Genomic DNA, 57,156 nt, shown 5'->3' with positions numbered 1-57,156 from the left:
CTAAGAGTCGGTGGATCGTCTTTGGTCGTGGACATGCTCGCTCCTTGAATAGGCCGGAATCCTTTCCCTATGGGTTTTCCGGACAATCACTCTACTTTCACAGATGAAAATAGAGCCCGAGAGCGAACGATTAAAGGTGATGAATGGGGGAAGAAACGGGGAGTCGGTGCGGACCGACTCCCCGAGGGATGGAGTGCTTAAAGGGATTTCAGCGATTTGAGGTGCATTTGCAGCGAGGTCTTCTTGCCGACGAGCCCCAGCTTCTTGCGCAGGTTCTTGCGGTGGGTCTGCACGGTCTCAAGAGCGGAGTGCATCATGTCCGCAATTTCGGTCGTGCTGCGGCCGGCCTTGATGTAGCGAGCAACTTCCAGTTCCGTCGGAGTCAGCTGCATGAGTTCCTGATCGAATTCCTCGCTCTGGCCGCCGACTGCCGCATTGAGCTGGCTGACCACCACCTTGGCGTAGGCCTCGCGGCTTTCGACGGATTCCGCATGAACCATCTTGTCGAGCGTGGGTTCTATGGAGTCGCGGATGATGGCCGAGATCTCCCGACGCAGGGCATCGGTTTCATCGTCCATGGCACGAATGACGGTCTTGAGGGTAACGGCCATCTCGCCGGACTGTTCCTGCTCCTGCTCCAGTTCCTGTTCAAGCTCGCGCCGACGCTGCCGCTCTTCGCTGAGTTGAAGATGGTATTCCCCGAGGCTTTCCCGAATGGCGCGCAGCTCGTGTTCCAAAACGGTTTGCCGTTCTTCCTTGCTGGATATCTCCCGCATTTGGCCCAGCGCCATGGAGAGCACCTGTTCGATGATCTCGATGGAGTAGTCACTTTTGGGCAGAAGGCTCCAGACGCCTTCGGAGAAGGTTTTCAGCGTTTCCGAAATGTTGTCTTCGTCAGCCACGAGCACGAGAGGAACGCAGGCGTCCCTTTCGGAAATACGGCCGAGCAGTGTTTCGCATCCATCAAGCTCGGGGCCCGCTTCAAGCAGGACGGCATCGGGCGACTGAGTGAGATACATTTCCCACCCTTTCTCAACGTCGTTGGAGGCATATGTGGTATAGCCGCGGGCAGAAAGGTGCCTCTCCGCTTCGGACTGGAATTCCCGGTCGGAACCGAAAAGAATTACGCTGGGATTGTCATTCATTATATACTTGCTCTTCGTGCGTTGTTGAAGCGGGGTACTCAAAATGGGCTACCCCGTACAGGTTGCTTTAGCAACGTACACGAAAAAAATAACGGTGTGGAGAGGGGGAGAGGAAAAAGTTCTTGAATGGGCGGAGCGTTGCGGCAACGCTCCGCCCGTATGGCGTTTATTTGATCGGGCAGCCGCGCATCCGGCAGGCGGCCATGGAACCGAGGCTGTTGCCCACATCGCCGAAACCGCGTCCCTTGAGCAGCGAAGCGGCGATGATGGCGCGCATCCCGGATCCGCAGAAGGCAACGAGCAGTTCGTTCTTAGGCAGTTCGTCCATTCTGTCCATCAGCTCGGCAAGCGGGATGTGAATGGCCCCGGGCAGCATTCCCCCCTCCACTTCACCCGGCTTGCGCACGTCGAGCACCCTAAGGGAGTCGTTCTGAACGCCGTCCACCAACGAGTCCACGTGCACGGCCGGAATGGTGTCGTACGGCAGTCCTGCCACTTCCCATGAGGTCAGGCCGCCGCGAAGGTGTCCGGTTACCCTGTCGTAGCCGATGCGGCGAAGGGTGGTCAGTGCTTCGGAAACCTGCTCCACGTTTTCGGCCACAAGAATGATGTCCGCATCGTAGGAAAGGAAGAAGCCGGCGTAGGGGGCGAGCATGTTCAACGGAATGGCTGTACTGCCGGGGATGAAGGCACCCGCAAACGCTTCGGGACTGCGGATGTCCACGACCTGTGTTCCTTTTTCCAGCGCTTCGGAAACCTCTCCGGGCGCCATTGGGGTCGGAAAGGCGAGGTCGTCCAGCGGACGCGGATTGCCCTGCTGGTTGTGTTCTTCCATTTTGAGGAAATAGGGCGGACGATCATGGCTTTCCTCGCGTTTGGCGCGGATGAACGCGTCGCGGTCGAACTGCAGCATGCGGTTGTGCCTGCGCTCATAGCCGATGGTGGAGAACTCACGCTGTGCCATGTGAGCGCCGCAGACGGATCCGGCACCGTGCGCGGGATAAAGAATGGTCTGGTCCCCCAATGGCAGAAGCTTTTCGTGGATGCTGTCGTAAAGCGCTTCGGCCCAGCGGTCCACCGGCTCATAGAAGTCGGTCCGGCCCACGTCGCCGATGAACAGGGCGTCGCCGGTGAACACCCCCAGCGGCTCTGGAGCAGTTGAGGTATCGGCCATGACCAGTGATATGGACTCGGGCGTGTGTCCCGGCGTTTCGAGTACCCGCAATTCCAGATCGCCCACCTTGAAGGTGTCGCCTTCGGAGACGGCATTGCCGTATGCGAAGTCCATGGCGGCCCCGTGATGGATCGTGGCACCGGTCTTGCGCGCCAGCTCCACAGAGCCGATCACGTAGTCCTCGTTGCGGTGGGTTTCAAAGATGTGCGTGATGCGCAGGCCGTTTTGCCGCGCGAGGTCGAGGTACGCTTCAATGTCCCTGCGCGGGTCGATGACGGCGGCTTCGCCCTGATGCCCGAGCATGTACGAGATATGTGCAAGTCCTTCCGATTTGAAGGCTTCGAGAAGCATGGTCATGAAAGGCCTCCTTGTGTGGTTTCCTGGTTGTTGCCGGGGAGCGAGCTTACGTCGAGCTCCGCCACCAGCGGCAGATGATCGGATGCCGTGCGTGCCGGCGGGCGGCGGTCCGCCGTGAGCGAGAGCATTCGCCCGCCGGGACGTATGTAGATGCGGTCCAGCGCGAAGACGGGCACTCTGGCCGGAAAGGTCCGGGGCGTCTTCGTGGGACCGAAAAGGTCGGAGAGACGGCGTGGCAGGTGGCCCCACGGCAGCCATTCATTCAGGTCCCCCATGAGGATGGTCGCGTCGGCGCGGGTGTTTGCCACCAGCTCGTGGATGGCGTCCATCTGGCAGCGGCGTTCCTTTCTCTTGAGACCGAGGTGGGTGGCCACCACGCAAAGGTGCAGGCCGTGGTAGTCGTAATGGGCCTCGATGGCTCCGCGCGGTTCGCGTCCGAAGCACTCCAGCGGATGCCGGATCACTTGGCGGGGGGATATCCGGCTGAGAAGGGCATTCCCGTATCGCGAGTCCGAGCGGAACATGGTGGGGCCGAACTGGATGTCCATGCCGATTCCCGCAGCGAGTTCACCGAGAGAACAGGGGGTTCCGGTCCGGCTCATGGACACCACTTCCTGCAAGGCCACGAAGTCGGCGTTCAGGTTCTTGATGACCGTCATGATCCTTTCGGGTTCGCTTCGTCCATCCGAGCCGCGCCAACTGTGCACGTTATAGCTTGCAGCGCGCAGGATGCCGTTCTCGCCAGTGAGCGTCACGCCTGTTCGCCGTCCCTGTTGATGGATTCTTCCTGCGGATCCTGAATGCTCCTGAGTCGCCGCTTCATGACGAAGCCGAGGCCCATGATGAGCGCCACGATCAGCACGAGAACGCTGATGGTCACCGGGCCGGGGTCTCGCAGGGCGTTCATGAGCTGTCCGCCGAAGAGCGTCATGCCCAGAATGCCCGGAGCCATGCCGATGACCGTTCCCATCAGGAAGTTTCTCAGGCTGATGTGGGAGGCTCCCGCCACGAGGTTGATGATGGTGAACGGTGCCACCGGCAGGATGCGGACCACGATGATCGAGGTAACCCCGAAGCGTCCGAGCTGCTTGCTGATGGCATTGATGCGCGACCCCGTGACGTGCTTGACCGCGTCATGTCCGAGCAGGCTGCCCACGAGGTAGATGAGACTCGATGAGAGGAGGCTGCCCGCCAGTGAGGTGGCCACTGCCGTTGCGGGGCCGAATATCCCGGCGGTCAGGATGATCAGTATGGTGACCGGGAACATCACGAAGCCGCCGATGATGAAGCCGAGTACGCCGAACAGTGGTGCCATGGGTAGCTCGCGGACGCGGTTGGTCCATTCGAGCAGCAGGGCCGTGTCCGCGTACTCCGAAAGCGGGGTATACCGCCAGGCCAGCGCCATGGCGATGAATGCCGCCAATACTATGCCGAGATTGATGAAGCCGGAGTATCCCCTTCGAGAGTTGTCCGGTCCCGTGTAGTCGTCCATTATTGCGTCGAATGTTCCGGGCTGTGCCGGATCGAGTGGTCTGGCGAACTCCGGGTCCACCGGTACCGGGGGACCGTTTCGCGTTTCCAGTTCGGGGCGGAGCCTTTTGGTCTCGTTGCGAAGTTTCTCAATGCATTCGCACATGGTGCAGCCCGAGCGCTCCTCTTCTTCGAGGCGCTCGGGGGAGATGCCGAGGTGATGGGCCAGCAGCCTTCGCCTGAAGTTCGTCAATGCACCCTTGGAACGTACCGGGCGAAAGTCAAGATTGCACTCGGTGTCCAGCCCCATGGAGCGGTTGTTGAGGTTGGCCGATCCCACCGTTGCGAATTCATCGTCAATGATCATGACTTTGGCATGCACCTTGACCGGTGAATTGCCATCCTCGTCGGAGAATGGGCAGTACACTTCAAGCCTGTCATATTCGTCGGACTCGTGCAGGCTGTCCAGCACCTCTGATTGAAGCGGTTCCATCACCAGCCGTTCCACAAGGCCGGTCGGCGTGTGCGGCAGGATGATGACCACCTCGGGACCATCAGGCTCCCTGAGGCGCGAAGCAAGGGCCTCCTTGATTGGCTTGGAGGTGAAATACTGGTTTTCCATGTAAATGCGCGAATCCGCCTTGCCGATCTCCCTGAGATACATGCGTTCGATCTCGCGAACTTCCGCACGCTTCTTGTACTTGGGTATGGTCAGGGAGACGGTTATCTCTTCGTCGTGCATGTCGGGCGTTACAGAGTCCGGCCACGGGTCGCCTTCGGTCTTCTCGGGTGGCGTCAGGCAATGGCCGGTGGCCCAGAGCCAGCGTTCCCGCGCGATGTCGGCAAGCGCCTTGGCCGGTTCACCGTCCAGCACCATCTGCACATCGTGGTACGGGGTGTATTTTTCTCCGTTCGGGGCAGTGCGTCGATCATCGTCCGGAAGGTGCTCCATGGTGTCCCAGCGGCCGGAGGAGAGGTCCATACCGCCGGAAAAGGCGACCTTGTCGTCCACGGTCACGATCTTCTGGTGATGGGATGACCCCATGGGAAACTCTGAGTCCAGATGGAAGTGTACATTCTTTGGCGTCTTGCGGGCAAAGCTGATCATCTGCAACGGTTCGCGATCCATGCTGTAGGCAAGCGGGTAGTCCCATATAAGGATGTGGACGTGTACGTCCGGCCGTTCCTTGGCGAGATCATTGAGCAGTTCGTAGAGTCGAGGTCCGTCCGGGTCGCGTTCCAGCAGCAGGCGGCTGTCGATGTCCCAGCCGACGAGCAGGACGGATCGTTCGGCCTTGCGGACGGCCTCGGCCACTGCGCGGAAATAGTTTTCGCCATCAATGAGAAAGGCCGCACGAGGGCTGCGGCCCCGGCGGTTGGAGGTGTCGTCGTTGGTATGTTCTTTATCTTGCATAGGTATAGTCCTTTTTCATGACCATACCATATAAATCGAGTGTTGTGGGAAGGAAAGGGCAGCGGGTGGGGACGAAGAGGGTACTCGTTCCCACCCGCTGCTTCACTTCAATCGCGGCGCGCCTCCGTGGGGGACTGCATAAGCATGGAGGCGACACCGGTTCGTCAAGGTATACGAACCTTGTAGAACAATGAATAGAGTACCGGCACCACTATGAGCGTCAGCACCGTTGCGAATGCAAGGCCGGACATGATGGTCACTGCCATGGCCGAGAAAAACGCGTCGGTAACCAGCGGCACCATGCCGAGAATGGTCGTTGCCGCGGCCATTGAGACCGGACGGATACGGCTGATGGAGGCATCCACCACGGCCTTGTATGGTTCCTTGCCGCCATTGAGCTCTATGCGAATCTGATCCAGCAGGACCACCGAGTTCTTGATGAGCATGCCCGAGAGGCTCAGGAAGCCGAGCAGGGCCATGAATCCGAACGGCTCCCCGGTCACCAGCAGGCCGAGCGTGACCCCGATGATGGAAAGGGGCACCGTCAGCCAGATGAGCAGGGGCATGCGCAGATTGTTGAAGAGCATGATGGTCGCCAGAATCATGATGGCGAACGGGATGAACAGGCTTTTGCCGAGGCTGGCCTGCGCGTCGGTGGAGTCTTCGTACTCGCCGCCCCATTCCATGCGGTAGCCTTCGGGAATCTCCATCTTCTCGATCTGCGGCATGAGTTCGGCCAGAAGCGCCGAGGGCAGTCCCTGCTTGGGTTCGCAGGACGCGGTGATGGTCAGCATGCGGTTTCTGGTCCGCAGGATGCCGAACTCCATTTCGGTGGAGAATTCCGATACCACTTCCTCCACCGGGATCAGGCCGCCTGCCGCCGGGCTGGCCACCCGCACGTTGCCAATCTCGTCCACGTCCAGCCGCTCCCTGTCCGGCGGGCGAACCACGATGGGCAGCAGCTTGTCGCCTTCGCGGTAGACCCCGGCGGTCTTGCCGGAAAACGCCTGCTCCATGGCCTCTGCCAGACCGGGACGAGTCACTCCGGCGAGTTTGGCCCGGGCCTCGGAGATGACCGGGTGGATGACCTTCACCGGCTGACGCCAGTTATCGCGTATGGATTCGGCTTTGCCGCTTGCTTCCATGATGGCTTGCGCTTCAAGCGAAAGTTCGCGCAGGACATTGCTGTCCGGGCCGCTGAAGCGGACTTCGATGGACGCGTCGCGGCCGGGGCCGAGGCGGAACTTCTTCAGCTTGGCTTCGGCGTCCGGGTACTCCGCGCGGATCATGGTCTTGTACTCATCTATTATGTCGCCGATGATCCGGTAGTCCTTCACGTCCACCAGCAACATGCCGTAGGAAGAGTTGGTCTTCTGCGGGGCATAGGTCAGGATGAAGCGGGGACCGCCGGAGCCGATGAACGAGGTCACGGAGGTAACCCGGTCGTCTTCAAGGACTCGCTCTTCTATTTCGCTTATGTCCGAAGCTGTTCGGCGGACATCCGTCCCCTGGGGCAGCCAGTAATGGATGAAGAAGCTCGGCTGCGTGGAGGCCGGGAAGAAGCTCTGCTTGACCAGCCCGAAACCGACCACGGCCGCCACCAGCAGCATCGCCATGAAACCTATGGTGGCCTTTCTGTGATGCAGGCAGAATTCGAGCAGGTTGCGGTACCACCGGTACATTTTGCCGGAGTAGCTGTCTTCGCCTTCGCCGTGAGTCTTCGGGTGCAGGAACATCTGGCACAGTAGCGGGGTGACCGTCACGGCCGTGAACCAGCTGAGCAGCAGCGAGATGCTCAGCACGATGAACAGCGAACGGCAGAATTCGCCCACTGCGTCCGGACTGAGGCCGATGCCCGCAAAGGCCATGATGGCGATGATGGTGGCTCCGAGGAGCGGCCATTTATTCTGTTCCACAACGTCGAGGGCCGCTTGGAAACGGTCGTAGCCCTGCTGATAGCGGATGAGGATCCCCTCCACCACCACAATGGCGTTGTCCACCAGCATTCCAAGCGCGATGATGAGCGCACCGAGCGAGATTCTTTCCAGCGCGACGCCCGCCAGCTTGATGAAGATGAAGGAGCCGCAGATGGTGATCAGCAGGATGCTACCGATGAGCATCCCGCTCTGGAAACCCATGAAAAGCAGTAGCACCACGATGACGATGCCCACGGCTTCGGCCAGACTCAGGACGAAGGAGTCCACCGCCTGCTCCACTCGGTCCGGCTGGAAATAGACCGGCTCGATCTGCATGCCCACCGGAGTTTCGGCCTGAAGCTCGGTAAGCCTTTGCTTTACCGCCTCGCCGAGTTCGACCACGTTGCCGCCCGAGGTCATGGAGATGCCGAGGGCCAGCGCGCGCTTGCCGTCCCGGTGCATGATCTTTTCAGGCGGGCTGTCGTAGCCCCGACTTATTTCGGCCACGTCGCGAAGCGGCACCAGCCTGTTCTCGGCGGAGTCCTTCACGTACAGGTCGCCGAGTCCCTCGACGGTGTCGATGCCGCCCGATGGGGAAATGCGCACATATTCGTCATCCACGCGAACCCTGCCCGCAGGGACCGCGAGGTTTCGTTTGGAGAGCGTGTCGAGCAGCGCGTTCATGGATGTACCCAGCTGATTCATGCGGGCACGTGATATTTCCACGAAGACCTTTTCCGGGCGTTTGCCCCAGATGGTGACCTTGGCCACGTTCTCGACCAGCAACAGTTCCTTGCGCAGATAATCCGCGTAGTCCTGAAGGTCCTGTCTGGAATACCCTTCCCCGGTGACGGAGAGAAGAATGCCGTAAACGTCGCCGAAGTCATCGACGACCAGTGACGGTCCCGCTCCGGGAGGCAGCTGACTCTGCGCGTCGGAGACCTTGCGCCGCAGCTCGTCCCAGACCTGCGGCAGGGTTTCCTTGTCGTACGTGTCCTTGATCTCCACCGTGACGATGGACTGTCCCGGCTTGTTGAGCGACGTTACCTTGTCCCGCTGGCCGAGCTGTTGGGCCGCGTTCTCGATGACGTCCGTCACTTCGTCCGTGACTTCTGCTGGCGTGGCACCGGGATAGTTGGTGATGACCAGAGCCTGCTTGATGGTGAACTCCGGGTCTTCCAGCCGCGGCATGTTCAGGAAGGAGAGTGCGCCACCTACAAGAAAGGCCAGCGTCACCACAATGGTGACGGTCTTTTTGCGAAGGCTGATTTCGGTCAGGCTCATCCCCGGCCTCCGATGCGGCCCTCAAGCACCCTTACCTTCTGGCCTTCGCAAAGGTAGTCAACACCGGCGGAAACCACGGTGTCGCCCTGCGAAAGGCCCTTCTTGATGACCATCATGTCATCCGTGATGCGTCCCGTGGTGACAGGCTGCTTGTGTACCGTGCCTTTGTCCCTGACGATCCAGACGTATTTGCCGTTGCCCGGAGTGCCGGTGACGCAGGAGAAGGGGACGCTGACGAACTGCGCCTCGCCGCCCTGCGACAGGCTGGCCCGGACTTCGGCGGTCATGCCGGGATGAATGCCCAGATTGCCGGGGTTGGCCATGGTGAAGGTTACTTCATAGGTCTGGGTCTGCGTGTTTGCCTTGGTCTGGAATTCCTTGAGCGTCAGGGGAAAGACCTTGCCGGGCAGCGATTCAAAAGAAGCGGTGACTTCGTTCAACCCTGCTGCTTCACCGCGGAAGCCCTGCATCCACAGGTTCTCCGGCACGTTGACCGACACGTCGAGCGCGGAAACGTCTTCCAGCTGGACGATAGACTCTTTGGCCTGCACGTATTCATGTGTGTCGGCACTGACCATGGCGATAGTGCCGCTGAAGGGGGCGGTTAGCTGCGTATACTGAAGGTTCAGGCGTGCCTTTTTGAGTTCCTGTTCAAGCGAAAGAGCCGTGGCCCGGCTGCTTTCGAAGTTGCTCTTGGCGGTGTCGAACGCGGCCTGTGCGATGGTGTCCGAAGCCAGAAGCTCCTTGTTGCGCTCGTAATTGAGGCGTGCTTCGTTGAGTACGGAGCGGGCGCCAGCGAGCTTGGCGCTCAAATCGGCAACCGTGGCGCGGATGTCGCGCTGGTCGAGCTTGGCGATGAGCTGGCCCTTGGTGACGAAGTCACCTTCCTTGACTTGGATGTCAACGACCTGTCCCGGAATGCGGAATGCGAGGCTGACCTCGCGGTTTGCTTCCACCTTGCCGGGAAAAGAGCGAACTTTCGCGTCCGAGCCGGACATGATCTTGAAGGCCCTGACCGGCCTGATCGGGTCCTTTTTCTCAACCGGTTCGGAGCAGCCCGCCGCCGCAAGCAGGGCGCACAGGATGAACAACATCTTGAAATTGTGCATGAAAGAAACTCCTCTTGCTTTTATGAAATATGGTCTATTTGTTTTAATCAATCAGTTGATTGTTTTGTGTCTGAAAAAAAAATCAGTCCCAGACTTTGGTGACGCCGTCCTTGAGGATGGTGGAGATGATGGAAATGTATTTCTCGACAAACCTGTCGTCATCAAGGGCGGAGGCGTCTTCCAGCAGCAGGTTGGAGTAGATGGCTCCCATGACTGCCGTGAAGGTAATGTGCTGGGTCTCGTAATCGGGAAAGCTGGATAACCCCAGCTTGTCGATGTTGCTTTCGAAAAGGCCGTTGCACAGCTCATGGTGTTTGGTGCGGAGCTCCTCCAGCTCCGGAGCGCCGTGGTTCAGTTCCTTCAGCCCCAGAATGAAGAGGTTCTTGTTCGTGCGTGCGCAGTACACCATGCGCCGAACGGATATCTCGCACATCTCGTAATGGTTGGATGCCTCGTTGAAGGAGGCTTCCAGTTCTCCGAAAACCAGTTCCGTGAACGATGCGAAAATTTCGCGTAGTAGCCCGGCCTTACCCCCGAAATAATAGGATATCATGGCACTGTTGGCCCCGGCGCGGGAGGTGATGTCGCGGATGCCCACCGAGTTGTAGGAGTGCTTTGCGAAGAGCTCGGCGGCGGCGTTGATTATGGCCTGACGTTTTGACATGGAGAGGTTGATTAATCGATTGATTAACCCCTGTCAAGCACGCGTTGGGACCTTTGCGATTGAAAGGCATATGTGAAGATGATACTGGTTCTTATAAATCCGATTCCCTGTTCACAATGACACTCCGGAAGCCCCGCCGGTCCGGAAAAAAGACCGGGGCCGTTGTAAAACGAATTCAATTTCAACCGCTTGCTGCAAGGAATCTGTTCATGAGCCAAAGTGATGACACGCAGGGGAACGCCCCGACCTACTACGTGGGCATCGGCGCGTCAGCCGGGGGGCTGGAAGCGCTGGATACGTTCTTTACGCACATGCCGACGGACAGCGGCATGGCCTTCATCGTGATCCAGCACCTTTCACCGGATCACAAAAGCCTCATGGTGGAGCTGTTGTCCAAGCGGACATCCATGCCCGTGAAGCGTGCCGAAGAAGGCATGAGGGTAGAGCCGGACACCGTCTATCTCATTCCACCCAAGAAAGAGCTGAGAATTTTCCACGGAAAACTCGTGTTGCGGGATTTTCAGCAACGTCATGTGCCCAACCTGCCCATTGACACCTTTTTCCTGTCGCTGGCCGAGGACGCTGGAGAACGTGCCGTGGGAATAATCCTTTCCGGCACGGGAAGCGATGGTGTTCGCGGTGTGCGTGCGCTCAAGGAATACGGTGGCATGGTTCTCGTGCAGGATTCCGAAAGCGCACGCTTTGACGGAATGCCCAGTGCGGCCAAGAGTACGGGACTCGTTGATATCGACCTGCCCCCAGAGCAGATGCCGGAAAAGCTGGTCTCATTCATCAGTCATCCCGTGAATCGTGCTGCCGGAGCCGAAAGCCCGGTGGTACAGGACGACGACGGGGTTGCGCGCATTTTCTCGATGCTTCGTGAAAAGACCAAGGTGGACTTCACGTACTACAAGCAGAGCACCGTCATGCGCCGCATCCAGCGCAGGCTAACGGTGAACCAGATATCCGACATCAGGGAGTATGCGGAGTTTCTTCAGTCGAGACCCGGCGAGCTGACCACGCTCTACCGGGAGTTGCTCATCGGCGTGACCAGTTTTTTCCGTGATGAGACCGTCTTTTATCAGTTGCAGGAAAACTGGCTGCCGGACCTCATGGAGCACAGCGAGACCTCGGAGCTGCGGTTCTGGGTGGCCGGCTGCTCCACCGGGGAGGAAGCGTATACGCTGGCGATACTCGCCCAAGAGGCCCAGCGCGAATCCGGCCGTGCGGTGAACGTCAAGATATTCGCCACAGACATCGACCGCGATGCCATCGTTTTTGCAGGCAATGGCCTGTATCCCGAGAGCATTGCCGCCGATCTTCCGGAAGGCATACTCTCGCGCTATTTCATCCGGCGCGACGATCATTTTCAGGTGGACCGCAAGACGCGCGAGATGGTGGTCTTCGCCCAGCACAATCTCATCAAGGACCCGCCGTTCACCAACATCGACCTCATCAGCTGCCGCAACCTGATGATCTATCTTCAGCCCGTGCTTCAGGAAAAGGTCGTCGATCATTTCAACTTCTCCCTGCGGCCCGGTGGGTTGCTTCTGCTGGGCACCAGCGAAACCATGGGCGAGGCAGCCAAACATTTCGAAACACTGAGCCACAAATGCAAGGTGTTCCGCTCCCGGGGAACCGGGCGGGCTTCAAGTCTCGCGAAGCAGCCGGTCAGTATTCCGGAGGCCGTTCAGAAACCGAGTTTTCAGGTCAAGGCTCCGAACCGCGCGACCTCCAGAACCGAAGAGAGGATTCAGGAGCAGTTGCTGCAGCGGATGTCCTCCGAGTTTTCCTCGCTTGCGGCCGTGGTCAATGAAAACCTGGAGCTGATTCATCTGGCAGGGGATGCTTCGGGGTATCTCAGACCGCCGGCAGGCAGACAGGTGAACGACGTGACCAAAATGGCGGAGCGGGAGTTGGCCATTCCGCTGGCCACGGGGCTGCAACGCGTCTTCAAGACGGGGGAGAGTCTGCGATACGGCAATATCCGCCTTGGCAACGATGGGGATCAGCGCATGGTCGAACTGGGCATTCATCCCATGTCCAGCATGCCCGGCCAGCTTGATCTTGCCGCCATTTTTCTGCGCGAACAGGTCAAGCCCGAGGATGTCTGCCCGGAAAACGTTCGGGATTTCGACATCAATCAGGAGGCGGAGCAGCGCATCAAGGATCTGGAGCAGGAGCTGCAATTCAAGAGCGAGAATCTGCAAGCCACTGTGGAGGAACTCGAAACATCCAATGAGGAACTTCAGGCCACTAACGAGGAGCTGTTGGCTAGCAACGAGGAGCTGCAAAGCACCAACGAGGAGTTGCAATCGGTCAACGAGGAACTGCATACGGTCAACGCGGAGTATCAGACGAAGATTCTTGAGTTGACCGAAATGACCAACGACCTCGACAACCTCATGGCCGCGACAAGAATCCCGACGCTTTTCCTGGACGAGAATCTGGAGGTTCGAAAGTACACCCCGGAATCCACGCGGATATTCCGGCTCGTGCAGGGGGATATCGGGCGACCGCTGTCTCATATTTCGCATGACCTGAAAGCGGACCCGCTTGAAGTGGCAGAAGAAGTTCTTACCACGGAGAAATCTCTTGAGCGGGAAGTGACCACGATTGAGGGCGAGTGGTTTCTCATGCGCGTGCTGCCGTACCGGATTGACAGCTCCCAGTCATCCGGGCTGGTCATTACGCTCATCGACATCTCGGGCCTCAAGCGTGCAGAGAGCAAGCTTTCCCGAAGCGCTGCCCGGATGCGCAGCATCTTTGAAGCCGCTCCCGTGGGACTCGGCGTGGTCGAGGGGCGTGTCTTTCGCCAGATCAGCGGCCAGACCTGCAAGCTTTTGGGATATGCAGAGAGCGAGCTTGTGGGAAAATCTACTCGCGTCATGTTCTCTTCGGATGAAGAGTTCGAACGGGTTGGCCGCATTCGTGAAGAGGCCGGAGACGATGCAGGCACCGTAACCATGGAAGCCACCCTGAGACGCAACGACGGAACGGACTTTCCCGCGCTGCTCAGTTTTGCGCCCACGGATCCCGACCAGCCCGATGGCCTGCAGGCTTTCGCAGTGTGGGATACGACGCGCAAGCGAAGGCAGGAAAAGGAGCTTCGGCGCATGACCGATCTGCTCAACGCCACCCAGAGCCTTGTATCCGTTGGCGGCTGGGAATGGGACGTGGAACGTGAAAGCATGTTCTGGACGGATGAAGTCTATCGCATTCACGGCATGAATCCGGAAGAAGTGCCCGGCGGCTCTTCCGAGCATATTGACAGAAGTCTTTCCTGTTACCGGCAGCAGGACGTGCCGGTCATACGCGAGGCATTCAGGAAATGCGTCGAAGAGGGCGTCCCTTATGACCTGGAATTCCCGTTCACTGATCTGAACGGGCGGTCCACCACCATCCGTACGACGGCGAGTCCGGTTCTGGATAACGGGAAGGTGCTCAAAGTCATCGGCAACATCATGGACATTGGTGAGCAGGATTCCGGCAGCGCGGAAGAATCCACCGGCTAGCGGGGAAGAAAATGAAGTTCGAAAAGCAGTTTGAGCGTTTGCGTCGTCAGGCGGAGAACATAGTCGACGAGAGTGGCTCCAATGAGGCGGAGTGCCTGAGGCGCAATTTCGATGAAGTGCTGCACGAACTGCAGATTCATCAGGCCGAGTTGGAAATCCAGAACGAAGAGCTTCGAAGCGCCCAGACCGCGCTCACGCGGGCGCGGAACCGCTATGAACGCCTCTTCCATCAGGCTCCGGTGGGATATGCCCTGCTGGACCGCGATGGGGTAGTGCGCGACGTGAACAACACCCTGTGCGAAATGCTCGGGTATACGCATGCGGATATGGTGGGCAAGGGCATTACCGTCTTTCTGGCTGATGGCGACAGGAACGTTTTTCTCGGGCGCTATAAGGCCTTTTTCAACCAGCCGGGCAACAAAGGGCTTGAATTGCGTCTGCAGCCCGCAAAGGGAAGGCCGCTCAATATGCGGCTTGAGGGCTCACGTCTTGAGGAGTCGACCGGTGAGTACGAGTGCCGCTCTGTGGGATCGCTCATGGTCTCGTTCAGCGATATCACGGAACGGGTCAGGGCGGAGCGGCAGAAGTCCGTAGCCATGCAGGAACTTCAGGAGCTGACCAACACCTTCGTTGCCATGCTCGATCATACCACCGACTTTCTTTACTTCAAGGATGCGGGTCACCGTTTTACCGCCGTAAGCCAGTCCATGGCCGAACTTACGGGGCACGCACACTGGCGCGACATGCTCGGCAAGACCGATCAGGACGTTTTTCCTGAAGAACATGCCGTGGAATACCTGAAAACAGAACGCCCGGTCATTGCGGAGGGTAAGTCTCTTCTCGGGGTGCAGGAAGCCTACATGCGTCCGGACGGGGAAATCGGCTGGGTGAGCAGCAACAAGTGGCCTCTGCTCGACGATGGCGGCAACATCATCGGACTTTTCGGCATGTCCCGCGACATTACCGATCTGGTGCTGATCGAGAAAGAGCTGAAGCGCAAGGTGGGCGAGTTCGAAAGCATCTTCGACAGCAGCGCGCTGGTCACCATTTACCTCAAGGGCGATCGCCGGATGCATCGCGTCAACAAGCGGTTTGAGCGTATGTTCGGCTATACCGAGGATGAGGTGACCGGGAAGCATGTCTCACTGCTGCACGTGACTCCCGATGATGCACGGCGTTTTGAGCGCGAGCACTACGAGGCGCTGAAAAACGGCCGGGTCCGACAGGTGGAATACCCTCTGAAAACCAAGGAAGGGCATCGGATATGGTGCAGCCTCTCAGGTAAGGCCGTGAATCCCCCCGCTCTGGAAGAAGGCGTCATCTGGGTGGTGGACGACATCAGCGAACGCAAGGAACTTGAGCAACTCAAGGCCGATGTGGACCGCATGATGATCCATGATCTCAGGAGCCCGCTCTCGGGCATCATCGGGCTTCCACAGGCCATGCAGCAGGACGAAAATCTCACCAGAGAACAGAAGGAACTTTTGCATACCATCGAGCAGGCCGGGTATCGGATGCTCACGCAGGTCAATCTCTCGTTGGATCTCTACAAGATGGAAACGGGCCAGTACGTCTACCAGCCGAAGTCCGTTGACATGTGCAGGGTTCTCAAACGCGTCGCCGCTGATCTGGCGTCATTGGCACACGTCAGGGGGGTACGAATCCGGATCGCCATCAACGGCACGGATCTCGCCAGTGCTTCCAATTACATGGTCACTGCCGACGAACTGCTCATCAACACACTCATGAGCAACCTCGTGGCAAATGCCGTGGAGGCTTCGCCCTTCGGCAGCGCGGTGGATGTGATGCTGTTCACTAACGAGAGGCACCACGCACTTGCGGTGCACAACCTCGGTACCGTGCCCGAGGAGGTCCGAGACGACTTCTTCGGCAAATACGTTACCCACGGCAAGGAGAAGGGGACCGGGCTTGGCACTTACAGCGCAAGGCTCATGTCTGAAGCCATGGACGGTGATATCACGATGACAACCGGAGAGCAGAGTGGAACGACGGTTACGTTCCGTCTGCCGAAATAGCGTCTATTCCGAGTCGGGTAGCTCCGTGAGGATTTGATCCACGGGCACGGGTTTTCCGAAGTAGTAGCCCTGCACCTGATCGCAGCCGAGTTGCGTCAGGATTTGCAGTTGCTCGGCGGTCTCCACGCCTTCCGCCACGACCTTGAGGCGGAAGTTCTTTGCCATGTCGATGATCGAGGCCACGATCATGCTGCTGCTGGCGTCTTTCTCAAGATCCAGAACAAATGATTTGTCGATCTTCAAAACATCGATGGGGAACTCCTTCAGATAGTAAAGCGAAGAGTAGCCTGTGCCGAAGTCGTCGATTGACAGCCGGAATCCGGCTCTGGAGAGCGCCTTGAGACGGGCGACGCTCTCATGCACGTTGGTCATGGCGTTGTTCTCGGTTATTTCGAGTTCCAGCCTGTTCGCCTCAATTTCGTGTTCGGAGACGATGGAGAGTATGGTTGCCGCCAGATTGCTGCGTCCGAACTGAAGTGGCGAAAGGTTTACCGAGACAGTGCGATCCGACAGGCCGAGCTGTTTCATGTCTCGGCAGGCGCGGGCTATGACCCATTCTCCAATGGCGACGATCTGCCCTGTCTCCTCGGTCAGGGGGATGAACTCTGCGGGGCTGATGATCTGGCCGTCGTTTTCCCACCGAAGCAATGCCTCCCATCCTGTCACGCGACGGGTGGCGATCTCGATTTTGGGTTGGTAGTACAGCCGGAACTCCTCGTTGGCGAGGGCGGAACGAAGCTTTCTTTCCAGTTCCATCCTGCGCGTCATCCGTCGGTTCATGCGGCTGGTGAAAAAACGAAATCTGTCGTGGATACCGTCGCCTGTGCGCTCCATGGCGAGTTCGGCCTGACCGAGCAGGGTTTCGTGCCTGCGGCTGTCGTCCGGGAAGATGCTAATGCCGATGCGACTGCTGAGTTCCAATGCGCCGCCATGGGTCTTGATCGGAGTGGCGATGGATTTTTGAATCTCCCGTGCCAGTCCCGCGATCTCTTGAACGTCGGAAGGTTCATGCATCATGAAGGCGAACAGGTCCCCGCCGACGCGGGCGACGGTATCCCCCGGTGCCGCCAGCGTTTCCAGCCGCCGGGCAACTTCCTGCAGAATGGAATCACCGGTACGATACCCGTATGAATCGTTTATGTGCTTGAAATTGTTTATGTCGATGCACAGCAGTGCGGTGCGCTTTTCATTTTTAAGCGCAACACGGAGCCTGTCCAACAGCAGGTTTCGGTTTGGCAGCTCCGTCAGGGCGTCGTGCTGGGACTGGAACGCTATGCGCTCATCCTTCTTCTTGTTTTCGCTGAGATCATGGAAGATCGCCGCATAGTTGACGACTTCGCCCTCTTCGTTTCTGAAAGCGAATATGTTTAACCATTCAGGGTAAATGTCACCACTTTTTCGGCGGTTCCATATCTCGCCTGACCAACGGTCATGCGCGACTATTTCCTCCCACATCCTGCGGTAGAATCTTGGCTCGTGCTTGTCGGATTTCAGTACTCGCGGATTACGTCCCTCGACTTCGGTAGGGCTGTAGCCTGTGATGGCGCTGAATGCCGGGTTGATTTTGATGATATCCGCATTGGCGTCCGTGATGGTGATGCCCTGAAGCGAATTCTTGAAAATCTCCTCCAGAAGCTGCAACTCCATCTGTGCCGACTGGCGGCGGCTGATCTCCCGTTCCAGCGAGCGGTTTGATTCGAGCAGTTCCCTCGTCCGCTGTTCGACCTGGTCTTCCATATCCGAACGGGCGCGCTCAAGCTCTTCCACCGTGCGTGCGAGTTTCTGTCTGTGCTCCCTCTCGCGCTGTTGGTAATCCCGCATCCGCAGCAGCGACTGCATCCTTATTGCCAGTTCCGTCTTGTTCACGGGTTTGGTGATGAAGTCATTGGCGCCTGCCCGCGCACCTTCCAGCCGTTCCTTTCGGCCATTGAGAGAGGTGATGAGGATGATGGGAATGTCCTCGATATCGTCACGGTTGCGGATGGCCGTTGTCAGCTCAAATCCGTCCATGCCGGGCATGAGAACGTCCAACAGGGCCATGTCGATGCTGTCATCCAGCAGCCCAAGGGCCTCTTCGCCCGATTTCGCAAGGATGGCCTCGTGCCCCATCTGCTCGACGAGACCGCCCGTGAGATGCCTTGTGAGTTCCTCGTCGTCGGCCACGAGGATGCGTCTTGGCGCGACGCTTGGACCGACTTCTTGGGAGGCGGAAGAGCTAGAGCGGAAAACCATGTGCTAGGCCGCCTTTTCGTCCTTGCCGGTTTGCTGAAGTTCCATGATCAGCTCATTGAGTTCTGAAGTCATGTCGTGCAACTCCTTCACTGACTGTGATGATTCCATCATGCCATCCGTGGTCTGGCCCACTATGCTGTTCACATCGTCGAGGGTGGCGTTGATCTGTTCCGATGCCGCGGATTGCTCTTCGGATGCGGTGGCGATGCCTTCCACCTGTGTGGCGCTGTCGCCGGCAAGACGGACGATGGTGCTCAGGGCCTCGCCGGAGTCGTTGGCGAGTCTGGTGGCACGGTCCACGGTCTCCGTGGCCTGATCGACATTTCTGAGGTTTGTGTTCGCGGATTCCTGAATGGATGTGATGCTCTGGCCTACTTCCTTGGTTGCGCCCATGGTTTTCTCCGCCAACTTTCGCACTTCGTCCGCCACCACGGCAAATCCGCGTCCGGCTTCGCCTGCACGGGCTGCTTCAATGGCGGCGTTGAGCGCCAAAAGGTTCGTCTGGTCGGCGATGTCGGTGATCACGTCCATGACCTTGCCGATGGCGTCTGCCTCGCCACCCAGTTGGCGCATGTTTTCCTGAAGGCGTGTCGCCGTGCTGTGAACTTCCGAAATGGCCTGTACTGCCTGCCCGACGATCTCGGCACCGCGTTCCGCCTCGGACCGCGCGTCGTTGGAGCTTGCGGAAGCGCTGCTAGCGTTACGGGCGACCTCCAGCACGGTTGCATTCATCTGCTCCATGGCGGTGGCTGTCTCACCAACACGGTCGCGCTGTGAACGCGCCCCGGCGCTGACCTGTTCCACCTGTGCGGAAAGTTGCTGGGTGGCAACGGAAAGGCGCTGGGAAATGCGTTCTGCGGACTCGGCAATGCGGACCATGCGCCTTTCGGCCTGCCTGATCTCGGTCAGATCGGTGACGAGCTCAATGGCACCCACCACGTTGCCTTGCTGATCCTTGATGGGGCGTGCTGAATAGGAAATGTCGAGATCACCGGCGGCGGGGTGGGCCGCGGTCTGGGATGACTCATTCATGAGGCTCTGCATGGCTTTGGCGCATGCGCAGTCGTCCGTCTGACAGTCGTCGGTCTTGAAATGGTCCCAGCACTTGGTCCCGGCGAGCGCCTTGCCGCTGGTGTGACCGGCGGCAGCTCCGGCCTTGTTGATGAACAGAATGTTGTGATCCGTATCGATGGTCATCAAGGGGGAAGGGACATTGTCGAGATAATCGAGATAAATGTCGGCCAGTTCGTTTACATCCTCCATGATGCTGGAGAATTCCCCTTCGAACTCTTTGGTTTCGGCGCGTTTAGTAAGTCTGCCAAGGGATATCTCGTGCGTCATGCGTGTTGTCTCCTCCTGCAGATGCGCACAGGTATCGCGAATTCGTGCAAGGGAGCGGATTACGGCGCCCACCTCGTCCCGGCGATCCTTGTCGAGTTCGATTCGGAACCGGCCTGAGGCGATATCGTCTGCCCGGACGGCCAGCCGCCCCATGGGACGTGATATGCTCAGGCTGATGAGCGTTGAAACCAGCAGGGCGAAGAGGATGGCTGCGCCCGTGGTTGTCAGCATGGTGGAGAGGGTGCTTTCGTGCAGCGAGTCGAATGCCTCATCGGCCGCGTGCATTTCGTTGGTGATCTCGACCAGTATGGGATCGAGTTCGTCCATGGTGGCATCACGCAGAACTCTTGCACGCTTGACCAACGGCATGAGTTCCCGAACGGTTGTGTCGGGCGACTCCAGCGCGGGGAGCAGTTCCTGCTCGAACAATTCCAGATACTCTTGGTACTCTTTCGCAAACCTGTCTGCGGCCCGCTCCCCGGAAATCTGTCGAGCTACCGTTTCGACTGTTTCGATATCCTTCTCCGCCATGGGGCGGAATTCGGCGAAGTCGGTACGTGCGGTCCGAGCGTCGCGTGTCATGACCGCGTCGCTGAATATGGAGTAGAAGTTCTCGAGCCTTGAGTCCACGGCGCTTATGGCCACCGCATCCTCGGCGCGGTGCGCTCCTTCATGTTGAAACTCACCCAGTGTCGTCAGGGAGTTGTTGGTTTGAAATCCCAGAGCAAGAAATATGGCGAGCACCAGACCGAAGCCTATGGATAGCTTCACCCCTATCTTCAAATTGGCGAAAAACATCGTGAATTCCTCGTCATGCTATGCGTTGCTGTTTGGGAACATGCAAACAAGAAGCGTACCGGAGGAATAGGGATTAGCTATTATTAATAAAGTTCAGCTATCGTGGGGTGATAGTTTTAATTTGGCTCGGACGGTGCAGCCGGTGGGGGTGTGGAATGTCCTGCTTAATCAGACCGGGTCCTGTTCAGCAAGACCGAGTCCTGTCTGACAGGACTCGGTCTAGGTCAGCGAAAGGTCGTGCTTTTTGAGCAGGTCGTACATGCGGCTTTTGGAAAGACCGGAGATGTCTCGGGCCTTTTGAGGATCGCCTGCAGCTTCTGCGACAAGCTGTTCAAGGTATGTTTTCTCTGCGAGTAGCGCCTGCCGGGCTTTGAAATCCTTGAAGGCAGGCAGCCCGGTTGCGGAGGATTCGCCATGGAGGTGCCTCGGCCTGGCGAGGGCGGCGCCGACCGCCCGTGCGCGAAGTTCCGTGGGAAGATGCTCGGGCAGCAACGCGGAGTCGTTTTGTGCCGCGGCAAGAGCGCGCTCTATGGTAAGCGCGAGCTCTCTGACATTGCCCGGCCAGTCATAGTTTTCCAGCGCCTGCATGAACTCTTCGCTTATGGTGTTGGTAAGCCCGTGGCGGGAATGGTGCTGAACAAAGTGCCTTGCCAGTGGTCGGATGTCTTCCTGTCGCCGGGCCAGCACCGGCAGGTCGATGCTGAACCCCTTGAGCCGGTATAGTAGATCTTCCCTGAACCGGCCTTCGCGCACTTCCCGGTCAAGGTCGCGGTTGGTGGCCGCGATGAGCCGGAAATCGCTTGTAATGACATTGTCGCCGCCAACCGGACGAAAGGACTTTTCCTGCAGCACGCGAAGAAGCACCCTCTGGGCGGCGAGAGGCATCTCGCCAATTTCATCAAGGAAAAGACTGCCGCCGTCTGCCTGAGCCACCAGTCCCTGGCGTGTGTTCTCCGCTCCGGTGAACGCGCCGCGGCGATGACCAAATAGCGTGCTCTCCGCAAGATTTTCAGGCAGCGAGGCGCAGTCCACAATCACGAACGATCCTTTGCACCGGGCGCTGTTTTCGTGAATGGCCCGCGCAAAGAGCTCCTTGCCCGTGCCGGTCTTGCCGGTGATGAGGGTGGAAATGTCGCTCGTGGCCGCGCTGGACATGAGCTTGAGGCATTCCTGAAATTTCGGGCTGGTGCCGATAATGCCGTCGCGTTTGGTCCCTCTGGTCTGGGGGGAGAGGTGGCGCTGCCGGAAACGCAGCGCGCGCTCGACGGAATGCTTGAGTTTGGGCAGAGAGAGCGGTTTCTGCAAGTAGTCCCAGGCCCCGCTGCGGATGGCGACTTCCGCGCTTTCCGCATCGCCCATGGCCGTCACGATGATGATCACGGGATCGCCCGCTCGCTCGCGCAGTTCGTTCATGGCCTCAAGGCCATTGCCGTCGGGCAGGTTCACGTCGAGAAATAACAGGTCCGGCGATGTTTGCGCAACGGACAGAAGGCCCTGCGTCAGTGACGTGGATGACCCACCGGCATGCCCCATCTGCATGGCCAGATGCTCAAGCGTCATGCAGGTCATTTCGTCATCATCTATGATATGCAGTCTTGCCATGGTTCCCGTCACTCGTTGCAGGGAGGCGTATCCCCAAGTTTTTCAAGAAGCATATCCAACACGATTGCTGTTTCATTTCGGACCGTGGTGAGCATGGATGCCGCTGTTTCAATCTTTTCTGTCATGAGTGCTTCATGCAGCTCGACAATGGTCGCGTGGAGCCGAGTGGCGCCGATGGTGGCCGTATTCCCCTTGAAAGCGTGTGCAACGTGAGTGGCGAGGGCAAAATTGCCTTCAGCCACGGCGGTCTCGATTTCCTCAAGACGTTGCGGGGCGGTTCGTATGAATATTCTGTACAGTTCCATGAGCAGCGCGACGTCGCCGTCGAGTGCTTCGAGTACCGTTTCGGTGTCGAAGGCATCATGTGAAGCCATGCTGCCGGGCATTCCGTCTTGCACATGCGCGATGGCCTGTGCGATCTGGGCCATTGAAACGGGCTTGGCAAGGCTTTCATTCATCCCGGCTTCGCGGCAGAGCTCGCGGAATCCCGGTTCGGCGTGAGCCGTCAGGGCGATGATCGGCAGGTCCTTTGCCGCTTCACCGGCCGCGCCGGACCGAATGTGGCGCGTCGCGTCGAGGCCACTCATTATGGGCAGTTCCACATCCATGAGCACTAGGTCGAACGGTTTGCCCGAAAGCAGTTCCATGGCCTCATGTCCGTTGCCGGCAACGGTGAGATTCTGACCCATGCGGTCCAGAAACGCGCGAATGACGCGAACGTTGTCGTGGCTGTCCTCGACCAGAAGGATGCGAAGGCGGCGAATCTTGATAGGCAACCCCGGAACCGCGTCGCGTTTTACGTAAGAATCCTCAGCGTTGCGGCATTTTGGCGAGTCGCCCACAAAGGCCACCCCGTGGCTGCGACGCAGGCTATCAAGCTCGTTTTCGAGTTCCGCGATGCGCCTGCGTGCTTCAAGCAGCGCTTTCTCCAGATGACGTTCTTTTGCCATTCTTCCTCAGGTCTGTTTTAAGTCCTTAGAATATCCGTAATGTTTCAATGGTATGTCAACTTGGTTAGAATGATGGGCAGACGGTTTTCAACTGCCTGTGGAAAGTAAGGAAATCCTTGCCACGACTTGAAGGCGAAGCTAGTTTTCGCTCCTTCATGACGCTCATTTTCGCCGGAAGGCCCAATAATCGCGAGTTTTCAATGAACGAGAAAAAACTGGATGTTTTGTATTTCGACAGGAAGCTTGTTGTTGTCAACAAGCCCAGCGGGCTGCTCTCCGTACCCGGAAAAGGGCCGGAAAATCAGGATTGCGTGGTGACTCGCGTTCAGGAAATGTTCCCTGAATGTCGGAAATATCCCACGGTTCACCGGCTGGACATGGACACTTCCGGCATACTTGTGCTCGGCCTTACAGCCCGGGCGCAGCGGGAGCTTTCCCAGCAGTTTCATGACCGGGAAGTCTCGAAACGGTATGTGGCCCTGCTGGACGGAGTTCTGGAAGAGGAGGAGGGCAGGGTGGATCTGCCGTTGAGATTGGACGTGGATAACCGTCCCTATCAGGTCGTTGACTTTGAACGCGGCAAGCCCGCGACAACGCTCTGGAAGCGCATTGCCATAGAGAATGGCCGGACCCGCGTGGAGTTTGTTCCGCTTACCGGACGTACCCACCAACTCAGAATGCATGCGGCGGAACCCGGCGGACTCGGTATACCCATCGTGGGCGACAGGCTTTACGGGTCGGGAACCGGCCCCGGCCAGCTGAAACTTCACGCCACGTATCTTCGTTTCATGCATCCAAAGACGAAGGAAACAATGGAATTCGAAGTGCCGCCGCTGTTCTAGGCTGCGGCCCGCAATATCATGAAAGGACGGGGCCACCGCACTGCGGTGGCCCCGTCCTTTTTGAACCGGCGGTCAGTTGCGGACGTGGCAGTCGCCGCAGGATACGGGAACATCCGTTGACCCCGCTCGTCTGGCGGTGGAATGGCAACCCACGCAGCTTCGTTGGTCGGACCGGTCGTGGAAAGCACGGTAGAACGAGCGAGCCTCGCGTCGTCCCTGCTGGTCATGGCATCCGGAAGAGGAACAGCTTGCAGGTTGGCCGCTGCCGTCCCATTCATGGTGACAGGTGGCGCACTGGCCCGGATCCAGTCGGTCGTGCAGCGTGTGCGAGAATGGAACTGCCGGACGCCGTGCTTCCCAGCCGTCCGGGGCGGAAAGCATCATGTCCGCGGGAAGGTCGGAGGCAAAGGCCGAAGGGGCGGCCAGCACGAAGGCAATAAGGATGAGTGCCCTGTAGAAGGTGGTCATGACGGAGTCTCCTGTTGAGGTTGTCATGACAGGACAGAGGCAAGGTCCGTGCCGGGCGGCCGAACGCCGTGAAACCGGGCTTTTCCGGAGCCAAGGATTTGTAAGGAGTGCATTCCGTGCGGTCGGTGCGCAGGAAATGCGCGTTATGGATCAGGCGGTAAGGATGTTCTGAATCGCGACCATGGCCTCGTGTGGGGTGATGGAGGCGAGGCATTCAAGACCGTTGGTGCAGCCGCGTTTGCCATGCAGCGAGCATGGACGGCATTTGAGGGGACGCTCCAACACCATGTCATTGCGTCCGGCGGGATAAAACCCCCATGCCGGAGCGGTGGGGCCGAAGAGTGCGACCACCGGGGTGCGCACGCCGGCGGCGAGATGCATGGGGCCTGAGTCGTTGGTCACGAGGACGTCGGCCCGTTCCAGCACGGCGCAGGTCTGGCGCAGTCCGGTCGTGTTGGTGAGATCGCGCGGAGTCTCGGAAAAGAGCGGGACGTCGTTGCGGCCGATGCAGACCCAGTTGATCCCGGCCAGATCCAGTTGGCTCGCCAGCTCTTCCCAGTATTCCGCAGGCCACTGCTTGGCGGGATGTGTCGCGTAGGGGTGAAGCGCCACCAGCGGCGTTCCGTCAATATCCTTGAGTGCGCCGAGCGCGGCGTACCTGTCGCCGTCGTTCAGGTGGATTTTCGGGAGCAGCTCGATTCTTCCGGGGGGGACCTTGTCCAGCGCCATGGCATACCGCTGGGGCACGTTGGTCTGTTCCAGTGCACGGGCGAACAGTCTCATGCGGGTTGTGCCGTAAAGCCTGCGCAGTATCCCTTTCTTGGGGTATCGAAAGACCCTTCCGCGCCAGCACTGGGCGAGGACGCGGGTACGGAGCACGCCATGCAGGTCGATCAGGGGCAGGCCGTGAAAATGGCGGGAGAGTTGCTTGCACTGGGCGATCCAGGCCCGCAGGCTCATGCCTGACGGCTCCACTTCGACAATTTCTTTTACCGCAGGGTGCTCCTCCAGCACGTCGGCATTGCCGGGACGGGTGATGAAAACGAAGGACAGATTGCGCGTGCGTTTCCACCAGTCGAGCACGCCGGTGGCAAGCACCACGTCCCCGAGGTGGCCAAGCCGTACGACAACCGCCGTATCTCCCTGTTTTTCCCCGTTCCGAATCATCGGGGCAGTCTGCCGGAATCCCTCGGATTGTCAAGATCAGACGCTGTTGCAGCGGGCGCGGGCATCTGGTATTCTCGAAATCGGTTACGGCCTGCGGCCGGGTTTTTTCAAGGAAAGGAAATGCTGGAACTGATAATTGCCGTCGGGGTGGCCACTCTCGTCTCCGCCTATTGCTCCGTTGCGGAGGCAGCCCTCTATTCGCTCCCCCCGAGCGCCATAGAAAAGCTCAAAAAGGAAAAACGCAAAGGCGCCGACCTTCTGGAGCGCCTGCGCATCAACGTCGAAGAGCCGATTACGGCGATTCTGACCCTTAACACCGTGGCCCATACGGCGGGTGCCGCCGTAGCAGGCTGGGCATGGGGAAACGTCTACGGAGAGGACACTCTCTGGCTGTTCACCATTGCCTTCACGGTTTTCATACTTATTCTGTCAGAAATACTTCCAAAGACGATCGGAGTCGATTACAACGAGCGCATCGCGCCGCTTCTGGCTCGTCCGTTAAGCGGGCTCATATGGATTCTGAAGCCGGTTATCTGGTTCTGCGGAGCCATGGCGAGGCTTGTCAGGAGGCGTGACGGCACCCCCGGTCACACCGAGGATGACATCAGGGCCATAGTCAGCCTGACGCGTCGCTCCGGGACCATCAAGGCGTACGAGGAGGTTTCCATACGAAACATCCTCTCGCTGGACATGAAGACGGTGGAACAGATCATGACGCCGCGAACTGTGGTTTTTTCCCTGCCGGCGGACATGACTGTCGATGAGGCCCGCGAGTCGCAGCCTTCGTGGCCGCACAGCCGCATCCCGGTGTATGACGACAACCCTGAGGACATCGTGGGCGTCGTGTATCGGAGGCAGGTGTTCGAGGCGCTGGCCAACGACGAGAACGACAGGGTTCTGGCCGACATGATGAAGCCGGTACGCTTCGTGCTTGAAACCCTGACGTTGGACAAGCTGCTGGTGCAGTTTCTTGGCAGCAGGGTGCATCTTTACGTGGTGCTGGACGAATACGGCGGCGTCGCCGGGGTTGTCACGCTTGAAGACGTGCTTGAAGAAATACTCGGCAGCGAGATCGTGGACGAGACGGATCAGGTCGTGGACATGCGAGAACTGGCCCGCGCGCGCCGCGATGAACTGACTCGCCGGGACGAGCCGAAAAAGAAGAGCAAAAAACAGGACGGAAAGAAATAATGGCGAAGAAGAACTCCAAAGCCGTGTATCTCGCGGCCATATTCCTCTTTCTGGGCGGGTTCGGTTACCTTGTGTACTCCGGGCTCACCGAGGATTCAGTGTACTTCCTCAACGTGAATGAGGCCCTCGCGGCCGACAGCTCCCAGTTGGAGCACGCGCGCCTGTTCGGCAAGGTCGCCATGGAAAACGTTGATCGCGACGGCGGCATAGGCGTCTCCTTTGACCTGCTGGACAAGCTGGAACCGGGTCGGGCCGTGCGTGTGGAATATAGCGGCTCCATCCCCGACACGTTCGAGCCGGGCGTGGAAGTCATCGTGGAAGGCGGCATGAATCACCAGAAAAACGTGTTTGAAGCACGTACGCTGGTGACCAAATGCCCCTCGAAATACAAAGAGCAGAGTGAATCAATGGACGAGAACGCCTAAGAGGCGTGAAAATATTTTCACATGCTTGCCAAAACCCCATCCGCAGTCTACAAGCGGCAAACTTTCATCCCTGAACTGCGACTCGTACTCGACAAGGAGTTTGCATGCATCTGACAGCCTACGGCGTCCTGCTCGCAGGATTGCTACTTTCACTCTTCGCCGCTGCATGGGCAGCCAGATCGGCCTGGAAAGACACAGGAGAAGGACTCCGTGCCGTGGAGTTCGGCAGCTTCGGAGCCGCCGCCTGCGTGGTCACGTCTTCGGCAATCCTGCTTGCCGCCCTCATGGCGCGGGACTATTCGTTCCTCTACGTCTATGAAAATGTGGATGAGACCCTCAACTTCATCTACACCATCACGGGATTCTGGGGCGGACGAGCCGGGTCGCTTCTTTTCTGGGAGCTGATCATCGCCGTGTGCGGCGTACTTTTCGCCTTTTCCCCGAAATACAAGGCCCTTGAAGATCGCACCAAGCTGTTCTTCTGGGTCTTTTTCATGATGTTTCAAGCATTTTTCCTGCTCCTGCTCACCTGCTGGAGCAACCCGTTCATCAAGCTCGTGCCCACGCCGCTTGACGGTCGCGGTCTCAACCCGCTGCTGCGCAACCCGGGCATGATCTTCCACCCGCCCCTTCTGTTCCTCGGCTTCGCCCTCTACACCGTCCCCGGATGCGCGGCTCTGGCTGCCTACATCGCGGGCGAACCCAAGAGCTGGGTGAAGCTGACCCGCAACTGGAACATCCTTGCGTGGGTCTTCCTCACCGCCGGTATCGTGCTCGGCGGCTGGTGGTCCTACATGGAATTGGGCTGGGGCGGCTACTGGGCATGGGACCCGGTCGAAAACGCTTCTCTGATCCCTTGGTTTGCCGGAACGGCCTTCCTGCATACCGCAGTCATCGAAGCCCGGCGCGGCGCTCTGCAACGCACCAACGTCGTGCTCATTTCGCTCACGCTGTTGCTTTGCGTGTTCAGTACCTACCTGACCCGAAGCGGGGTCATCGAGTCGCTGCACACCTTCGGCAAGAGCCCCGTGGCGATCCCGCTGGTCATCGGCATGGTCGTTCAGGCTGTATTGACGGGGCTGGTCGTCCTGCTCGGAGAAAAGCACGTGACCCGTTCCCTGAGTGATCTTGCCAGCAGGCAGGGGTTGCTCGTGGCCTGTACGTGGTTCCTGCTGGCACTCGGACTGGTCGTAACACTTGGCACCATGTGGCCCGTGATCAGCCAGATTTGGAGCGACCAGACCATGGGGCTCGGACCTGATTTCTACAACCGGGTGACCCTGCCGTTCTTCAGCCTGCTCGTGCTCATGTTCGCCGTGTGTCCCTGGCTCGGCTGGAAGGGCGGCATGCGCGACCTGAAAGGGTTCGTTGCCGTCTGCATCATCTTCGCGGTTTCCGCGGTGGCAATTTACGCCATGGGATACGACAAGCCTCTTCCGGTGTTCGCGGCGGCCTCTTCCGTGGCGGCCATCGGCAGTGTGGTGCTCCTGTTCGTGTTCTCTCCGGCCATGCGTCGCAATGCGACCTCGTGGGGGCAATACGGAATTCATCTGGGTGTAGCCATGATGGCCCTTGGAATAGCCTTCTCCGGACCGTACAAAGCCGAGGCCGAGGTGACCCTTGCGGAAGGGCAGACCATGCGCATCGAGGGATATAACATTACCTACCTTGACCACGTGCAGGACGAGACCAAGGAACTCAGCGCGCGGCTCACGGCTCGACTCAAGGTCGAGAAGGGCGGCGAGCTGGTCGATATCATGCACCCTGAAAAGCGGATCTACCGTAGTTATCCCGGACAGCAGTTCGCGGAGGTGGCGGTTGTTCCGTCCCTTGGCGAGGAGCTTTACGCCACCGTGCTCGGTCTGACCAAGCAGGGTGAGGTGAGCTTCAAGATCAGCGTCAATCCGCTCGTGAACTGGGTGTGGATCGGCGGGACCGTGATGTGCATCATGGGGCTGGCTTTATATCGTCGCGAAAAGGGGACCGTCTAGCCGATGTCCGGCGACGTGGTTCTCAGGGTGGGCAAGGCCGCCAAATTCTTTGGACGCAAGCTGGTCTTCAAAAACGTGTCGTGCGAGCTGAAACGCGGGGAGATTCTTCTCCTCGCGGGCCGCAACGGCGCGGGAAAGAGTACGCTCATGAAGATCATGGCCGGGCTGGGACGCGCAAGCGCCGGCAAGGTCGAACTGCTTGTCGAGCCGGAGAAGAGCGCCTACCTGGGACATGAAACCTTCATCTACCCGGGCATGACTGCCGCGGCCAACCTTCGCTTCTGGGCCGGAATGTACGGCGTGGATGCGAATGAGCGGGCAGTTGCCGCCGTTCTGGAGCGTGTGGGGCTTTCACGCGTTGCAGAAGAAAAGGCTGGCGGATTCTCCCGGGGCATGTCGCAGCGGCTGAATCTGGCGCGCGTGTTTCTGGTCGAACCGGAACTCGTCTTTTTGGACGAGCCCGGCACCGGACTGGATTTTCGGTCGCTGGACATGATGCGTCGCGAGATTGATGCGTTTCGTGATCGTGGAACCGCCGTGGTCTGGATCAGCCATCATGTGCACGAGGACCGTAACATCGCCGACAAGGTGCTGGCGCTGGGCGGCCGCAAGGTCGAGTATTTCGGACCCGCCGCGGATTACGAACCGGAGGGGCCGACATGCTGAAACGCGCCATGCTCATCGCGGGCAAGGACCTGCGCCTCTCTGTGGGAGGAGGACAGGGACCGGTTCAGGCCGTCCTGCTGGGCCTGATCCTCATATTCCTTTTCAGCCTGTCCAAGCCGCTTGGGGGAGCCATCACCGCGCAGGCCGCCGGAGCCATCTTCTGGCTGGCTTCGTCCTTCTGCCTCGTGCTTGTTTTCAACGACCTGTTCAGTATTGAAGAAGCCGAAGGGGCGAGGCTGGGGATTCTCTCTTCGCCGGTGCCCATTCATTCGGTCTGGATTGGAAAGGGACTGGCCGGACTGAGCCTGCTGATTCTTTCTCAGCTGGTGTTCTTCCCGGCGACCGTGGCCTTTCTCGGGCAGGACGTGAACGGTCCGGCGTGGCTGTTTTTTGCGGCGCTTGCCGGTGCTGATGTGGGGCTTTGCGTTCTGGGTGCGCTCCTTGGTGCCTTGTCGCAGGGCCAGACCGCTCGTGAATCGCTTCTTTCCGTCATAGTCTTTCCGTTGCTTCTGCCAGTGTTGCTGGCCGGCATCACGCTCTTTGCCGCGGCATTTTCCGGGCAGGGCGTGGATGAAGCCATGGACTGGATGGGACTGGTGCTTGCGTTCGATGCGCTGTTTGCCGGGGCCGGGCTTTTTCTGTTCCCGTTCGTATACGGAGCCGAGGATTAACCGTTCGGAGTTTTCATGAAGAGGACCGCTGTATTCGCATTTCTCGCCGGGGCATTTCTGCTGGCGCATCAGGCAATGATCTGGTTTTACGCACCTTATGCCCAGTCCGGCCCGGTCCAGAAGATTTTCTACATTCACCTGCCGTGCTCGTGGTGGGCGCTGGTCAGCTTTCTGACTGTGGCGCTGGCCGGACTTGGTTATTTGCTGACACGCAAGGACGCGTTTGATCGCGTGGCGGGAGCCGCCGCAGAGATCGGCGTCCTGCTTTGCACCCTCTCGCTGGCTACCGGATCGGTCTGGGCGCGCGCTGAGTGGGGGCATTGGTGGGTATGGGACCCCAAGCTTACCACCGCACTCATCATGTGGTACGTCTACGCTGGTTATCTGGTCCTGCGCGCCTCGCCTGTGGGCGGTGAACGAAAGGCTCTCGTCTGCGCCGTGCTCGGTATCGTGGCATTTCTGGATGTACCGCTTGTTTTCTTTGCGGCAAAACTTTGGGGCAGCGCGCATCCTGACGGGCTCGCTCGCGAGGGTGGCGGAATGGCACCCAAGATGTGGCACACCGTCTTCGCCGGGCTGATCGCCTTCGGATTCATGTGGCTGACTCTTCTGGGAGTCCGTATCAGACAGCTTGCCCTGCGGGCTCGCCTCGACGCGATGCTCGTATGGGATGATCAATAAGAACAAGGGAGGACCCATGTCCGCCGAAACGTATCTTTTCATTGCCAATGCCATGGTCTGGGCCGGAGTTGCGGGATATCTCGCTTTTCTGGCGGCCCGTTCCAACGCTCTGACGCGACGCGTCCGCCAACTCGAACTGATGGGAGAAGACGATGACGCTTGATTCCGTATTCGGCCGCAAGACGGTCCTGACAGTGAGTTTCGTGGTTCTGGCCGGGGTGTTTGCGGCCTCTGTGGGCTATCGTATGCTCAACCCCAAGCTGGAAAAACGCATGGAACGTCGCGGCGGAATGGCCCCGGGCATGACTGCAGGAATGCCTGCGGAGGACATGGCGGGGCTCAAGGCCACCATGAAGCTCCTTGAAGAAGAGCCCGAGAACTTCAAGGCCCTCAAGGAACTCGGAAGCGCCTTCATGATGATGCAGGCGTGGGAGCGTGCCGTTCCGTTTCTTGAACGCGCCAACAAAGTGCGTCCCGATGATCGTGAGGTGCTCATGAGTCTTGGCATCGTCCGTTTCCAGCAAAAGCGCTACCATGACGCCGCCGCCGTGTATGAAGGCCTTCTTGAGAAGCACCCGCAGGATGCGTTGGTGAACTTCAATCTGGGCATCATCTACAAGCATTTTCTGGACAAGCCCGACGCGGCTGCCGACCTGTTCCGCACTGCCATCCAGAATGCAGGGGACGATAAGGATATGGTCGAGCGCGCCACCAAGGAGCTTGAGAGCATAGGACACTAGCGATTTCAATGGGGTATTTGTTGACATACGAGGGAAACTCAATAAAAATGTAAACCTTAAGCACAATGCGGCCTCCGGAGCGTTCCGGCTGGCCGCTTTCAGCAAGGATGTCGGTGGGTTCGCGGCCCGCCCATGTCTTGTTGCACCAACTGTATTCAGGAGAGGATCTGATGAGAGGACACTGGAAGCTTTTCGCGCTGGTTGTCGCGCTCGTTGCGTTGTTTGCAACGGGTTGCGGCGAAGGTAAAAAGGAAGAGGCCGCCCAGGCCAAGAAACTCGTGCTCGGCGTTGCCGGAGCGCACAGCGGCGACCTCGCGTCTTACGGCCTGCCCACCGTGAACGCCGCCAAGCTCGTGGCCAAGAAGATCAATGCGGAGGGCGGTGTCCTCGGTATGCAGGTCGAGGTCATGGCTCAGGACGACCAGTGCAAGCCCGAAATGGCCACCAACGCGGCGACCAAGCTGCTGTCCGAGGACGTGAAGATCGTGCTCGGTCACATCTGCTCCGGCGCCACCAAGGCCGCTCTGGAAATTTACAAGGACGGCAACATCGTCTGCATGTCGCCTTCCGCCACCAACCCGCCGCTGACGCAGAGCGGCAACTACCCGAACTTCTTCCGCACCATCGCATCCGATGACGCCCAGGCCAGCCTGGAAGTCGATTTTGCCAAGAAGCTCGGCCTGAAGAACATTGCCGTCATCCACGACAAGGGTGACTACGGCAAGGGCTTCGCCTCCTTCTGCCAGCAGTTCATCGAAGAAGAGGACGGCATGAGCGTCGCCCTGTTCGAAGGCGTCACTCCCGGTGCCGTGGACTACTCTGCAGTTGTCCAGAAAATCAAAAATTCCGGCGCTGACGGCGTCATTTTTGGTGGCTACCACCCCGAAGCTTCCAAGATCGTCACTTCCATGCGCAAGAAGAACATCGAAGTTCCCTTCCTGTCCGACGACGGCGTGAAGGACGAAACCTTCATCAAGGTCGCCGGCGAATACGCCGAGGGCGTTTACGCCACCGGTCCCCGCGACATTTCCGGAAATCCGCTCTACAGCGTTGCCGAATCCGCCCACAAGGAAGAGTTCGGCAGCGATCCCGGCGCATTCTACTATCAGGCCTATGCAGCCGCTCAGGCACTGCTGAACGCCGTTGAGAAGGCCGGAGCCGTGGACTACGACAAGATCGTTGAAGCCCTGCGCACCGAGTACGTGGAAACCCCGCTCGGCAAGATCAAGTTCGACGACCGCGGCGATGCCGAAGGCGTCGGCTTTTCCATGTATCAGGTCAAGGATGGCCAGTACGTGGAAATCACCGAGTAGGGTGTTCGGCATAACGTAATCAACAGGGGGCAGGCCGAACGTCTGCCCCCTGATTGTGTAGCTTACGGATAGGAAACAGATGGAATATTTCCTTGAGATTTTCTTCGGCGGATTGACCCGGGGGAGCATCTACGCGCTTATCGCGCTCGGGTACACGATGGTCTACGGCATCATCGAGCTCATCAACTTCGCCCATGGCGAGATCTACATGATAGGCGCCTTCACCGGCCTTATTATCGCCGGGGTGCTGGGCGCGGCGGGCTTTCCCGTTCCCGCTATTCTGGTGCTGGCACTGTTGGCAGCGGTCATATATTCGGCCGCATACGGATTCACCATCGAGAAGATCGCATACAAACCGCTCCGCGGCGCCCAGCGGCTTTCTCCGCTGATATCCGCAATCGGCATGTCGATCTTCCTGCAGAACTACGTCATGCTGGCCCAGACCTCGGACTTTCTGCCGTTCCCCAGCCTGATCCCTGAATTTCACGTTCCCTGGATTGGACACATCATCAGCAGCGCGGAACTGGTTATCGTGCTGGTCACGGTGCTGGTCTGCATCGGGCTGACGATGTTCATCAAATTCACCAGACTGGGCAAGGCCATGCGCGCCACCGCGCAGAACCGCAAAATGGCCATGCTGGTGGGCATCAACGTGGACACCGTCATTTCGGCAACCTTCGTGGTTGGGTCCAGCCTTGCCGCCGTCGGCGGCGTGCTCATCGCCTCGCACATCGGGCAGATCAACTACTACATCGGCTTCATCGCGGGCATCAAGGCGTTCACCGCCGCAGTGCTTGGCGGCATCGGAAGCGTCCCGGGCGCCATGCTCGGCGCGCTCATCCTCGGGCAGACCGAGGCCTTTGCCACCGGTTACGTCTCCTCGGATTACGAGGACGTGTTCGCGTTCGCCCTCCTGGTGCTTATCCTGATTTTCCGCCCCGCCGGAATCATGGGTAAGGAGCCGGTGCAGAAAGTGTAACCAATCTGTCCCGCATTCGGGGCGCAAGCAATACAAGGAACTATCATGAGCAACACCGTAGTGGCTGAAAAGGGGACGCAGGGCGGACTCGCCTTCTTCTTCACAGCCGGTTGCGACAGCTTTGCCGAGTCGCTCAAAAAGTCCGTGCTGGCGGCTTTGTGGTTCATGTTTCTCACTTTCCCCATCATGGTCATCCGTGTGGATACCATTGAGAACACCATCGAATGGCGCTGGCTGAACCTCGCGCTGATCGGAATCGGAACGTTCGTTCTGTCCTTTCTCTGGCGCTGGATGCTGGCCCGCAAGGAACTCAACAAGGGTGCCGCGGCCAAGGAAAGCTCGCTTGAGCGGTCGCTTACGCTGGCAACCTCGATTCCGGCAGCCAAATGGACCCTGTTGGCCTGTGTCGCCGTGGTCGCGGTCGGTTTTCCGCACGTGGCCGGGATGTATCAGACGAACATCATGATCTCCTGCCTGACCTACATCGCACTCGGGCTTGGTCTGAACATCGTCGTGGGACTGGCCGGTCTGCTGGACCTCGGCTATGTGGCCTTCTACGCCGTGGGTGCCTACGCTTACGCGCTGGCCAACATGCACTGGGGCTTTGGTTTCTGGACCATCCTCCCGATCGGCGCGCTCTTGGGCACGTTGTTCGGCATCATGCTCGGTTTCCCGGTTTTGCGTCTTCGTGGCGACTATCTGGCCATCGTGACGCTTGGATTCGGGGAAATCATCAGGCTGGTGCTTGAGAACTGGGGAGACGTCACCATGGGCCCCAGCGGAATCGCCGGGATCGACCGGCCCACGTTCTTCGGCATCGAATTCGGCGTGATGAACTCCATCAATTATATGTATTACATCATGCTCGGTCTGATTGTGCTGACCATCTTCTGCGTGAACCGGCTCCAGAACTCCCGAATAGGACGTGCCTGGCTGGCTTTGCGAGAGGATGAAATAGCCTGTCAGGCCATGGGCATCGACAAGACAAAGACCAAGCTCATGGCCTTTGCCCTCGGCGCCACTTGGGCGGGCATGGCCGGTGTGGTCTTTGCTGCCAAAACCACGTTCATCAACCCGGCCAGCTTCACCTTTTGGGAGTCGGCCATCATCCTGTCCGTGGTCGTCATCGGCGGCATGGGTTCCATCCGGGGCGTCATCGCCGGTGCCATCATCCTGATTCTGGTCCCCGAGTATCTCCGGGCCTTCGCCGAGTTCCGCATGTTGATTTTCGGCGCCACCATGGTTCTGGTCATGGTCTTCAGGCCGCAGGGACTCATCCGTGCCAAGCGCAAGGTGTATAAATATGAAAAAGCGTCTGTAACGGGAGCGGCAAATGAGTGAAACCGTTCTCAATGTTAATGAAATATGCAAGGACTTCGGTGGTATCCGTGCTCTCGACGAGGTGAGCCTCACGGTGCACAATAAGGAGATCGCGGCGCTGATCGGTCCCAACGGGGCCGGGAAGACCACCTTCTTCAACTGCATTACCGGCATCTACACTCCCACCAGCGGGGATGTGCTGCTCAAGAGCAAGGAAGGGCAGGATCGCCGCGTGAACGGCATGAAGGCTAATCACGTCACCGAACTGGGCATGGCCCGAACCTTCCAGAACATCCGGCTTTTTCCGTCCATGACCACGTTGGAAAACGTCATGATCGGGACACATTGCCGCAGCAAGAGTGGTATTTGGGGTGCCATTTCCCGCAACCGCAAGAGCAGGAGCGAGGAAAACGAGGTCATCGAAAAAAGTTACCACCTTCTTGAGCTCGTGGGGCTGGAGCAGTACGCCAACGAGCTGGCCTGCAATCTTCCCTACGGCAAGCAGCGCAGGCTGGAGATCGCCCGCGCCATGGCCACTGACCCGTTCCTGCTGTTGCTCGACGAGCCCGCGGCGGGCATGAACCCGCAGGAAACGCTGGCCCTACAGGATCTTATCATCAAGCTGCGTGAGGAATACGACATGTCCATTCTGCTCATCGAGCACGACATGAAAATGGTCATGAGTGTTTCCGACAGCATTTTCGTTCTGGATTACGGCCGCCTCATCGCCAGCGGCAACGCCGAGGAAGTGAGCGAGAATCCCGCGGTCATCAAGGCGTATCTCGGGGAGGGCGAAGATGTCTAGAATGCTCGAACTCAAGAACGTCGATACCTATTATGGTAATATTCAGGCGCTGTACGACGTGAGCCTGCACATCGACCACACGGAAATCATCACGCTTATCGGCGCCAACGGTGCGGGGAAGTCCACTACGCTGATGACCATCTGCGGACTGCTCAAACCCCGTTCGGGCGATGTGATCTACGAAAACGAGTCCATCTCGGGCATGGCCACCAACAAGATTGTGGCCTCGGGCATTTCGCAGGTGCCGGAAGGGCGGTTGATCTTCCCGGAGTTGACCATCAAGGAAAACCTCGACATGGGGGCCTTCCTGCGCAACGACAAGGCCGGGATCGCCCGTGACGTGGAGTACTGCTACGACCTGTTCCCCATTCTTGCCGAGCGGCGGAATCAGCAGGGCGGCAACCTCTCCGGGGGGGAACAGCAGATGCTCGCCATCGCCCGCGCGCTCATGGCGCGGCCCAGATTGCTCCTGCTCGACGAGCCATCCATGGGCTTGGCACCTTTGATTGTTAAGCAAATATTTGAAATAATTAAGAAGATTAACAAAGAGTCAGGAACGACCATATTTCTGGTTGAACAGAACGCCAACCTTGCGTTAAAGATCGGCCACCGAGGTTACGTGATGGAAAACGGAAAGATCGTTTTGACAGACTCATGCGACAAGCTTCTTGCCAATGAGGATGTAAAGCGCGCATACCTCGGACTGTAAACGATACGAATGGCCGGACCGTGAGGTTCGGCCTTAAAACTATCCGGGGAGTTAAAACATGAGTAAGATTTTGGACAAGGCTTTGACGTTCGACGACGTTCTGCTGCTTCCGGCCTATTCGGAAGTCCTTCCCGACACCGTCGACGTGTCCACCCGGCTGACCCCGAGCATCAGCCTGAACATTCCGCTGATCTCCGCGGCGATGGACACGGTGACCGAATCGCGCATGGCCATCGCCATGGCGCGCCACGGTGGGGCAGGCGTCATTCACAAGAACTACTCCATTCGCGAGCAGGCCCGCGAAGTGGACCGCGTCAAGAAGTCCGAGTCCGGCATGATTCACGATCCCATCACCGTGCATCCCGATGACACGTTGGGCAAGGTCATGGACATCATGGCCGAGTACCGGATCTCCGGTCTCCCCGTCGTGCGTGGCGAGCACCTGGTGGGTATCATCACCAACCGCGACATCCGCTTCGTGACCGATATGAGCACCCTTGTCTCCGAGGTCATGACCAGCCGCGATCTGGTGACCGTTCAGGAAGGCATCGGACTGGACGAAGCCAAGCGTCACCTGCACCAGAACAGGATCGAAAAGCTCCTTGTGGTGGATGATGAGAACCGGCTCAAGGGGCTCATCACCATCAAGGACATCAACAAGGTCAAGAAGTACCCCATGGCCGTCAAGGATGAGCGCGGCCGCCTGTTGGTCGGAGCTGCCGTCGGCGTCGGCAAGGACTGCGAGGCCCGGGCCGAAGCGCTGTTGCGCGCCGGTGCCGACTTCCTCGTGCTGGACTCCGCGCACGGTCACTCCAAGAACATCCTCGACGCCGCCGCCATGCTGCGCTCCAATTTCCCGGACGCCCAGATCATCGGCGGCAACGTTGCCACCTACAGTGGCGCCAAGGCCCTCTTCGACGCCGGTGTGGACACCGTCAAGGTCGGCATCGGCCCCGGCTCCATCTGCACCACCCGCGTGGTGGCAGGTGTGGGCGTGCCGCAGATCACGGCCGTCATGGAAGCCTGCCGCGCCGCAGAGGAATGCGGCGGCTGCATCATCGCGGACGGCGGCATCAAGTTCTCTGGCGACATCGTCAAGGCGCTGGCCGTGGGAGCGGACACCTGCATGATGGGTTCCCTGTTTGCCGGTACCGAGGAGTCTCCGGGCGAAACGGTTCTGTATCAGGGACGTACCTACAAGACCTACCGCGGCATGGGCTCCATCGATGCCATGAAGCAGGGCAGCTCGGACCGTTACTTCCAGGATAAGTCTAAGAAACTTGTTCCGGAAGGTATCGTTGGCCGTGTCCCGTATCGCGGAGCGGTGGGTGAATCCGTTTACCAGCTGCTCGGCGGCATCCGCTCCGGCATGGGTTATACAGGCTGCAACTCCCTGAATGAATTGAAAGAAAAGGCTCAGCTCGTACGCATCTCCCCCGCGGGACTTCGTGAGTCCCACGTGCACGACGTGAGCATTACCAAGGAATCTCCCAACTATCGGGTTGAATCTTCCTAGGGTTACAGGGTAACCTGTCGCGTCAATCACTTCGACAAGAGATGGTATATACATGTTGAATCAAGACAAAGTAATCATTCTGGACTTCGGATCCCAGTTCACTCAGCTCATCGCGCGACGTATCCGCGAGGCTGGCGTGTACTCCGAAATCCACCCCTGCAATGTGGACCCGGAAAAGATCAAGGCGCTGAATCCGCAGGCCCTGATTCTCTCCGGCGGTCCTTCCAGCGTACTTGAGGGCGGCTGCCCTGATCTGCCGCCGGAGTACCTGGAGTGGGGGCTGCCCACCCTGGGCATCTGCTACGGAATGCAGCTTCTGGCCCACAAGATGGGCGGCAAGGTAGTTGCTTCCACCGACCGTGAATACGGTCGCGCAGACTTTTATGCCATGAACGAATGTCCGCTTTTCGAAGGCATCGAGAAGAAGGACAAGCTCACGGTATGGATGTCCCACGGCGACCGCGTCGAAGCCATCCCTCCGGGTTTCGAGCAGATGGGCCGCACCGAGTCCATCGACTTCGCCGCCATGGGCCATGTGGAGAAGAAGGTCTACGCCCTGCAGTTCCACCCCGAGGTTGCTCACACCGAGGAAGGCGCTCAGATCATCCAGAACTTCCTGTTCAAGGTTGCGAACCTGACCCCGTCCTGGTCCATGGCTTCCTTTGTGGAGACCTGCATCGAAGACCTTCGCAAGCAGGTGGGCGATTCCAAGGTCGTGCTCGGTCTCTCCGGCGGCATCGACTCCACTGTGGCCGCCGTGCTGCTGCACCGCGCCATCGGAAAGAATCTGCACTGCATCTTCGTTGACAACGGGCTGCTGCGGATGGGTGAGAAGCAGGAGGTCATCGGCTTCCTGGAAGAACACTTCGAGCTGAATGTCAAGTTCGTGGATGCCGCGGACGAGTTCCTCGGCAAGCTCGAAGGCGTTTCCGACCCCGAAGAAAAGCGCAAGATCATCGGCTACACCTTCATTGATGTTTTCGACCGTGAGGCCAAGGCCATCGACGGCGTCGAATACCTCGGACAGGGCACCCTGTACCCGGACGTCATCGAGTCCGAGTCCTTCAAGGGTCCCTCCGCAGTGATCAAGAGCCATCACAACGTGGGCGGCCTGCCTGAAAAGATGAACCTCAAGCTGGTCGAGCCACTGCGCGAACTGTTCAAGGACGAAGTCCGCCGCGCAGCCTACGAGCTGGGTATGCCGGATCACATCATCTGGCGTCATCCGTTCCCTGGTCCAGGCCTGTCCATTCGCGTCATCGGCGAGATCACCGAAGAACGCCTTGAGATTCTGCGCCTTGCCGACCGCATCGTGCAAAACGAACTGATGGCTTCCGACTGGTACCGGAAGGTCTGGCAGGGCTTCGCCGTGCTGTTGCCGCTCAAGACCGTCGGCGTCATGGGCGACGACCGCACTTACGAGCACGTCATCGCGCTTCGCGTGGTTGACAGCCTCGACGCCATGACCGCGGACTGGAGCCGTCTGCCCAGTGAACTGCTCGCTCGCATCTCCAATCGCATCATCAATGAAGTCAAGGGCGTCAACCGCGTCGTCCTGGACATCTCCTCCAAGCCGCCGAGCACCATCGAGTGGGAATAGGAAGGACAAGGATACTGTCATGTTCGGAATAGGCGGACCGGAACTGGTCATCATACTCGTCGTGGCCCTGATCGTGATCGGCCCCCAGAAGCTGCCGCAGATGATGCGCAGCCTCGGCAAAGGGCTGGCCGAATTCAAGCGCATGGGCAACGACGTGAAGAGTACGCTGGATATGGAAGTGGACCGGGCCGAAAGCGAAGCCCGCAAGCGCGAAGTGGACGCCGAACTGGCGCGCCGCAAGGAAGCCGCCAAGCAGGCCGAGGAAGAGCCCGTTTCCGCGGAAAAAGCTTCGACCGAAAGCGAACCTGCCACCGAAACCGCCTCTGCGCCCGGCCCGGAATCTTCCGGTGAAGGTGAGAAGGAGAAGGCATGAGTTCGGAAAAGGACGATGTCACTCCCGAATCCGGCGTGACGCCTGAAGATACTGATAAAAACACCCCGGAGGCCTCGGAAGAGGCCTCCGGCGGTGCTTCCCGCTCCACCCGTGAAAACGGAAACTCCGATTCCGGCGGCAATACATCCGCCAGCGAAGGGGCGGACATCGGCGACGGCGAGACGGAGCGCCAGCCCGAAGGGGATGGTTCTGAAAAAGCCGATGACCCTGACTTCGATCCGAGTCTTGACGAGGAATCGCAGGACGACGAGGACGAAGATGAGGAGGAAGCCAGCGGGCAGATGACGCTGCTGGAACACCTTGGGGAACTTCGGCAGCGCATGGTCCGCTGCGTGCTGGCCATCATCGTGGGTATGCTGGCCTGTTACGCTTTCGCGGAGCAGATGTTCGACATCCTCATGAAACCCATGAAGGAAGTCCTCAAAAAGGTTGCCGCCAAGCACATGGTGCTTCCGCTGGACTTCTTTACGAACCTTGAGACCTCGCTCGCACAGGCCCTCAAGGGAACAGATTTCAAATATTTCGAGAAACTTCCGGTCTTCGTGGAGGCCCTTCAGGATTCCATGAGCACTGTGATGGTGGGTGGACACTTTCAGTACACCTATCCTGCGGAAGCGTTTTTCTCGCACATCAAGATCGCCATTGTGGCGGGCATATTCCTCATGAGTCCTTATCTGTTTGCGCAGATATGGGGATTCATCGCTCCCGGTCTCTATTCGCATGAGCGCAAATACGTGGTGCCCATGGCCATCATCTCCGCCATGTTCTTCGTGGGTGGCGGCATGTTCGGCTATTTCGTGGTCTTCCCGTTCGGGTTCGACTTCTTCGCCAGCTTCGCCAGCACGGAAATCGCCTTCACGCCGAAGCTCAACGAGTATCTGAGCTTCTGTCTGAAACTACTGTTCGCGTTTGGCGTGGTTTTCGAGTTGCCATTGTTCATTTTCTTCCTTGCGCGGCTCGGAATCGTGAGTTCCCGTGGTTTGCGGAAGAAGCAGAAATACGCGGTGCTCGTCGCGTTCGTCATCTCCTCGATATTGACGCCGCCGGATCCGTTTACGCAGTGCCTCATGGCCGGACCGCTGATTATCCTGTACGAACTCGGTATTTGGGTGGCATATCTTTTCGGCAAGAACGAGAAGCGCCATCAGGAAAAGCTCGCCGAGGAAGCGGAAGCCGAGCAGGAAGAGCTGGAGGCAGCCGCGCGCATCGAAGATGCCGCGCTGACCGGGGATTCCGGGGAAAGCGGCAAGTAATATTCGCCACCCCTTTGCTTTTCCAGTGATTTTTTATACAGTCCCCGTAAAGGAGGAGCCGTGAGTACACGCGAAGCAGCCATAGCCCGCCGAACCAGAGAGACGGATATCAGTCTGAAACTCGTGGTGGACGGCTCGGGCCAAAACAGCATTTCCACCGGAGTCGGCTTTGCCGATCACATGCTGGATCTCATGTGCTTCTGGGGCGGATTCGATCTTGAACTGGAATGCAAAGGTGATCTGGAGATAGATTCGCATCACACGTTGGAAGATATCGCGCTCTGTCTTGGTCAGGCGTTGTCCGAGGCTCTGGGAGACAGGAAAGGCATCAATCGCGTAGGCTTCGCCAAGGTCCCCATGGACGAGGCGCTGGCCGAAGTGGTGATAGATCTTTCCGGAAGGCCGTATCTGGTGTTCGACGACGAGCTGCTCCCGGCAGTCATCGCGGGAGACGAGAAGGACGTCTGGCGCGAATTTTTCAAATCCTTCGCGCTGCGTGCCGGCATGAACCTGCATATCAAGCTGGAATACGGCAGAAACGGACATCATCTTCTGGAAGCCGTCTTCAAGGCGCTTGGCATGGCACTCGGCCATGCCGTCGTGCTAGGAAGAGAGGGCGTTTCCAGCACCAAGGGGAGTATTGACCGATGAGACGCATCATCAGAACACTGTTTTTCATGGCCGCTCTGGCGGCCCTCATGCTGACGGCGGCCTGCTCCGGCAAGCAGACTCCCGCAGTGGAGCGCCCGGTGGGCAAGCTCGCCGTGGCCTCCTTCACCAATCCCGTCTACACGTGGGAGCTTCTGGCCGGGTACATCCCTGTCGAGGAAGGACGGCATGTGGATGAGAAGGTTCTTCGGGATCTCGACGGCATCCTCTCTGGCGCTTTGGCCGAGCATGGTGTCACCGACTACATCCCCGCTGCCTCCACCCGCCAGTGTCAGGAAGTCGTGGTCATGGAGCAGGATTCCATGCCGCGCATGTCCGCATGGAAATACTGGAAGGGTGTCGGCAAATGCATGCAGGCCGATTATCTGCTTGTGCCGCAGGTGCTTCGCTGGGATGAGCGAGTGGGCAGCGACGCAGGAGTCGTGGAACCTGCCTCGGTGGTAATCGATCTTTTCCTCATCGACGTGAAGCAGGGTACCATGGTCCGCGCTCATTATGACGAAACGCAGGTGGCTCTGTCCGAAAATCTGCTGACCGCCAAGAAGTTCGTGGACCGCGGCGGCAAGTGGGTGACCGCAAAGCGGCTCGCCAAGGACGGCATCAGCGAAAAACTTCTGGAACTCGGTTTATGATTCTTTTTCCCGCAGTGGATATCAAGGACGGGCAGTGCGTACGCCTGTCGCAGGGCAAGGAAGACGAAGTCACCGTCTTTGGCAAGGATCCCGTGGCCATGGCACGTCACTGGCAGGAACAGGGGTGTCGCTATCTGCACGTTGTCGATCTGGACGGCGCGTTCTCGGGTCATCCCAGAAACTACGACCTTATCAAGAACATCTGTTCCGAACTGAACATTCCTGTGCAGCTTGGCGGCGGCATCCGTGATATCGCCACTGCCGAGAAATATATCGAAGCAGGCGTGAATCGACTCATCATCGGCACCATGGCCCTTGAGGAGCCAGAGCTTTTCGCGCAACTGTGCGAGGCTCTGCCCGGTCGAATCGGTGTTTCTCTGGATGCGGTGGACGGCCACCTCAAGACCAAGGGCTGGGTTGAAGATTCCGGCCAGATGATTTTCGACGTGTTGCCGCGCATGAAGGAAAACGGCGTGGCATTCATCGTTTACACCGACATCGCCCGCGATGGAATGCAGACAGGTGTGAACCTTGAAGCGCTGGAGAAGCTCTGCGATGCGACGACCATTCCCGTTGTTGCGGCAGGTGGAGTGCATACCCTTCAGGACATCAAGGACCTGTATCCCCTTTACAAGAAGGGACTTCAGGGGGCGATCTCAGGCCGGGCCATCTACACCGGCAGCTTGAACGTCCGTGAGGCTGAAGGGTGGATTGCCCAGCAAAAGTAGTCATCACCATTCATGGCGACTTAGGACCGGCAGCATTGCGCTGTCGGTCTTTTTTGTCGCGAAGAGACGAAGGGCTTTGATAGAGCTGGGCTGCGTCGTATCGGGATGTCGTTTCGTGTAGCCCATTACATAAACTGAAAGGACATTTGCGAAGACTAAGCCCTAATGCTGCCAACCGTGTTCTTTTTTGCTATGAGTCGTCAAAAAGGAGTTAATAATGGCTATTCGATATGAAGGCGCAGTGCTTTTTGTCTCAGACATTGAGGTCTCCCGTCGATTTTACGAGCAGGTGATGGGGCAGAAATTGGTGGAGGATCATGGGCCGCATCTCGTTTTCGAATCAGGCTTCTTTCTGTGGCAGGCAGATCATGCCCGGTCGGTCATTCATGGTAATGAAGAGAAAAAATCGCACAGGCTCGGGCAGGACAATCTTGAACTCTATTTTGAATCCGAGGACTTGGACGGCGCCTGGGAAGCCATAAACCGACATGGTGTCAGTCCGGTTCATGAAACGGTGGAGCACCCGTGGGGACAGCGCGCCTTTCGGATCTATGATCCTGACGGCCATGTCATTGAGGTCGGCGAACCGTTGGCGGTACAAGTCAAAAGATTGCACGGCCAGGGGCTTGGCGTGGAAGAGATAGCCAAGCGGAACACCATTCCGATTGATTTCGTGAAGCGTGTTTTGAAAGAGGAAGAGTAGTTCCAAATGAGAAAGGACCGGCCCGATGCCGGTCCTTTCCAGGGGACAGAGGTGACGTATAGAGGAGAGTCTTGTCTGTTTCTATTGCAAGTGGCCCATTTCCGCTTCAAGCCATGCCCTGATTTCCGCATTGGGTGCGTAAACACCCTTCAGGTGGCCGATTTCGTCAAGAAAGCGCTTTGCCAGTTCATCGGGCAGTTCCACTTCAGCGAGTTCACGCGCTTCTTCCGAGTTTCTTCTTACCAGAATCGCTCTGGGGTTGTCGTCCCAGGCGTAGACCACGAAATATGTGCTGTAATCCGCCTTGGAGCGGACCGGCTGATGCTCGGCGTGCCAGGAGTTGTTCCCCCACTCCAGGTACATGGTTACGGCATCTTCCGGGGTCATGTTCCAGTCGATGTCGATGTGCTTGTAATCACGAAGGCTTCCCATATTTCCTCCTTGGATCGTTGTCTTGATCTTGATAGTAATAATAACGATTACTAAAAAAGAGTCAAGAGCAAAATGAAAACTCCTTCGGCAATCTTGCAGATTGTCCGAAGGAGTTCCTTGATCTGCGTCAAGACGATGTAATCAAACGTCTTGCGCACTCATTTTCGGGAGGTCCGGAAACCGGAGACCCGATGTGGGCCGGAAACTATTCCTTGTCCGGAGACCAGTTCGGGTCGTGGTATTTTTCCGGATTGTAGACTCGCCAGTCGCGGCCGTCTTCGTACTTCTCATCCGCACCCGGAAAAGGGACGAAGAGGCGGCTGCTCTCGTTCTGGCTACATTGGCAGGTGTGTTTCTGCTCTTTGTCTTGTCCCATGACGCAAACCCCTCAAAGTAGTGGTGTTTTTGTCCGGAACCCCGTAGGAGAACCGGGGGCGGCAGTATCGCCGCCAGCCCCCTCTGTGCTCCTTTTGCCCTTAGGTGTCAAGAACCGGTTTGGCGTAAAGTTCGCCGCCGTGGGCGTCGTTTATCACCAAGAGCGGGAAATCCTTTACCTTCAGTGCGCGAATTGCCTCAGGCCCCAGTTCCTCGAATGCGATGACCTCAGCGGCCTCGATGCTGTTGGACAAAAGCGCCCCTGCACCACCGGTTGCGCCGAAGTAGACGCCGGTATGCTCCTGCATGGCCGTCTTCACTTCGTCGTTGCGCTTGCCCTTGCCGATGGTGGCCTTCAGCCCCAGCGCATGCAGACGCGGAGCGTAGGTATCCATGCGGTAGCTCGTGGTCGGCCCTGCGGAGCCGATGGGGCGACCCGGGGGAGCCGGGCTGGGACCGACATAGTAAATAGCTGCGCCGTTAAGATCGAAGGGCAGGTCCTTGCCTTCATCCAGCAGTTCAAAGAGTTTCTTGTGGGCCGCGTCACGGGCAGTGTAGATGGTGCCGCTCAGAAAAACGACATCGCCTGCGCGCAGTTTGTCCACCGCGTCGTCGGTCAGGGGCATTTCGAGTTTGTATTCGGCCATTACAGTTCAACCTCCTCGTGCCGCTGAGAATGACACTGCACGTTGACCGCCACCGGGAGGCTGGCGATATGGCAGGGCTCCACGGCCATCTTCACGCCGAGCACGGTGGTCTTGCCGCCAAGCCCCATGGGGCCGATGCCGAGTTTGTTCAGCTCCTGCTCAAGTTCCTTTTCCATATCGGCGATCTTCGGGTCCGGATGCGTATCGTCCAGTTTGCGAAGCAGTGCGCGTTTGGCGATCTTGGCGGAATGGTCGAAGGTTCCGCCGATGCCTACGCCGATGACCGTTGGCGGGCAAGGGTTCGGCCCGGCTTCGGCCACGCGGTTGACGATGAATTTCTTGATGCCTTCCCAGCCCTGCGCCGGGGCCAGCATGGTTACGCGGCTCATGTTTTCGCTGCCGCCGCCCTTGGCCATGTAGGCGATCCTGAGACTGTCCCCCGGAACAACGTCGAAATGAATGACCGCCGGAGTCGCATCGCCCGTGTTCTTGCGGGTGAACGGATCGCAGGCGGATTTCCTGAGGTAGCCGTCGCCGTAACCCTTGCGGACGCCTTCATTGATGGCCTTGCGCAGTCCGGGGCCAGTTACTTTAACGTCTTCGCCGACCTCTACGTAAAACACCGCAAGGCCGCAGTCCTGACACAACGGCAGCCTGGTGTCGTTGGAGATGTCGGCATTCTCCAGCAACTGGCGGAGCACCTCCTTGGCCGCGGGGGAGTCCTCTTCGGCCATGGCCTGTTCGAATTTGTTGCGAACGTCGGCGGGCAGCTCGGTGTTGGCCTTCATGCACATCCCGGCCACGGCTTCGATGACGTCCGATGCCTGTATCTCTCGCATGATTTCTCCTTGTTGTGAAAAAGAGCCGGGGAGCACGCTCCCCGGCTCGTCGGAACCTGTCTATTTCCTGAAAAGTGTCTTGATGGCGGTGATGCCCATCTTCCGCCGCAGAAAGCCCAGCTGGTTCTGAAGGGGAAGGTGCTTGGGGCAGACATCCTCGCAAGCCAGAAGGCCCATGCAGCCGAAGATGCCTTCGTCATTGCCGATTATCTCGTAGTAGTCGCGCTCGGTGCGCTGGTCGCGCGGGTCGATCAGGAAACGGCCTATGCGGTTCAGGGCCACGGCACCCATGAAGTCTTCGCGAAGTCGCGCGGTTCCGCATGCGGAGACGCAGCAGCCGCATTCGATGCAGCGGTCCAGCTCGTAGATGTTCTCGGCCACTTCGTTGTCCATGCGGTCCTCAAGGGCGTTTTCGTCGAAGACCTTGGTGGTGTGAATCCACGACTCAGTCTTGTGATACATCTCTCGGAACCATGTGCCGGTGTCCACCGAGAGGTCGCCCACAAGCTTGAAGACAGGCAGGGGGAGCAGGGTGATTTCGCCGGGCAGGTCGCGGGTCTTGGTGTGACACGCAAGGCCGGGGCGGCCGTTGATGACCATGCCGCATGCTCCGCAAATACCGGCGCGGCAGCAGAAGTCGAACTGCAGCGAGGCATCCTGCTCTTCGCGGATGCGGTTCAGGGCGATGAATAGGGTCAGGGCCTCGGTCTCTTCGAGGACGAATTCGTCCATGTGCGGCACCGAGGCTTCGTCCTGAGGGGTGTAGCGGAATATGTTGAATTTGAGCAGTCTCGACATGAATCAGCCCTCCTTGCCTTTGCTGTCGTCCGAGGAGATGACCGCCATCTTGCCGTAACCGCGGTCGCCCGGCGGAATCTCCGTCACTTGGGTGGCGGGCTCGTATTGGAGTGTCGGCAGCATGTCGTCGGGGTTCTTCCAGTAGGCCAGCGTGCGCACGAGCCAGTCGCGGTCGTTGCGGGCGGGGAAATCCTCACGGTTGTGCGAGCCTCGCGATTCGGTGCGTTTCAGCGCGCCGTATGCCACCATGAGGGCCATTTTTACCTGACCTTCAAGCTTCAGCGCTGCCGCAAGTTCGGGGCTGGCCCCCTTGCCGTTGGTGCGAAGGCCCACTGTGCGGGCACGTTCAAGCACCTTTTGCAAGGTATCAACACATTCCTCAAGCCCTTCCTGCGTACGGAAGATGTTGGCACCCTTGTGAAGGGCCTGCTGCATGTCGGCGCGGACCTTGTAGACGCTTTCCGTTCCCTTGCGCCCGCTCACGAGGTCGTCGATGCGCTGCTTTTGCGCTGCATATGTTTCGTCGATGATGCGGGAGTTGAACAGAACCTCCGTGCCCTCCATATATTCCACGATCTTGCGACCCACGATGCCACCCGCGACCACGGTCTCGGCCAGTGAATTGCCGCCGAGGCGGTTGAAGCCGTGCATGTCCCAGCAGGCCGCCTCGCCCGCGGCGAACAGTCCCTTGAGTCCGTAGGCCGCGCCGTCCTTGTTGGTGCGTACGCCGCCCATGGAGTAATGCTGCGTCGGCCGGACCGGGATGAGTTGATGGATGGGATCGATGCCCAGAAAGCCCGTGCATATCTCGTAGACTTCCCTGAGCTTGCCGGTGATATGTTTCTCGCCCAGATGTCTGATGTCGAGCCAGAGGTGGTCGCCGTACGAACTCTTGACGCCGAATCCTTCGCGCATGTGGTGGGTCATCCAGCGCGAGACCACGTCGCGGGAGGCCAGCTCGGCCTTTTCCGGTTCATAGGTGTGCATGAACCGTTCTTCGTTCACGTCGAGCAGGGTGCCACCGTCGCCCCGGCAACCCTCGGTCACGAGGATATCCGTGGGAACGATGCCCGTGGGGTGAAATTGGACGGCTTCCATGTTGCCCATGGGCACGATGCCGGTATCCAGCACCGCTGTATGTGCCGAGCCGTCGCAGATCACGGCGTTGGTGGTATTGGGATAGATTCGCCCGAACCCGCCCGACGCCACCATGGTAGCCTTGGCGATGTAGGTGATCAGTTCACCGGTGCGCAGGCTGCGGGCCACGACCCCGAAGCAGGTTTCGCCGTCGTGGATGAGGGAGATGGCCTCGGTCTTGTCGTGAACTTCCACGCCGTGCTGGGCGCAGACGTTGTCCACGGTGAAGAGGACCGCGTGCCCGGTGCCGTCGGAAACGTAGCAGGTCCGCCATTTGGCGGTACCGCCGAAGGCGCGGGAAGTGATGAGGCCCGCGTTTTCTTCCTTTTCAACCTTTTCGAACTGCTGTCCGCCCTTGAAATAGGTGGACTTGCCGGGCACCACACGGTTCCACGGCACGCCCCAGTGCGCGAGCTGGCGCATCTCGATGGGGGCGCGTTCGGCAAAGAGTCGGGCCACCTCCTGATCGCAGCCCCAGTCCGAGCCTTTGACCGTGTCCTCGAAATGGACGTCGGGACAGTCCCCGTCGCCCATGCAGGAATTGCCAAGGCCCGCCTGCATCCCGCCCTGAGCGGCGGAAGAGTGCGAGCGCCGGGCCGGGACGATGCTCAGGCAGATGGTGGAGTGTCCCGCAGTGGCGGCCTCAATGGCGGCGCGCTCTCCGGCGAGTCCTGCGCCGATGACCAGTACGTCGGTGTAAATCGTCTGCATGGCGTGTCTCCGTTATTGGGGAATGTCGAGGAACATGAATCTGAGCAGGGTCACGAAGCCGATGATGATGAACGCCAGCGTGAGCAGGTTTTCACGTTTCTTGAAGATGCCCCGCCCGTTGCTCTTGATGAAACCCCATTTTACGCCGATGCGGTAGAAGCCGATGCCCACGTGCAACTCAACCAGGGGCAGCAGCACGAGGTAGAAGACGAACCAGAAGCCTTCCTGGATGCGGGCAGCGCTTTTCGCGGCGGTGATCGGCAGGTCGGTGAGGACCACCCACATGTGGATGGCGCCCATGATGAGAATGATCATGGCGGAGACGGCCTGGACGATCCACATCCAGGTGTCGCCATGGCGCATCATGCGAGCGTGGGACCAGATGGTTTTTTGGCCTTCAAGATGAAACGGCAGCTTGCGCGCTGCCAGCACGAAGTGGGCAAGAAAGAGTAGAAATACGAGCGGGCCACCGACCTGAGCCATGCCCGTGGACTCGAAAAAGTGTGCGATGGCGTTCATCCATTCCGGGCTGACCACCACGCTGGCCACCAGCACCATGTGCGCCCACATGAAGAGGATGAGCCCAGCACCGGAAAGCATCTGCATCCAGTCGAGAAGCCCGTCCAGCCGCGAGGACCGCCCGGGCATCAGGCTAGATTCTACTGACATCGACTTCCTCCGAATTGAAGTTTCCAAACGCAAAACCGACCGCAGTCCAGTATCCCGGTAGTCTTGTCGGTTCGTCAGGCGTTTGTCAACGCCGCCCGGTCGGTAATGTGCTGAAACACCTTGCTTTGAACCTGCCCAAAACGTACTGTATTCCGCACTTTGAATACGGGCGCTCTTCATTGATGAGACCGCCTTGCACTGAGGAGAGGAATGATTACTATAAGCCGATACGGTCGGTCCCGGACCGACGTCACGAAATTCATATCCAGCCCGGAGCACAGCCGGGCTCTCACCGGAGTAAGCATATGTTCAGAATACTCGTTTTGCTGGGAGGGCTGCTGATGGCCCTGACCGGATGCGCACCGCATAATGCGGCCACGGCCGCGGATATCCCGAACCCCGTACACGAGAACCCGGACCAGACACGCATCGTGAAGCTCAAAAACGGGCTCACCGTGCTGGTGAAACAGGATGACCGTTTTCCGCTGGTGAACGTGCGCCTGTATGTTCAGGCCGGTTCTTCCTACGAAAACCCCGAAATTGCGGGCATCAGCCACCTGCTGGAACACATGGTCTTCAAGGGAACCGAAAAGCGTGGTCCCGGAGAAACCGCCATGGCCGTAGAGTCCGTCGGCGGTAACCTCAACGCTGCCACAAGTTTCGATTATACCTATTATTACGCCGAAGTGCCGGATCGCCACTGGGCGCTGGCCATGGACGTGGTACAGGATCTGGCCTTCAACGCCGAGATCGACCCGCAGGAGCTTGAAAACGAGCGCGACGTGGTGCTCTCTGAACTGTCGCAGGGCGAGGACAATCCCGGCAGTCGCATTTTCAAGACCCTGCAAGCACAGATATGGAACGGAACCAGTTACCAGTGGCCCATCATCGGCTACCGCGACACGGTTTCCTCCATCACCGCCAAGGAGATTCACCAATACATCGACCGGCTGTACCAGCCGCAGTCCATGCTGCTGTGCGTAGTCGGCAACGTGAATCCCGACGAGATCGTGGCAGAGGCCGACCGGCTGTTCGGGTCCCTCAGGAACACCCGCGAGGTGGTGCCGCCCGAGCCGTTCGGCATTTCCGAAGTGGGCAACGGCCCCACAGTGACCGCCATCCCGGGCAAGTGGAACAAGGTTTACCTCGGCGCGGCGTTCCCCATCCCGAACCTGCGCTCCGCGGAAATGGCCGGGCTGGATATGCTCAGTCATCTGCTGGCCGGTGACGACACCGCACGTCTCTATCGCAAGTTCAAATATGAAATGAACCTCGTGGACAGCATCTCCATGTCTCCGCTTTCCCTCGAACGCGGCGGGATGCTCTACGTCATGGCAACCCTCGACCAAGACAAGGTTGACGAGTTCTGGCCCGCGCTGCTGAATGAATTCGAAAGCTTTGACCCTTCCGTGTTCACTGAGCGCGAAATCGAGCGCGCACGCCTGAATATCAGTGACTCCATGTTCCTCGCCAAGGAAACCCTTGGCGGACTCGCCAGCAAGATTGGCTATTTCCAGTTCTTTGAAGGTGGCGAGCAGGCAGAAAAGAATTACCTTTTCGATCTCGAACACGTCGATCGTTCCGAAATGGGTCAGCTGTTCGACAAGTATGTGCGTCCCGACAGGCTTTCCGCCTGCGTGCTGACCCCCGAAGGGAGCGATCTGACCGCGGAAGCACTGGAAACACAAGTGACCAAGACCTGGGACGGCAAGGCGACCGCCGCGGCCGAGTCCGCAAAGCAGAGCGTGACCGAGGAAACCGTGATCGAGTTGCCCGGCGACTCCAAGCTGGTGCTCATCCCCGACGAAACGCTTCCCTACACCGCAATGAGCCTTTACTGGCGCGGCGGCGACTCCCTTATAGAAGAAAACGAGCAGGGCCTTCCCGCGCTCGCGGCCAAGGCGTTGACACGCGGCACTTCCAGACTCACCAATACCGAACTGGAAGATTTCATGTCTGACCGCGCCGCCAGCATGGGCGCAACCTCCGGACGGACCATCTTCGCCTTCGACGCCAAGTTTCCCACCCGTTTCACCGAAGAGCTGCTCCCGGTCATCGGACAGACGCTCACCGAGCCCGCCTTCCGCCCCGAAGAAGTGGACCGCTCCCGAATGGACCAGATATCCGAGATCAAGCGGCGCGAAGACCGACCCATGGGTCTCATGTTCCGCCACCTGTTTCCGCTCCTCTTCAAGGGCGGCCCTTATGGATATCTGCATGACGGAACCGTGGACATCCTCACCGAACTGACCCGCAAGCAGGCCTGGAACTATTGGCATCAGCAGTCCAAGCGCCCGTTTGTCATGTCTGTCAGCGGCGACTTTGATCGCGAATCCATCGAAGCCTTCGCCAAGGGCCTTGCCGAAACGCTGGCCCCGGAACCGGATCCTACAGAATACGGCGCTCCCGTCTGGCGTGAAGAGCACGAAAAGACCCTGAATCTGCCCGACAGGAATCAGGCCCATCTGTTGCTGACCTTCCCCGTGCCCGGTAAGCTCGACGCCGAAGCCACTGCCGAACTCACTGTACTCAAGTCCGTACTCTCCGGTCAGAGCGGTCTGCTCTTCCGCGACCTGCGCGACAAGCAAGGCCTTGCCTACACCGTCACCGCGCTGCTCTGGCAGGCCGACGAAGCAGGCATCCTCGGCTTCTACATCGGCACCAGCCCTGAAAAAGTGGAGCAGTCCATGGACGGCTTCAAGAAGGTGGCAGAAGACCTCAAGAAGAACCTGCTGCCCGAAAACGAGATAGTGCGAGCCCGCAATATCATTGAAGGCGACTACTATCAGGACAAGCAGACCCTGCTCTCACGCTCACGCGAAGCCGCCGGACTCATGGTTCGAGGGCTTCCCCGTGACTACGAGGCCAAGCTCATCGAACTGGCTACCAAGGTCACGCCTGAAGATATTCGCGAAATCGCCCGCAAGTATCTTGATCCCGAAGAGGCCTATCTGATGAAGGTCATGCCGTAAGACGGAAACCCTGTACGATAAGGCAAAGCGCATCGCCTCAAGGCGATGCGCTTTTTTTGTGCGGGGCCTCCGGCGGGCAGGGGCGTTGCCCCTGCACCCCACCAAAGGGGCGGGCCCCCTTTGGAATCCCTGTTTTGTCAGCGGGGTTGCAGCTAGCTGGGGCCATGCGACCGCAAAATTCGCGTCCTAGCTGCAACCACGCTGACGGGGATTTGGGGGCTGTGGGGCTTGGCTAATGAACTCCGTTAGCAGAGTTCAGCTAAAACAGGACGCTCTCAGTTCACACATTTCCATTCGGAACTTCACACTTCCGCCAACAAGAATCGCAGTAATGCCGATTGAGGCATTGAGGCTCTTCTGACCGGTCACGCTGGTCCGGTGATGCCTGTGGTCACAGATGTTATGCCCGGAGCAGTGACCGTGTCATAGAGCCTCTCGCCGAGAGCGGCGGCGTATTCTAACAGCGCAGTTTTTGCCTTCCTTTTTCTGCGCAAGCAAAGAAGAAGCTCGGCCAATAGGCCGAAACCTGCAACTGGTGCCAAGCAGCAAAGCCTCCGGCGGGCCCTTCAGGCGGACCCTTTCCGGGGGATCAAAAGGGCGGGCCCCTTTGGAATCCCTGTTTTGTCAGCGATGTTGCAGCTAGCTGGGACCATGCGACCGCATGGCCCGCGTCCAAGCTACATCCTCGCTGACGGAATCAGGGTCTAAAAACGAAACCCTCGGTAATCCTTTCATACAAACTGCATGTGAAGCGGGCACCCAAGCGAACGGTTTTCTGTCGCGTCAATCGGGCGCAGCCTCGCCAAAGGTTTCTGGGAGAGGGGGGAAGGGGAGTCTGAGGGGAAGGGGGGAGAACCTTCTTGCAAGAAGGTTCTCCCCCCTTCCCCTCAGCTTTTATCATCAAAAAAGGCATGCGATCCGCCGGGGCGAGGGTGAGTTCGCCCCGGCAGATCTGTATGGCTATGATGGGGTGGGTGCTATTTTTCTTTCTTGAAGATGATGAGCGGGCAGTTCTTGCAGATATCGGCTCCGGGGAAGCCGTCGCCGGGTTTGGTGATGGCGCTGCTGGCTTCGTCGATGCGGTGCTGGAGCCGATCCACTACGGATTTGAATTTCTTGCCGGGGATGATGACGTTGATTTCGCCGCGCTCGGTTTTGCCTGCGTTGTAGCTGCCGGAACAAGCGGGGAGCATGTTGAACTCCTGTTCGAGCAGGGTGAAGACGTTACCGCCGCAGGCGGAGGAGTTCATGGTTATGTTCGGGCGCAGGGGGTGCGTGTCTGTGGCTGCCATGTAGTCCACGGCGAGGTGGTAGGCCTGCATGTTGTCGCAGTAGAAGTGGACGGTGTCGGGTTCGAAGAGGCCGTCGATGCTGCCGAGGGGGGCTACGACGATGGCGAGCAGTCCTTTTTCGAGCTGATGCTTGGTCTTGACGAAGCGTTCGGCCTGTTCGAGGTCGCGGGTGTATTTGGCGTGGCCTTTGATTTCGCCTTCGTCGAGATCTTTCCAGCCGAAGCTGTATCGGGCGTTGTTGCAGCCGAGGGTGTCCTGTTCGGCGAGTACGGTCTGACCCTTCATGCGGGCGGCGAGCTGCCATTGACAGAAGGTCATGGGCTTGACCGGAGTATGGATTTCTTCGGCGTTGTCCTTGAAATGATCAAGTTCGGCCTGATCGTAGAAGAATTTGACGGCGACCGGATAGTGGTACAGTCGCATTTCCTTCATCAGCATTTCTTGCATTTCTTTATAAGACATTTCGCGATCCTTTGTATGTGTTGTTCCTTTTCGCACAAGAAAATACGTCCCAACCGTGCGAAAACTGCATCTTTGCGGGTTCCGCGCGGAAAATGGTGCCTATCAACGGGACAAAATTGGTACAAGAAAAATCGTCCATGTTCCAGCCGAGAACAATCAGTTGAAGATATTAACAGGCTAAAGCGCGAGATTGGATGCCTTTATTGTGACAGGCTTCACAATCGGGTGCTGTCTGGTGTGAGGCGTGGGAGATATTTCCTAGTGATACAGGGAGTTCAGGAGGATTGGGATGGTGCGAGAGCGGCGCGGATATTTGTCGGCCTGAGGGGGAGGTCACAGTATACACAGCGATTGGCTCGTGAGGTCTCGTACAAACAGGGAGGTCTTATGTGATCGGTAAAGGGTGGGCTTGCATAGCGTGGCGGTGCCTGATAGTGGTCTGTTCGTCCGATAGGGGTGTCCCGCACGGGACTGAGATCATACCCTTGGAACCTGATGCAGTTGAGGCTGTCGTAGGGAAATCGGAAGGTCTTCATGCGTCGTTCGGCGCGGTCCTCCCTTGTCCTTCTCCTCACGGTATCGGCTCCGAGCAAAACAAGGAGTTCGACGTGAACACTGGCAAACTGACCTTTGCTAATCTGTTTTTTCTGTGGTTCGGCGCAGCGGTTTCCGTGGCCGAAATCTTTACCGGCGGCTATCTGGCCAATCTGGGATTTGCGGGCGGAATGACCGCAAACGTGCTCGGACATCTGGTTGGCACGGTCATCCTCGTTCTTGGCGGCATCATCGGCTACCGGGAAAAGCTTCCGTCCATCATGTCCATGCGGATTTCCTTCGGCAAGCAGGGGTCGTATCTGCTTTCAGGGATCAATATCCTTCAGTTGCTCGGCTGGACCGCAGTGATGATTCTGCTCGGCGGGGATGCGGTGAACGAGCTCTGCCGCTCACTCTGGGGCATCGACAACCAGATGCTCATGTCTGCGCTGATCGGGCTATTCATCGGATTCTGGGTGTTCATCGGCATTCAGGGCTTCAAATGGTTGAACATGGTCGCCGTGGCATTGCTGCTTGGTCTGACGGTGGTCATGAGCTGGGTCATCTTCACTCAGCCTGCGCCTGCTCAGCCCGTGGAACCCACCGGTACCTTCGGCATGGGATTCGAGCTGGCCATCATCATGCCGCTCTCCTGGTTCCCGCTCATTGCGGATTACACCAGCATGGCAAAGAACTCCCGTGCCGCCTGGCTTGCACCGTTCCTCGGTTATTTCACCGGCTCCACGTGGATGTACAGCATCGGCCTCGGCGGGGCGATTTTTTCCGGAACGGCCGACCCCACCCAGATGATGCTGGCCGCCAAGCTCGGCATGGTGGCGCTCATGGTCATCGGTCTTTCCACGGTGACGACAACCTTCATGGATGTCTTTTCTGCCGCGGTATCCACTCTCAACGTTCTGCCCCGGCTGAATCGTCGCTGGACGTCTGTAGTGTTCGCCGCATTGGGAACGGGGCTGGCCATGTTCTTTCCCATTACCCAGTATGAATGGTTTCTTTATCTGCTCGGATCGGTCTTCGCGCCGCTCATGGCGATCCTGCTGAGCGACTACTACCTGCTCAAACATGACGCGAGGTCGAATATTGCCGACGTCAGGGCCATACTTTCGCTTGCACTCGGCATCGCCTTCTATTATTGGGTGAAGCGGCACGACATGGTCGTGGGGCATACGCTGACTACTATCGGCTTCACGCTCATCGTTCACAACGCGATGCGGGTACTGACCGAAAAGCGCCGGCGTGTTGCGGCAACACGGGGATAACATACGTTTTCCCTTGCCATTCGTTCGTACTTTAAGTACTAGTCCCTGTTCCACGCAACTAGCGAGTAGGAGTTTTTCAATGAAAAAAGATATCCATCCCAAGACGTTTGAGGCCACCATCCGTTGCCACTGCGGCTACGAAAGCAAGGCTTCTTCCACCAAGGGCGAGCATATCGACGTCGAAATCTGTGCCAACTGCCACCCGTTCTACACCGGTAAGCAGCGCCTGATCGACACCGCCGGCCGCATCGACCGTTTCCGCAAGAAGTACGCAAACTTCAAGGGAACCGGAAAGACCGAACAGTAGCTGTCCCGGCTCGTTTTTTTCAATATGCCTCTGTCGATTGCGGCAGAGGCATATTGTTTTCGCCGGGCTTTGACTTTCCCCGGGGAATCCTTACCCTTCGGCAAGGTCCCCAAAGACGGTTCAGTCCGGCTGGCGGAGGACCCTTTTCCCTCCAACTCAAGCCGAGGATATGCCGTTGAGTCTCAAAAATATCTTGTTGGCGGCCGCCAACACCGTGGGCGGACAGGCCGT

The 57,156-nt window shown here is 58.6% G+C and carries 50 protein-coding genes, 1 pseudogene and 1 riboswitch (2 of these 52 running past the window's edge); of the genes and pseudogenes, 28 read left to right on the top strand and 23 right to left on the bottom strand.

The window, feature by feature from the left end:
* The 8 genes from B149_RS0104885 to B149_RS17790 all read right to left on the bottom strand — a co-directional run.
* A protein-coding gene (locus B149_RS0104885) for a hypothetical protein (protein ID WP_018124051.1) crosses the window boundary here: on the bottom strand, positions 1-35 show its beginning. Its footprint begins 319 nt before the window's first position; only the first 35 of its 354 coding nucleotides appear in the window; the start codon lies at positions 33-35; its stop codon lies beyond the left edge, outside the window.
* 162 nt (positions 36-197) lie between these two features.
* The gene (locus B149_RS0104880; protein WP_018124050.1) at positions 198-1,145 is read right to left on the bottom strand and encodes a LuxR C-terminal-related transcriptional regulator; all 948 of its coding nucleotides are present in this window, start codon (positions 1,143-1,145) and stop codon (positions 198-200) included.
* Between the two features lie 166 nt (positions 1,146-1,311).
* On the bottom strand, positions 1,312-2,676 hold the full coding sequence (locus tag B149_RS0104875) for an MBL fold metallo-hydrolase (RefSeq protein ID WP_018124049.1): 1,365 nt from the start codon (positions 2,674-2,676) through the stop codon (positions 1,312-1,314).
* Entirely contained in the window at positions 2,673-3,431 is a 759-nt protein-coding gene (locus B149_RS16465; RefSeq protein ID WP_018124048.1) for an endonuclease/exonuclease/phosphatase family protein, read from the bottom strand. The genes B149_RS0104875 and B149_RS16465 overlap by 4 nt, the downstream gene beginning before the upstream one ends.
* Entirely contained in the window at positions 3,428-5,560 is a 2,133-nt protein-coding gene (locus tag B149_RS16460; protein WP_018124047.1) for a VTT domain-containing protein, read from the bottom strand. The genes B149_RS16465 and B149_RS16460 overlap by 4 nt, the downstream gene beginning before the upstream one ends.
* Positions 5,561-5,724: 164 nt before the next feature.
* Positions 5,725-8,760 carry an efflux RND transporter permease subunit gene (locus tag B149_RS0104860; protein WP_018124046.1) on the bottom strand — a complete coding sequence of 1,012 codons (3,036 nt, stop codon included), beginning with the start codon at positions 8,758-8,760 and terminating at the stop codon, positions 5,725-5,727.
* The gene (locus tag B149_RS0104855; protein WP_018124045.1) at positions 8,757-9,869 is read right to left on the bottom strand and encodes an efflux RND transporter periplasmic adaptor subunit; all 1,113 of its coding nucleotides are present in this window, start codon (positions 9,867-9,869) and stop codon (positions 8,757-8,759) included. The genes B149_RS0104860 and B149_RS0104855 overlap by 4 nt, the downstream gene beginning before the upstream one ends.
* Positions 9,870-9,951: 82 nt before the next feature.
* On the bottom strand, positions 9,952-10,533 hold the full coding sequence (locus B149_RS17790; protein ID WP_018124044.1) for a TetR/AcrR family transcriptional regulator: 582 nt from the start codon (positions 10,531-10,533) through the stop codon (positions 9,952-9,954).
* Between the two features lie 209 nt (positions 10,534-10,742).
* On the opposite strand from B149_RS17790, the gene B149_RS16450 reads away from it, so the two are divergent.
* Both B149_RS16450 and B149_RS17785 read left to right on the top strand, forming a co-directional pair.
* Positions 10,743-14,048 carry a chemotaxis protein CheB gene (locus tag B149_RS16450; protein ID WP_018124043.1) on the top strand — a complete coding sequence of 1,102 codons (3,306 nt, stop codon included), beginning with the start codon at positions 10,743-10,745 and terminating at the stop codon, positions 14,046-14,048.
* A gap of 11 nt (positions 14,049-14,059) precedes the next feature.
* Entirely contained in the window at positions 14,060-16,084 is a 2,025-nt protein-coding gene (locus B149_RS17785) for a PAS domain-containing protein (RefSeq protein ID WP_018124042.1), read from the top strand.
* 3 nt (positions 16,085-16,087) lie between these two features.
* Here B149_RS17785 and B149_RS16440 read toward each other — a convergent pair whose 3' ends face one another.
* From B149_RS16440 to B149_RS0104820, 5 genes and pseudogenes are all read right to left on the bottom strand, one after another.
* Positions 16,088-18,316: a two-component system response regulator gene (locus tag B149_RS16440; RefSeq protein WP_083909151.1), complete on the bottom strand. Its 2,229-nt coding sequence runs from the start codon at positions 18,314-18,316 to the stop codon at positions 16,088-16,090.
* A 3-nt stretch (positions 18,317-18,319) separates the two neighbouring features.
* Entirely contained in the window at positions 18,320-19,579 is a 1,260-nt protein-coding gene (locus B149_RS18975) for a methyl-accepting chemotaxis protein (RefSeq protein ID WP_425386875.1), read from the bottom strand.
* Between the two features lie 171 nt (positions 19,580-19,750).
* Positions 19,751-19,810 (bottom strand): annotated as a pseudogene (locus tag B149_RS18970) (hypothetical protein); the annotation flags it as partial.
* Between the two features lie 864 nt (positions 19,811-20,674).
* Complete coding sequence (locus tag B149_RS0104825; protein ID WP_018124039.1) at positions 20,675-22,057, bottom strand: sigma-54-dependent transcriptional regulator; 1,383 nt, start codon at positions 22,055-22,057, stop codon at positions 20,675-20,677.
* An 8-nt stretch (positions 22,058-22,065) separates the two neighbouring features.
* Positions 22,066-23,007 (bottom strand): response regulator, encoded by a 942-nt coding sequence (locus B149_RS0104820; RefSeq protein ID WP_018124038.1) that lies wholly within the window; start codon positions 23,005-23,007, stop codon positions 22,066-22,068.
* Positions 23,008-23,207: 200 nt separating this feature from the next.
* Between B149_RS0104820 and B149_RS0104815 the strand changes: the two genes are divergently transcribed.
* The gene (locus tag B149_RS0104815) at positions 23,208-23,849 is read left to right on the top strand and encodes an RluA family pseudouridine synthase (protein WP_026167458.1); all 642 of its coding nucleotides are present in this window, start codon (positions 23,208-23,210) and stop codon (positions 23,847-23,849) included.
* A gap of 72 nt (positions 23,850-23,921) precedes the next feature.
* On the opposite strand, the gene B149_RS0104810 is transcribed toward B149_RS0104815, so the two are convergent.
* A complete protein-coding gene (locus tag B149_RS0104810) occupies positions 23,922-24,317 on the bottom strand; it encodes a cytochrome c3 family protein (protein ID WP_018124036.1) in 396 nt (131 codons plus the stop codon).
* A 150-nt stretch (positions 24,318-24,467) separates the two neighbouring features.
* The gene (locus B149_RS0104805; protein WP_018124035.1) at positions 24,468-25,484 is read right to left on the bottom strand and encodes a glycosyltransferase family 9 protein; all 1,017 of its coding nucleotides are present in this window, start codon (positions 25,482-25,484) and stop codon (positions 24,468-24,470) included.
* A 120-nt stretch (positions 25,485-25,604) separates the two neighbouring features.
* Here B149_RS0104805 and B149_RS0104800 point away from each other — a divergent pair, with 120 nt between their 5' ends.
* From B149_RS0104800 to B149_RS0104700, 21 genes are all read left to right on the top strand, one after another.
* Positions 25,605-26,675: a hemolysin family protein gene (locus B149_RS0104800; RefSeq protein ID WP_018124034.1), complete on the top strand. Its 1,071-nt coding sequence runs from the start codon at positions 25,605-25,607 to the stop codon at positions 26,673-26,675.
* The gene (locus tag B149_RS0104795) at positions 26,675-27,100 is read left to right on the top strand and encodes a cytochrome c maturation protein CcmE (RefSeq protein ID WP_018124033.1); all 426 of its coding nucleotides are present in this window, start codon (positions 26,675-26,677) and stop codon (positions 27,098-27,100) included. The genes B149_RS0104800 and B149_RS0104795 overlap by 1 nt, the downstream gene beginning before the upstream one ends.
* Positions 27,101-27,204: 104 nt before the next feature.
* Complete coding sequence (locus B149_RS0104790; RefSeq protein ID WP_018124032.1) at positions 27,205-29,091, top strand: heme lyase CcmF/NrfE family subunit; 1,887 nt, start codon at positions 27,205-27,207, stop codon at positions 29,089-29,091.
* Positions 29,092-29,094: 3 nt separating this feature from the next.
* Positions 29,095-29,757 (top strand): ABC transporter ATP-binding protein, encoded by a 663-nt coding sequence (locus B149_RS0104785; protein WP_018124031.1) that lies wholly within the window; start codon positions 29,095-29,097, stop codon positions 29,755-29,757.
* Positions 29,751-30,428: a heme exporter protein CcmB gene (locus B149_RS0104780; protein ID WP_018124030.1), complete on the top strand. Its 678-nt coding sequence runs from the start codon at positions 29,751-29,753 to the stop codon at positions 30,426-30,428. Before B149_RS0104785 ends, B149_RS0104780 begins: the two co-directional genes overlap by 7 nt.
* A gap of 15 nt (positions 30,429-30,443) precedes the next feature.
* Positions 30,444-31,109 carry a cytochrome c biogenesis protein CcsA gene (ccsA, locus tag B149_RS0104775; RefSeq protein ID WP_018124029.1) on the top strand — a complete coding sequence of 222 codons (666 nt, stop codon included), beginning with the start codon at positions 30,444-30,446 and terminating at the stop codon, positions 31,107-31,109.
* A gap of 16 nt (positions 31,110-31,125) precedes the next feature.
* The gene (locus B149_RS18245; RefSeq protein WP_018124028.1) at positions 31,126-31,272 is read left to right on the top strand and encodes a CcmD family protein; all 147 of its coding nucleotides are present in this window, start codon (positions 31,126-31,128) and stop codon (positions 31,270-31,272) included.
* Positions 31,262-31,849, top strand: a complete 588-nt coding sequence (locus tag B149_RS0104765) for a tetratricopeptide repeat protein (RefSeq protein ID WP_018124027.1) — start codon at positions 31,262-31,264, stop codon at positions 31,847-31,849. Before B149_RS18245 ends, B149_RS0104765 begins: the two co-directional genes overlap by 11 nt.
* A 170-nt stretch (positions 31,850-32,019) precedes the next feature.
* Positions 32,020-33,162, top strand: coding sequence for a branched-chain amino acid ABC transporter substrate-binding protein (locus B149_RS0104760; protein WP_018124026.1), 1,143 nt, complete (start codon positions 32,020-32,022; stop codon positions 33,160-33,162).
* A 79-nt stretch (positions 33,163-33,241) separates the two neighbouring features.
* On the top strand, positions 33,242-34,141 hold the full coding sequence (locus tag B149_RS0104755; RefSeq protein WP_018124025.1) for a branched-chain amino acid ABC transporter permease: 900 nt from the start codon (positions 33,242-33,244) through the stop codon (positions 34,139-34,141).
* Positions 34,142-34,186: 45 nt separating this feature from the next.
* The gene (locus tag B149_RS0104750; protein ID WP_018124024.1) at positions 34,187-35,482 is read left to right on the top strand and encodes an ABC transporter permease subunit; all 1,296 of its coding nucleotides are present in this window, start codon (positions 34,187-34,189) and stop codon (positions 35,480-35,482) included.
* A complete protein-coding gene (locus tag B149_RS0104745) occupies positions 35,475-36,266 on the top strand; it encodes an ABC transporter ATP-binding protein (RefSeq protein WP_018124023.1) in 792 nt (263 codons plus the stop codon). Before B149_RS0104750 ends, B149_RS0104745 begins: the two co-directional genes overlap by 8 nt.
* 1 nt (position 36,267) lies before the next feature.
* Entirely contained in the window at positions 36,268-36,975 is a 708-nt protein-coding gene (locus B149_RS0104740) for an ABC transporter ATP-binding protein (RefSeq protein WP_018124022.1), read from the top strand.
* A gap of 58 nt (positions 36,976-37,033) precedes the next feature.
* Positions 37,034-38,491, top strand: a complete 1,458-nt coding sequence (guaB, locus tag B149_RS0104735) for an IMP dehydrogenase (protein ID WP_018124021.1) — start codon at positions 37,034-37,036, stop codon at positions 38,489-38,491.
* Positions 38,492-38,543: 52 nt separating this feature from the next.
* A complete protein-coding gene (gene guaA / locus B149_RS0104730; protein WP_018124020.1) occupies positions 38,544-40,091 on the top strand; it encodes a glutamine-hydrolyzing GMP synthase in 1,548 nt (515 codons plus the stop codon).
* A gap of 19 nt (positions 40,092-40,110) precedes the next feature.
* Positions 40,111-40,464, top strand: coding sequence for a Sec-independent protein translocase protein TatB (tatB, locus tag B149_RS0104725; RefSeq protein ID WP_018124019.1), 354 nt, complete (start codon positions 40,111-40,113; stop codon positions 40,462-40,464).
* Positions 40,461-41,738, top strand: coding sequence for a twin-arginine translocase subunit TatC (tatC, locus tag B149_RS17780; protein ID WP_018124018.1), 1,278 nt, complete (start codon positions 40,461-40,463; stop codon positions 41,736-41,738). The genes tatB and tatC overlap by 4 nt, the downstream gene beginning before the upstream one ends.
* Positions 41,739-41,798: 60 nt before the next feature.
* Positions 41,799-42,389: an imidazoleglycerol-phosphate dehydratase HisB gene (gene hisB, locus B149_RS0104715; RefSeq protein WP_018124017.1), complete on the top strand. Its 591-nt coding sequence runs from the start codon at positions 41,799-41,801 to the stop codon at positions 42,387-42,389.
* The gene (locus tag B149_RS0104710; RefSeq protein ID WP_018124016.1) at positions 42,386-43,039 is read left to right on the top strand and encodes a hypothetical protein; all 654 of its coding nucleotides are present in this window, start codon (positions 42,386-42,388) and stop codon (positions 43,037-43,039) included. The genes hisB and B149_RS0104710 overlap by 4 nt, the downstream gene beginning before the upstream one ends.
* Positions 43,036-43,767, top strand: a complete 732-nt coding sequence (hisA, locus tag B149_RS0104705) for a 1-(5-phosphoribosyl)-5-[(5-phosphoribosylamino)methylideneamino]imidazole-4-carboxamide isomerase (RefSeq protein WP_018124015.1) — start codon at positions 43,036-43,038, stop codon at positions 43,765-43,767. The genes B149_RS0104710 and hisA overlap by 4 nt, the downstream gene beginning before the upstream one ends.
* 217 nt (positions 43,768-43,984) lie before the next feature.
* The gene (locus B149_RS0104700) at positions 43,985-44,470 is read left to right on the top strand and encodes a VOC family protein (protein WP_018124014.1); all 486 of its coding nucleotides are present in this window, start codon (positions 43,985-43,987) and stop codon (positions 44,468-44,470) included.
* 81 nt (positions 44,471-44,551) lie between these two features.
* Here the strand turns inward: B149_RS0104700 and B149_RS0104695 are convergent, their stop codons facing one another.
* From B149_RS0104695 to B149_RS0104660, 7 genes are all read right to left on the bottom strand, one after another.
* Positions 44,552-44,902 (bottom strand): DVU0772 family protein, encoded by a 351-nt coding sequence (locus B149_RS0104695; RefSeq protein WP_018124013.1) that lies wholly within the window; start codon positions 44,900-44,902, stop codon positions 44,552-44,554.
* A gap of 205 nt (positions 44,903-45,107) precedes the next feature.
* Positions 45,108-45,278, bottom strand: a complete 171-nt coding sequence (locus tag B149_RS18680; protein WP_018124011.1) for a hypothetical protein — start codon at positions 45,276-45,278, stop codon at positions 45,108-45,110.
* Between the two features lie 100 nt (positions 45,279-45,378).
* Positions 45,379-45,924: a Fe-S-containing hydro-lyase gene (locus B149_RS0104680; protein ID WP_018124010.1), complete on the bottom strand. Its 546-nt coding sequence runs from the start codon at positions 45,922-45,924 to the stop codon at positions 45,379-45,381.
* Entirely contained in the window at positions 45,924-46,763 is an 840-nt protein-coding gene (locus B149_RS0104675) for a fumarate hydratase (protein WP_018124009.1), read from the bottom strand. Before B149_RS0104675 ends, B149_RS0104680 begins: the two co-directional genes overlap by 1 nt.
* A 60-nt stretch (positions 46,764-46,823) precedes the next feature.
* Positions 46,824-47,561: a fumarate reductase iron-sulfur subunit gene (locus B149_RS0104670; RefSeq protein WP_018124008.1), complete on the bottom strand. Its 738-nt coding sequence runs from the start codon at positions 47,559-47,561 to the stop codon at positions 46,824-46,826.
* Between the two features lie 3 nt (positions 47,562-47,564).
* Positions 47,565-49,409, bottom strand: coding sequence for a fumarate reductase flavoprotein subunit (locus B149_RS0104665; RefSeq protein WP_018124007.1), 1,845 nt, complete (start codon positions 49,407-49,409; stop codon positions 47,565-47,567).
* Between the two features lie 12 nt (positions 49,410-49,421).
* On the bottom strand, positions 49,422-50,078 hold the full coding sequence (locus B149_RS0104660) for a succinate dehydrogenase/fumarate reductase transmembrane subunit (protein WP_026167456.1): 657 nt from the start codon (positions 50,076-50,078) through the stop codon (positions 49,422-49,424).
* A 305-nt stretch (positions 50,079-50,383) separates the two neighbouring features.
* Here B149_RS0104660 and B149_RS0104655 point away from each other — a divergent pair, with 305 nt between their 5' ends.
* Positions 50,384-53,050 carry a M16 family metallopeptidase gene (locus tag B149_RS0104655; protein WP_018124005.1) on the top strand — a complete coding sequence of 889 codons (2,667 nt, stop codon included), beginning with the start codon at positions 50,384-50,386 and terminating at the stop codon, positions 53,048-53,050.
* Between the two features lie 977 nt (positions 53,051-54,027).
* On the opposite strand, the gene B149_RS0104650 is transcribed toward B149_RS0104655, so the two are convergent.
* On the bottom strand, positions 54,028-54,804 hold the full coding sequence (locus B149_RS0104650) for a DUF169 domain-containing protein (protein ID WP_018124004.1): 777 nt from the start codon (positions 54,802-54,804) through the stop codon (positions 54,028-54,030).
* Between the two features lie 442 nt (positions 54,805-55,246).
* Positions 55,247-55,341, top strand: a riboswitch (TPP riboswitch).
* 71 nt (positions 55,342-55,412) lie between these two features.
* Between B149_RS0104650 and cytX the strand changes: the two genes are divergently transcribed.
* The 3 genes from cytX to B149_RS0104635 form a co-directional block, all read left to right on the top strand.
* Positions 55,413-56,618: a putative hydroxymethylpyrimidine transporter CytX gene (gene cytX / locus B149_RS0104645; protein ID WP_018124003.1), complete on the top strand. Its 1,206-nt coding sequence runs from the start codon at positions 55,413-55,415 to the stop codon at positions 56,616-56,618.
* Positions 56,619-56,697: 79 nt separating this feature from the next.
* Entirely contained in the window at positions 56,698-56,925 is a 228-nt protein-coding gene (rpmE, locus tag B149_RS0104640) for a 50S ribosomal protein L31 (RefSeq protein ID WP_018124002.1), read from the top strand.
* Between the two features lie 169 nt (positions 56,926-57,094).
* Positions 57,095-57,156, top strand: partial view of a DUF1385 domain-containing protein gene (locus B149_RS0104635; protein WP_018124001.1) — the 5' end (the start) only. It continues 880 nt past the right edge of the window; only the first 62 of its 942 coding nucleotides appear in the window; it begins with the start codon at positions 57,095-57,097; its stop codon lies off the right edge, out of view.

It is taken from the genome of Desulfovibrio oxyclinae DSM 11498 (genome assembly GCF_000375485.1).
Classification (GTDB): Bacteria; Desulfobacterota; Desulfovibrionia; order Desulfovibrionales; family Desulfovibrionaceae; genus Pseudodesulfovibrio; species Pseudodesulfovibrio oxyclinae.
Note: the sequence above shows the minus strand (reverse complement) of the source record. Positions and strands in the feature narration are given on the sequence as shown.

What these genes read in the sequence shown, in the direction of transcription:
- B149_RS0104880 (WP_018124050.1), bottom strand. Translation starts at nt 1,145, where the DNA reads ATGAATGACAATCCCAGCGTAATTCTTTTCGGTTCCGACCGGGAATTC.
- B149_RS0104875 (WP_018124049.1), bottom strand. Translation starts at nt 2,676, where the DNA reads ATGACCATGCTTCTCGAAGCCTTCAAATCGGAAGGACTTGCACATATC.
- B149_RS16460 (WP_018124047.1), bottom strand. Translation starts at nt 5,560, where the DNA reads ATGCAAGATAAAGAACATACCAACGACGACACCTCCAACCGCCGGGGC.
- B149_RS0104860 (WP_018124046.1), bottom strand. Translation starts at nt 8,760, where the DNA reads ATGAGCCTGACCGAAATCAGCCTTCGCAAAAAGACCGTCACCATTGTG.
- B149_RS0104855 (WP_018124045.1), bottom strand. Translation starts at nt 9,869, where the DNA reads ATGCACAATTTCAAGATGTTGTTCATCCTGTGCGCCCTGCTTGCGGCG.
- B149_RS17790 (WP_018124044.1), bottom strand. Translation starts at nt 10,533, where the DNA reads ATGTCAAAACGTCAGGCCATAATCAACGCCGCCGCCGAGCTCTTCGCA.
- B149_RS16450 (WP_018124043.1), top strand. Translation starts at nt 10,743, where the DNA reads ATGAGCCAAAGTGATGACACGCAGGGGAACGCCCCGACCTACTACGTG.
- B149_RS17785 (WP_018124042.1), top strand. Translation starts at nt 14,060, where the DNA reads ATGAAGTTCGAAAAGCAGTTTGAGCGTTTGCGTCGTCAGGCGGAGAAC.
- B149_RS16440 (WP_083909151.1), bottom strand. Translation starts at nt 18,316, where the DNA reads ATGGTTTTCCGCTCTAGCTCTTCCGCCTCCCAAGAAGTCGGTCCAAGC.
- B149_RS18975 (WP_425386875.1), bottom strand. Translation starts at nt 19,579, where the DNA reads ATGGAGGATGTAAACGAACTGGCCGACATTTATCTCGATTATCTCGAC.
- B149_RS0104825 (WP_018124039.1), bottom strand. Translation starts at nt 22,057, where the DNA reads ATGGCAAGACTGCATATCATAGATGATGACGAAATGACCTGCATGACG.
- B149_RS0104820 (WP_018124038.1), bottom strand. Translation starts at nt 23,007, where the DNA reads ATGGCAAAAGAACGTCATCTGGAGAAAGCGCTGCTTGAAGCACGCAGG.
- B149_RS0104815 (WP_026167458.1), top strand. Translation starts at nt 23,208, where the DNA reads ATGAACGAGAAAAAACTGGATGTTTTGTATTTCGACAGGAAGCTTGTT.
- B149_RS0104810 (WP_018124036.1), bottom strand. Translation starts at nt 24,317, where the DNA reads ATGACCACCTTCTACAGGGCACTCATCCTTATTGCCTTCGTGCTGGCC.
- B149_RS0104805 (WP_018124035.1), bottom strand. Translation starts at nt 25,484, where the DNA reads ATGATTCGGAACGGGGAAAAACAGGGAGATACGGCGGTTGTCGTACGG.
- B149_RS0104800 (WP_018124034.1), top strand. Translation starts at nt 25,605, where the DNA reads ATGCTGGAACTGATAATTGCCGTCGGGGTGGCCACTCTCGTCTCCGCC.
- B149_RS0104795 (WP_018124033.1), top strand. Translation starts at nt 26,675, where the DNA reads ATGGCGAAGAAGAACTCCAAAGCCGTGTATCTCGCGGCCATATTCCTC.
- B149_RS0104790 (WP_018124032.1), top strand. Translation starts at nt 27,205, where the DNA reads ATGCATCTGACAGCCTACGGCGTCCTGCTCGCAGGATTGCTACTTTCA.
- B149_RS0104785 (WP_018124031.1), top strand. Translation starts at nt 29,095, where the DNA reads ATGTCCGGCGACGTGGTTCTCAGGGTGGGCAAGGCCGCCAAATTCTTT.
- B149_RS0104780 (WP_018124030.1), top strand. Translation starts at nt 29,751, where the DNA reads ATGCTGAAACGCGCCATGCTCATCGCGGGCAAGGACCTGCGCCTCTCT.
- ccsA (WP_018124029.1), top strand. Translation starts at nt 30,444, where the DNA reads ATGAAGAGGACCGCTGTATTCGCATTTCTCGCCGGGGCATTTCTGCTG.
- B149_RS18245 (WP_018124028.1), top strand. Translation starts at nt 31,126, where the DNA reads ATGTCCGCCGAAACGTATCTTTTCATTGCCAATGCCATGGTCTGGGCC.
- B149_RS0104765 (WP_018124027.1), top strand. Translation starts at nt 31,262, where the DNA reads ATGACGCTTGATTCCGTATTCGGCCGCAAGACGGTCCTGACAGTGAGT.
- B149_RS0104760 (WP_018124026.1), top strand. Translation starts at nt 32,020, where the DNA reads ATGAGAGGACACTGGAAGCTTTTCGCGCTGGTTGTCGCGCTCGTTGCG.
- B149_RS0104755 (WP_018124025.1), top strand. Translation starts at nt 33,242, where the DNA reads ATGGAATATTTCCTTGAGATTTTCTTCGGCGGATTGACCCGGGGGAGC.
- B149_RS0104750 (WP_018124024.1), top strand. Translation starts at nt 34,187, where the DNA reads ATGAGCAACACCGTAGTGGCTGAAAAGGGGACGCAGGGCGGACTCGCC.
- B149_RS0104745 (WP_018124023.1), top strand. Translation starts at nt 35,475, where the DNA reads ATGAGTGAAACCGTTCTCAATGTTAATGAAATATGCAAGGACTTCGGT.
- B149_RS0104740 (WP_018124022.1), top strand. Translation starts at nt 36,268, where the DNA reads ATGCTCGAACTCAAGAACGTCGATACCTATTATGGTAATATTCAGGCG.
- guaB (WP_018124021.1), top strand. Translation starts at nt 37,034, where the DNA reads ATGAGTAAGATTTTGGACAAGGCTTTGACGTTCGACGACGTTCTGCTG.
- guaA (WP_018124020.1), top strand. Translation starts at nt 38,544, where the DNA reads ATGTTGAATCAAGACAAAGTAATCATTCTGGACTTCGGATCCCAGTTC.
- tatB (WP_018124019.1), top strand. Translation starts at nt 40,111, where the DNA reads ATGTTCGGAATAGGCGGACCGGAACTGGTCATCATACTCGTCGTGGCC.
- tatC (WP_018124018.1), top strand. Translation starts at nt 40,461, where the DNA reads ATGAGTTCGGAAAAGGACGATGTCACTCCCGAATCCGGCGTGACGCCT.
- B149_RS0104710 (WP_018124016.1), top strand. Translation starts at nt 42,386, where the DNA reads ATGAGACGCATCATCAGAACACTGTTTTTCATGGCCGCTCTGGCGGCC.
- hisA (WP_018124015.1), top strand. Translation starts at nt 43,036, where the DNA reads ATGATTCTTTTTCCCGCAGTGGATATCAAGGACGGGCAGTGCGTACGC.
- B149_RS0104700 (WP_018124014.1), top strand. Translation starts at nt 43,985, where the DNA reads ATGGCTATTCGATATGAAGGCGCAGTGCTTTTTGTCTCAGACATTGAG.
- B149_RS0104695 (WP_018124013.1), bottom strand. Translation starts at nt 44,902, where the DNA reads ATGGGAAGCCTTCGTGATTACAAGCACATCGACATCGACTGGAACATG.
- B149_RS18680 (WP_018124011.1), bottom strand. Translation starts at nt 45,278, where the DNA reads ATGGGACAAGACAAAGAGCAGAAACACACCTGCCAATGTAGCCAGAAC.
- B149_RS0104680 (WP_018124010.1), bottom strand. Translation starts at nt 45,924, where the DNA reads ATGGCCGAATACAAACTCGAAATGCCCCTGACCGACGACGCGGTGGAC.
- B149_RS0104675 (WP_018124009.1), bottom strand. Translation starts at nt 46,763, where the DNA reads ATGCGAGAGATACAGGCATCGGACGTCATCGAAGCCGTGGCCGGGATG.
- B149_RS0104670 (WP_018124008.1), bottom strand. Translation starts at nt 47,561, where the DNA reads ATGTCGAGACTGCTCAAATTCAACATATTCCGCTACACCCCTCAGGAC.
- B149_RS0104665 (WP_018124007.1), bottom strand. Translation starts at nt 49,409, where the DNA reads ATGCAGACGATTTACACCGACGTACTGGTCATCGGCGCAGGACTCGCC.
- B149_RS0104660 (WP_026167456.1), bottom strand. Translation starts at nt 50,078, where the DNA reads ATGTCAGTAGAATCTAGCCTGATGCCCGGGCGGTCCTCGCGGCTGGAC.
- B149_RS0104655 (WP_018124005.1), top strand. Translation starts at nt 50,384, where the DNA reads ATGTTCAGAATACTCGTTTTGCTGGGAGGGCTGCTGATGGCCCTGACC.
- B149_RS0104650 (WP_018124004.1), bottom strand. Translation starts at nt 54,804, where the DNA reads ATGTCTTATAAAGAAATGCAAGAAATGCTGATGAAGGAAATGCGACTG.
- rpmE (WP_018124002.1), top strand. Translation starts at nt 56,698, where the DNA reads ATGAAAAAAGATATCCATCCCAAGACGTTTGAGGCCACCATCCGTTGC.